A 57,671-nucleotide genomic window follows, 5' to 3' on the forward strand; every position below is an offset into this window, starting at 1 on the left:
TAGGAGAATTAGCAAAATGTTTTATCGACAAGCATAATTTGAAAGTGGATTATGTAAGTAGTCATGGTCATACGATCTTTCATCAAACCGATTTAGGCGTAACATCACAGATTGGTTCAGGTCCTGAGATAGCTGTAGCTTCGGGACATAATGTGATTAATGATTTCAGAATTGGCGATGTAGCATTAGGTGGACAAGGGGCTCCTTTGGTTCCCATTGGCGATCGTCTATTGTTTAGCGAATATCATTACAGACTAAATTTGGGAGGCATTGGTAACATTTCATACGAAGTGGATAATGAAACCATCGCCTTTGATACGAGCCCTGCCAACATGCCCCTAAATATTTATATGAGAACGCTTGGTAAAGAATATGATGATCAGGGAGCAATGGCAAGAAGAGGTTTTGTTCGCAAAGAAATATTTGATGCACTAAATAATTTACCTTTTTATCAAACCTTCGAGAAAAAATCATTAGGTAAGGAATGGGTGGAAGCCCAATATTTACCATTACTTGATAAAATTGAGAAAATTGAAGATCGATTAGCAACAAGTATTGAACATACCGCTTATCAAATCAAACGCATTATTGATCAGGCCGAACAACATTCTAAGATCAGATTTTCAAAATCAAAATTACTTATCACTGGAGGTGGTGCATTTAACGATTATATGATCGAAAGAATTCGCACCTATTGCTCTAATGTTGAAGTAGTCTTACCCAATGAGAAAATTATCAATCATAAGGAAGCACTACTCTTCGCCTTTTTAGGTAACTTGAGAATACACAAAGAAGTGAATTGTTTGAAAAGCGTCACTGGAGCTAAAATTGATAACATTGGTGGAGTTGTTCACTATATCTATCCTGATGCTAAAGAAGAATCTACTTCAGAAGATCAATTTGATGAAAATGAAGAAAGACCAAACTTCAATAAAATAATTGGTTGCGGAGGTTAAACTCTGATGAAATAAGAATTAAAGAATCAATTAAGAATATATGCGCATTCAATATAACGCCCCAGTCACTCTATCTTTTACCTTTATTTGTGCTGCATTTATGGTACTTAAAAGTATAGGGTTTGATCTCACATTTATGTTTAATGTTGCCCCTTTCGGCCAAATGGGATTAACGAATCCTCTTTCTTACTTCCGTTTATTCAGTCATGTTATTGGTCATGGCGGCTGGGATCATTACTTAGGTAACTTCACTTACATCCTTTTACTAGGCCCAATTTTAGAAGAAAAATACGGCAGTAAACAACTTCTTATCATGATGTTGATGACCGCTCTAATAACAGGTTTAATCAACGCCATTTTCTTAAGTAGTGCACTATTGGGAGCAAGTGGAATAGTATTTATGCTCATTTTACTTAGCTCAGTAGTCAATGTCCAAAAAGGGTCTCTTCCTCTAACATTCATATTAGTCGTTGTGGTCTTCCTAGGTCAAGAAGTAGTAAATTCATTTAGTCAAGATAATATCTCTCAAATGGCACATCTTATGGGAGGCGTTTGTGGAGCTATCTTTGGGTTTGGAAGCGACAAATTAGGTAGCAGGTAGCAGGTAGCAGGTAGCAAAATTGACGCTCGTTTTTAAGTAAGAGGTAAAAGGTAACAGGTAAAACTGGCGCAAATGTTTAGCGATAGCGACATTTGTGCCCATAAACGTTAGAGGTCTCCCGACCTCGTTTTTACTAAGGAACTAAGTTAGAATTTAGGAACGAGGAGTTAGGAGTTAGGTGTCAAGTATTTTGTTTCAAAATCGCTTTTCACTCTTCACTTTTCACTAGAAATTTCTAATTTCCCCACGAGCGTTAGAACCAGTAATCACGTTTTTCATTTTTAATTTAAATATCGCTCTTCACTATTCCCTCTTCACTCTTCACTAAATCAGCTTGATTCGCAATACTCACCTTTCTCTCAGAAAACTCTTTGTTGTTCTGAATGTAATCCACCACATCGTTGAGGTATAGGAACAATTGTTCTCCTCCAAGTTTTGAGACTATATCTACCTTATAAAGCAAATCTCTTACTGGGCCGACAACTGAGCAAAAGTAAATATGAATGCCTTTTTTATTGAGGTCTTCGATGAAATATTTTAATTCGTTTAGGGCGGTAATATCAATTGAGTTGATACTTTCTGATTTGATCACTAATGATTTGATGTTTGATCTTTCATCAAGTGCTTGTTGCATTTCATCGATCACAAATCGGATATTACTGAAGTATAAAGGTGCATCAATTCTTATAATTACTATTTGATCTTGCTCCTTGGCATCTTCAAAACGTAAGATATTTCTATACACTCTTGTATCCCCTATTTTACCTAAAATTGCTACATGAGGTTTTAATGTTTGATATAGGAAGACAAACATTGAAACAGTTACTCCGGAAATTAAACCTATGATTACACCAAATTCTAAAGTCATTAGAAAGGTGAATATCCCAACAAAGAATTCTCTTTTTCTTAGAGAATATAGTTCTTTAAAATAGGTGAAACTAAATAATGATGGTGTTGCAGCAATAATAATAGCCGCTAAGATCGCTTTCGGTAAATAATAAAAAACTGGAGTAAAAAATAAGAGTACTACGGCGATCATCAAACAAGAAACCAAATTGGACATTCTTGTTTTAGCTCCCGCTTCTTTATTTATAGCTGATCTCGAAAAGCTACTGCTTGCCTGATATCCACCAAAAAACACTCCTAGTGTATTGGCTAAACCTAAAGCAGTAAATTCTCTATTTATATTCAATGATTTGTTGTCTTCTTCTACACTTTTGATAATACTATTGGATACTGTAAATCCAATAATTGCCACTACCAAAGATATGGGCATTACTTGTATAAGATTTACTGATGTAAAATCCGGAACACTAAAATGAGGTAAACCTTTTGGGATATCTCCTATTACTTTAATACCCATTTCTTCAAAACCAAAATGAATACTTAATAATATTCCAATGGATACCATTAAAGGTGTTGTGAGCTTATTTAACTTAAATTTCTTTGATAATACAATGATGCCTAAAGTTCCAAAACCCAAAAATAAAGTAGGCCAATGTACTTCATGAAGTTGGTTTACATATTGAATGACTTCCTGATGAAAAAAAGACTTTTCCTCAATTTTTAATCCTATTAACCCTCCAAACTGACTAAAAGCGATTAAAATAGCGGCAGCCGAAGTAAATCCTTTTAAAAGAGGTTGTGAAAAGAAATTGGCAATGAAACCGAATTTAAATATCCCTGCCAAGATCTGTAGAAGTCCAGCAAAAAATACTATTACTAAAACATGAGTTACGTACTGTTCTGTAGTAAGTGCAAGTCCTAAAGAAGCCACACCTGAAGCCAATAACATTGAATCTAAAGCAGCAGGACCAATGACTAACTTGTTTGTTGTTCCGAATAAAAAGTACGCAATTGGAGCCATCAAAGCGGCATATAAACCATATTCGACCGGCAAGCCAGCAATTACAGCATACGCCATCCCTTGAGGTATAAGTAATACACCTGTAGCAAAACCTGCAGAAATATCACCTGACCAATTTTTCTTTCGGTAATTCTTTAATAAACCAAATGCTGTAATAGGATTCCCCATAGATTTAAAATTGTATTATTCCAACAACAACAAGTTATCAACAAATTTTTGAGTTATCAACATTGTTATTCAATTTTATTTACAAGTGTAGATATAACAAGTAAATATTTTTACTTTTTTAGGACATTTTGTTAATATATCACCAAAGTTATCAACAATATGACTATCAAGTCTCTAACACATTGTGCATAACTTCCAATATACGAACACAAAAATATATAACTATTTCAACAAATACACTTTAATTTACTGATAGTAAAGCATGTAAGATGAAAATAGATAGAGTATTTTAAAAATTTAGCACAAAATTATAACTTTGAGCAAAATTAAATAATATGACCTTGAAAAAAGTCAAACTTAAAACCGAGAAATATGTACGTCGTTTTGCGATTGGGGATGTACATGGTTGTTTTGCTACTTTAAAACACCTCTTAGAAGAAGAGATTCAAATTACCACCAACGATTTTGTTGTTCTGCTTGGCGATTATGTTCACAAAGGACCAAAAAGTTATGAGGTAATCGATTACATCATTAATCTTCAGAAAGATGGTTATCCTATATATACTATTAGAGGAAATCACGAACAAAATCTTATGGATAAGCAGAAGAATTATCAGCCAAGATTTTTAAGATTCTTCTCCCAAATGTTCAGCACTAGCCTAAAAAAGAAAATCTTGAATGAAGATGGCTATATCTATTGGTCGTTTAAAGGATTTCTAAAAAGCTTACCTTATCAAATCACTATTGAAGATTTTCATTTCACTCATGCAGGATTTGATTTTGATCTACCAAAACCAAAAAAGGATTTTACATCAATGCTAACGGTTCGAAAACCTTTACCAGAAAATGAAGTAATCAAAAAGGTATTGAAGAAAAAGCGTTTGGTTCACGGTCATACTCCAACGTTTATCACTGAAATCGAAAAAAATATAGCTGAAAGTGGTTTAGTCATCAATTTAGATTCTGGTTGTGCATTTGGCAAACCACCTAATATTGAACAAAGAATTGAATTAGGTTTCTTGACGTGTCTCAACTTAGATACTATGGAGGTGATCAAAGTAAAAAATAGGGATCAAGAATTCTAGTTCAAATACACTTATTGTTCTTCAAACATGATAGATTTTTTATATCTTTAGCACCGAAAAATTACAAGAACGTTAAACTTTTACTCCATGAAAATTCTATTCGTTGTTAACCCTATTTCTGGTGATATCGACAAAGAACCTTTCCTTTCTGAAGCAAAGACCTATCTAGAAACCTATGGGATCGGATATCATGTTTTTTATACAACGGGAGTAAATGATTTAGAAAACCTCAAAGAAAGTATAAAACAGTATCAACCTGACAGAGTAGCTTCTGTTGGTGGAGATGGTACTACCCTATTTACATCTACTGCTTTGATGGGAACTGACATTCCTATGGGAATCATCCCCCTTGGTTCTGCTAATGGAATGGCTGTAGAACTTTTTGTGGATTCTGATCCTATGGAAGCTTTGAAAGAAATCTTGCTTTCAAACATTACTGCTGGCCTAGATTTAATTCAGGTAAACGATGAACATTATTGCCTACATATTGGTGATATTGGCGTTAACGCTCAAATAGTTAAAGGCTATTCCTCTGATAGTAAAAGAGGCATGACTACCTACATCAAATACTTTCTCGAACAATTGCGTGTAACTAACATCATTGATTATACCATTGAGATTGATGGTGATGAATACAACGAAAGCGGTATAATGCTAGCTATTTGTAATGCCCGTAAATTCGGAACAGGTGTACCGCTAAATAGTATTTCCAATCCGTTTGATGGCAAATTTGAGTTAGTGGCAATCCCCGAAATGGATTTTGAAGATCTTATACTTGTCGGTTTATCCAAATTCGACGAAAGCTTCTTAGAAGAAGCAGATGGCAATGTTTACAGTACAAACAAAGCAATTATACGATTCGAGAAACCTCAACTTCTCCAATTAGACGGAGAGATTATTGGGGATGTTACCGAAATTAAAGTGGAGATTATTGAGAGTGCTGTGAGGTATATTACGACGAGGAAGAATACTTTGGTAGGTAGCAGGTAGCAAAATTAACGCTCGTTTAAGTAAAAGGTAAGAGGGAAAAAGTAAAACTGGCGTAGATGTTAAGCGATAGCGTCATCTGTGTCTATATACTTTAGAGGTCTCCTGACCTCGTTTTTCAAGAGGGGAAACTAACAGACCTTTATAGACACAGAAGATTTTTAATACTTCTCCCACCATCGACTCATAGGGTACGACTTCTCTCCTACTATTATTGGTTCTCCTATTTCTGGAGTGGTGATAGGCATATTCAGCTCTTTTGCTTTTTTGGTGACTCTTACTGCAGGATCTGTCCATGAATGTAAGGCTAGAGTAAATGCTCCCCAATGTATTGGCACCATTAATTTAGCCTTCACATCTACTGCAGCTTGTGCGGTTTGCTCTGGCATCATGTGAATTTGAGCCCATTTTGAATTGTACTGACCACATTCCATCATGGCTAAATCAAATGGTCCGTATTTGTCTCCGATTTCTTTGAAGTGTTCTGCATACCCACCATCACCGCTAAAGTAAATATTGTGACGAATTCCTTTTACGATCCAAGATCCCCACATTGTCGCATTTCTATCGGTTAATCCTCTACCTGAAAAATGTCTCGATGGTGTAAAAACTAAATCCAATTGTTTGTATTTGATCTCATCCCACCAATTCATTTCGTGAATTCTATCTTCTTCTATTCCCCACGCTCTAAAATGAGCTCCAACGCCTAGTGGCAAGAAAAAATCATCAACCTTATCTTTTAATTTCATCACACTTCCATAATCCAAATGATCATAATGATCGTGTGAAATCAGGACAGCATCTATATGGGGCATATCTTCTATGGATATGGGTAATTCTTTATAATATCTTGATTCTCCTAACCATGGATGAGGTGCTGGAACGTCTCCTAACATTGGGTCTAAAAGAATTTTTTTATCATCAATTTCTAGAAGAAAAGCGGAATGCCCAAACCAAACTACTCTTGTAAGAGAATCGTTATTTACAATCTCCTCTTTGCCAATTTTTAAAATATCAAGTTCTCTAGATGGACGTTGATTTTGAACGCCATTAACGTACTCTTTTAACGTTGCCCATAAACTATCGGCATTCATATCAAGAGAGGTTGGCATTAAATTATAGAAACCTTCATCGTTATAGTGTCCTGATTCTTTGTATCTATTTATATCGTTATCGGTATGTGAACCACCAAACTCTGGACTAAAGTTGATAAATAATGTACCTATAATGACAACGGATAACACCAAAAACAAGATCCCAAATGCTAGGAATCGGAATATTTTTCTTAAAGACATAAATAGAAGTATAAATTTGAATTATTGAAGATAATGCTTTCCATCAAAAAATCATTTATTAAATTATTTTTTGTCAGTCTTAGATAATAAGTTGTCATTAAAATACGAATCAAATTAATTACCTATCATCTAATTTATATTATGAAAAAACTATCCTTATTAATTGCATTTGTTTTTGGTATTATCATCATTAACTCAACAGCATCACAAGCACAAGATTTTTATGTAGGTGGTAACCTTGGTAACTCTTTCATTAATCATAAAGTTACAGACATCAGCGGAAATGATTTTTCATTTGATAAAAATGCATTTGCCTGGAAATTATATGGTGGTATTGGCAGCCGTCATTTAGGTGTAGAAGGTGGTTACCGTTCGTTAGGTAAGGTAACAGATTATGCTGCTAACCATTCTCTAGAATCAACAATTTCAGGATGGGATGTAGCTGCAAAAGGAACTTTACGTGCAGGTCCAATTTTCGCTTTTGGTAAAGCAGGAGCCTTTTTTGCACGATACGAGAACGAAGCAATTCCATCAACAGGAGGTGTTCCAGTTTCAGAAATTGAAAACAATACCAAGTTCTTATGGGGCGTAGGCGCAGGTGTTGAACTTGGAAAATTAGAACTCCGTTTAGAATGGGAAAACATGGATATGAGTAGTGATAACAATCTTTCTATGTTGACAGTAGGTGCTGCTTTCCATTTCGGAGATCAAGACTAGAAATAATATTAATCAATAACTATCTAGCCAAGACTAGGTACTTATCGAGCGAATACTTTTAAGCGATTGGTGTACTATCAATCGCTTTTTTCATACCTTATAATTTAATATTCATTGACTTAATATGAATAAATTGTTACATTATAAATATGAAACTCAAATACTATTTCTCAATTATCATCTTCCTTCTTTTCGCCCATAAATCATTTTCCCAATATTATTTCGGTGGAAATATCGGTTTTGGTTATTCAAATCATAGTTTGGCTGAAGTCGGGAATGTCTATTTTGAATCACAAGGACAAACTACCTTTTGGAAAATCTTTACGGGTTACCAATTAGATTTTTTTGGAATGGAGGTTTCTTACCGTGACAATGGCACATTAAAAGTCGAAAATCCCACTTATTATTTTAACTACTACAACCGGGGGATAGACGTCATGGGTTTTGGTAGGTTTCAATGGAAAAGATTCAACTTGAAAGGGAAAGCCGGTGCTTTTTACAGCAATACAACCACTAATTTTGTTGTCAAAAAAACGTTACCAAGTCAAAATAATAGTGTTCAACTTACCAAGTATAGCAATGATGCTAACGAAACTCATTTTATTTATGGGGTAAGTTTAGGTATTCATCTTATAAGGTCAATACAATTTCAGATTGAATATGAAAATATCTACCTTGAGGAGGAACAACTAAGTAGCCTTAGTTTTGGGTTGACCTATCTATTATCAAAAAAATAATTGAGCAGATGCAACCTATTAAATTTCTTATTGTCATTAAACCATACTATTATAAATTATAACATTAAACTCCATATGAAAACTCTAATAAACATTTTCATCTTATTCACATTAACTTCAACAGCTTTATTTGCTCAAAAAAATCAAACAAAAGATTATAAAGTGGATTCATTTGAAAAAATTGAATTAAGCGGTGGTTATCACGTTGTTTTAATTCAAGGCAACCAACATGGAGTCTTTGTTAATGGCAAACAAAAAGAAATTGATGAGTTAAAAGTCTACGTAAAAAACAATACTCTTTATGTTGATAATCACAAAGGAAAAGATGGACATAACGAGACAGATAAGACAAGCATGGTTGTACAAATTACTTTTGAAAATCTTGAGGAAATGGAATGTGCAATTGCAGGTAATATTGAAAGTGAAGGACTATTGAAATTCAACTCTTTTGAATTAGAATATACTGGCGTTGGAAAATTAAAATTAAACATGGAAGCCAAAGACCTTGATGTTGAAGTGACAGGTGTTGGTTCTGTTGAGTTTGAAGGAAAAGCACAGACTGCCAAATTTGAAGGTACAGGAGTTGGTTCATTTGATGCACGTAAATTACTTGTTCGTGATCTTGAAGGAACTTGGACAGGCATCGGTAACATGAAGGTGAATGCTTACAATACTTGTAAAATTAGCTCTGCTGGTATTGGAAGTGTAAAGAACTATAATGACATGAAGGATAATTAATTATTCTTTGATGTTGCTTTTAATTCTATTTTTTTTTCTCTAAGTTTCTCTTTCAAAACAACTATCAAGAAAAACACCTTGCAATAAACACATGAAAGATAAACTTCAAGAATTAGAGAAAATGAACCGCCTAGCCGAATTAGGGGGCGGTGAAAAAAGAATTGAAGCGCAACATAAAAAAGGAAAATTAACCGCAAGAGAACGTCTACTTTTACTTTTAGATGAAGGTACATTTCATGAAGTAGGTAAACTCGTTCGACATAGAGAAACTCAGTTTGGCTTAGACAAAGAACATTATCTCGGAGATGGTGTTGTGACAGGTTATGGAAAAGTAGCGGGTCGATTGGTCTATGTTTTCTCTCAAGATTTTACCGTTTTTGGTGGATCATTATCTGAGTCTCACGCAGAGAAAATCTGTAAGATAATGGACATGGCCATGAAAAATGGAGCCCCTATTATTGGATTAAACGATTCCGGCGGTGCCCGTATTCAAGAAGGGGTAAAGTCTCTTGGCGGCTATGCTGATATTTTCTTTAAAAACACGATGGCTTCGGGGGTGATCCCTCAAATATCTTGTATTATGGGACCTTGTGCGGGTGGAGCCGTTTACTCCCCTGCCATTACTGATTTTATTATGATGGTCGAGCAAACTTCTTACATGTTTGTGACTGGACCAAACGTAGTAAAAACAGTAACTCACGAGGAAGTTACTTCCGAAGATTTAGGTGGGGCTTCTGCACATTCCACTAAAAGTGGTGTTACACACTTTAAGGCTCCTAACGAAGCGATTGCTTTAAAGAAATTGAGAAAGTTGCTTTCTTATCTCCCTCAAAACTGTGAAGAAGAAGCTCCACAATATCCATATGAGACGGATCAAGAAGAAACTCGTGTCGAATTAAATAGTATAGTTCCTGACAACCCCAATCAACCTTATGATATAAGAGAAGTCGTAGTTGGCTGTGTCGACAAAGATAGTTTCTTTGAAGTACACGAAGACTATGCAGAAAATATTGTGGTTGGTTTTGCAAGAATGGGTGGTCGTAGTATAGGAATTGTTGGTAATCAGCCTGCAGTTTTAGCAGGTGTACTAGATATTAATGCCTCCAAAAAAGCCGCACGTTTTGTTCGTTTCTGTGATGCTTTCAATATTCCACTTTTAGTTTTTGAAGATGTACCTGGCTTCCTTCCAGGCACAGATCAGGAATGGAACGGAATTATCTCTAACGGAGCTAAATTATTATATGCATTTTGTGAAGCCACTGTTCCTAGAATTACAGTCATTACAAGAAAAGCCTACGGCGGTGCCTATGATGTAATGAACTCTAAACATATTGGGGCTGATTTAAATTACGCTTGGCCTACAGCAGAAATAGCGGTTATGGGTGCTCAAGGTGCAGCAGAAATCATCTTTAAAAAAGAGATTAAAGAAGCCAAAGATCCAGAAGCCAAATTACAGGAGAAGATTGATGAATATACTGATGAGTTTGCCAACCCGTACCGAGCAGCTTACAGAGGTTATATTGATGAAGTCATCCTACCTGAAAAAACAAGGGAGCGATTAATTTCTGCTTTTGAGATGTTGAGTAATAAGGTGGATCACCTTCCGAAGAAAAAACATGGAAATATTCCACTTTAGCAGTATATTGAAAAGGTTGTATCATAATAATTGATACAACCTTTTATTTTACATACAAAGACAATTATAAACTGTCTGACTCCAATTATATTAAGATGCGTAACATTTTATTTTTACTTCTAACATCATCACTTTCCTCTCTTTTTGCACAGTACAAACATGCTCCAAAAGATTATATTTCGGCTGATTTTCATGTTAAAAGAAGAGCAGAGTTGATAAAGAAGATGCCTAAAAATAGTGTTGCCATATTTTTTGCCAATCCTATAAGAAATAGGGCAAATGATGTCAACTTTATCTATCATCCCGACCCTGACTTTTATTATCTAACTGGCTACAGAGAACCTAATGCTGTCTTAGTTTTATTTTCTGAACAAACCAATGTGTTCGGCACCCCTACCCAAGAAGTGATTTATGTTCAACCAAAAGATGAATATGATGAACGTTGGAATGGTGCTCGATTAGGCGTTGAAGGCACTAAAGAAACATTGAAAATAGCCACAGTGTTATCAAATGAAGAGTTTAAAAACATTCCTATCGATTTTACATCATTTGATTATTTACTTACGTTTGATCCTCATCGAGATTCAAGGGATGATATATATGCTACAAACGACTTGTATGATTTGATTCAATCATTTAAAAAGAAAGCCAATTATCCGAAGTATTTAAATCCTGCATCAGAAAAAGTATATGAAGCAATGAAAAGGACTACCCTTCAAAATGCTTCGAATGTAGCAAAAGTAGTTGGACAGCAATTAAGGTATACTAGCGTACTTCGATTAGATCAAAATATAATCAATTTCCTTTCTGCACAAGACAATGAAAAGCGTATGGAAGTGGTACAAACCCTTCCCGAAACCAATATAGTGATCTCAGTATTGGATAGTTTAATGAGCGATTTACGTCAGATTAAAACCCAAGAAGAAATTACTTTGCTCAGAAAGGCCGCTGAAATGTCGGCTATTGGACAGAATGAAGTCATGAAAGCGATACAGCCGGGAATGTCAGAAACTGAAGTGCAAGGCATACATGAGTTTGTATATAAAAAATTTAGTGCGAAAGCTGTTGGTTATCCAAGTATTGTTGGTGCTGGGGAAAACGGTTGTATGCTACATTACATCAGTAATAACAAACCAAAACTAGAAGATGGAGAATTAATTTTGATGGATTGTGGGGCAGAATATAGAGGATATACTGCCGATGTTACACGTACGATTCCTGTAAATGGCACTTTTTCAAAAGAGCAAAAACAGATTTATGATATTGTCCTCGAAGCACAAAATAAATGTATAGAAATGTGTGTGGCAGGTAAATCGTTTAGCGAGATATATAAGCGATCTACTGACATTATAGGTAAAGGCTTAACCAAACTCAAAATTATTCCTTCTCCTGAATATTATGATACTTATTTTCCTCATGGATTGATGCATCATATTGGATTGGATGTACATGACAAGGGACACTATCAAACACTCGAAAACAACATGGTGGTAACCGTAGAGCCAGGAATTTATATCCCCCTAAATAGTGATTGTGATGAAAAATGGTGGGGTATTGGGGTAAGAATTGAAGATGATATTTTGATCACTCCTCAAGGTCCTTTAAATTTATCAGAGAAAGCACCAAGAACTACAGAAGAAATAGAAGATCTGATGAAAAAGGAAAGTGTTTTTAATCAGCTAGTTCTTCCAGATTTAGAATAATTTTCAACCCAAACACAATATTTCAAAAGAATACTTGTTTTAAAGTTAATAAGGCATCATTGCATTAATGAGATTCCTAATTGTATTCATACTACTTTATTTCAACACCTCTTTTAAACAAACATCCTTCGTGTTGAATAACGCCCTGTTGGAACAGTCTATTGAGATTGAAAAACAGGGGTTCAATAAGTTGAACTCATCCCTTCATTACGAACTGAATGTCTCTTATCCCAAAGTAAAATGCTCTGGAAAAATAGATCTAGAACATAAGATTAACTTGGATATTCAGAACATTCTTTTTATGGCTATTAACGATTTCAGAGCTAAAATTACTAGTGTAAAAGCTGAAAAAGGGGCGATTGGCCTGAGCTACCTTAACCTTGATTATAACGTATTCCATAACAACAATGGCATTTTAAGTATCTCCTTTAAAAAGGATACATACTATAATGGTATTGATGATATTGATATCAAAAAGCTCGCTTATAATTATGATGCCACCAACAAACGTAAAATTCAGTTATCAGATTTATTCAAAGGAGATATCGATTACAAAGATCAACTATTTGATTTCATCAAAGACAATCTTGGTCATGGTAAGAAATTGAAAAAAGAGGTACTTAATTCCTTTTGTATTCAAGAAGAAGGCATTGTTTTCTTATTGGATAAAACGAGATGCAAAGGGAAAGAATGTCCAGATAATGTGATGGTGAAGTGGGGTCAGATGTCTGGGTTGTTGAGTGAGTATGGGGAAGGGTTTATGTAAGAATTAGAAGTAAGAGGTAAGAGGTAAGGGTGGCTTCTGGAATTTATGGAGATTTGAGGTTGGAATTAGGAGTTAGGAGTTAGGAGTTTTTATATTATTCATCTTTAGAAATTCTGATATTAAAAACTGCTGTTTGTCAATTAATTATCACTCAAATTCTAAAATAATCTCCCCATGAATTTCTGATTCATCTGTTTCATTTTCAAGCTTCATAAAATTCAGCATCTTTTCTGCCTCAATTTCATTCATCTTTTTTTCATCTGGGAAAAATGCTCTATTGCTATTTAACTGATGGAATAATTCATTTATAGTAGCATCAGAATAACGACTATCGTGTTGTACTTTATCTCCCCAAACATATCTGTTTTCAAATTCTGCTAAGAGGCCGATTTGAGGACTAAAATATATAATTGATAAAGGGTAATATGCTTCATAGCATTTTCTATCTGATAGTTTCTGAAACTTATAAACATCAAAAACTTCATTTGATGCCATAATTGAAAGATGATCATTGAACCTGAAATAAGTTTTTATTATTTCATTTTGCCCCAACCTTGTAATTTTAGATAAACTATCGTTTTCAAAAAATGAAAATGTTTCGATACAATCTTCACTTAAATAATATTCAAATGTTTTTGTGTTGTTCTTGTCCTTAAAAACAGTTAGTTGATAATTTCTACTTTTGGAGGAATCTGAAATGTTTATTTTGTAGTTTTTGTATTCTATCTCCCCTTTATACATCAACTCTTGCAATTCTATATCTTCATCAATAGTATCTTTACAAGATGAAAGGAATGATATCAACCCAACAAAAATTAAATATTTAGGCTTCATAAATAGATTGTCTTTTAATTTTTATTATTCTCTTTAAACGACATTTTGTACCAATGAATTAACCTTATTGACTAAAGTCATCCTCCTCCATTTCATAAATATCCAATTCTAATACATCTTCAATATCTTCTTCAACATCATTAATTATAATTTTTTTTAAATTATTTATTCTAGAATAAAAATTCTTGACCAACTCTTCTTCATCAGGATAAAACTGTTTGTTTTGGCTTAGTGTTGAATTTATTTTAGTAAAACTATCTTTATGATATCTTGTATCAGATAGCACATATGTTTTAGAGGTGCTGAAACTATAATTACATATCAAACCCAAATCCGGATTAAAATACGTTCTAGATTGGTAACAAGATCCGCAGCTACAGATTCGGTCTGATAATTTTCTGAATTTATAAACATCAATAATGTCTCCCTCAAATTCTATTTGAACCTGATCTTTTAAATCGTATTTTTTGACAGACTCCTTCTTCCCGTCTACCATATCCACTCTAGTTAAACTGTCATTTGGATAAATTGTATAGGTTATGATATAATGTTTGAAATAAAAATATTCAAATGATTTAGAACCATCATTATTTTTATAAATCGATAAAATGACATTATTGGTTGAGTTCCACCATCTTGCTTCAGGATTTATTAAATCATGATTCTGATGTACTGCCTCCCCTTTATACACCAACTCCTGCAATCCCATATCTTCATCAATAGTATCTTTACAGGAATAGAAAAGTGTAATTACAATACAAAGTAATAGTTTGATTTTCATTAGTTTATTGGTTTTATATTGAAGAGTTAAAAAGGATACTTTATATCAAAAACCCCGGAATGAATTTCCGAGGCTTTTGTTATTAATTTTATTTTTCTTCCTTTTTCTTAAAAATGATACTATTCAACATTTCCACCTCGTCTTCAGAGAAATCGTCGAACCATTCTTTCATTTTCTTTACGGCTAAATCCTTATGATCTTCTTTAATGCAAACTGCGGCATAACTTAGAGCCGCTAGAACTACAGAAAAATCATCGGCAAAACCGACTACAGGAATAAAATCTGGAATCAAATCAAATGGTACTAAGAGGTAGCCTAGTGCACCTGCAATAGCTGCTTTCGCTTTCGATGGCGTATCATTATCAATGTACATGAAAAATAATATCAATCCAGCATAAACCACTTTTTGACCCGCTTTTTTAACAATCTTAAATAGGGATTGCAGGAAATCGTTTTCTTTAAATTTAGTAGCGTATTTATCTACATCAATGTTCTCTAGGTTTATCTTTTTCATTGTTTATTAATTTTCAATTTATTCAAATTCATAGTTCCAATTCCTAACTCCTAACTCAAATTACCAAGAATTACAAGAATCTCCCCCTTACCTCTTACTTCTTCCCTCTTACTTCAACTACGCTCCTTCCCCTCCATCATCCTGACTATCCATCGTATGTCCACTCTCATCTATCCCACCAGATCTTTCCAAGATTTTAAGCGACCCCAAGTAAAATGGTTCCTCATCGAAATAGATATCGAAGTCGTCTTCATCGGCGTCTCCGTCCCATTCTCTTTTGGTGTGGAGAATAGAAGTGAATTGAGGTAGAATTTCTTGATCAAAGGATGGTAATAATATAGCATAAGAACCCATTTCCTTAATCACCTCCATTTTTTTATCTACGCTCATAGCATATTTATACGCATGGTTTCTTTCTTTGAGGTATGAAATCACATCACCTACTAATAGAATACCTTTTTCATTTAGGGTGATGCTGGAACGTAACACATCAATCAGGTTTTCTCTAATGTAAGGCTTAATTTGATGTTCTTCTTTCAGGAATTCCTTTAGAAACTTTTTGTAAGTAATATCCGATTCCACCTTTGACAATAGATCACGAGTACTTATTTGAAGGTTATTATTGTTATAAAAATATTGAAGAAAACACTTCTCGAAATTTCTAGCCATAAAACCTTTAAAGTGTTTCCCCACTTTCAAAATGGTTTTCTTTTTCGTTACATCGGCCCCACCCACTCCATCGAGTACTCTTTCAAAGACAAGATAGATTAAAGTGTATCTCATTAGTATTTTACCGTCAATAGTATTCGATCGGGTAAGCAATGCAATTTCGGCAGGTCTTAATTGTAACTGTTTAAAATCCATAGTTCTATTGGGAATATCATTATCTAATGGTACACACTATACACAGGGTATCTTCGATAAGATGTTTCTTTATGATTGGAACGGTCGTATATGAAATTTAACTGCTTATAGGCACTTTTCCTCATTTCGGGGTCCCTTTTCTTGGCATCTTCCAATTCTTTTAGCAATTGAGGGTTTTCTTTTAACAATTTTGCCGCTTTATCCTCAAAAACATAAGATGAAAAATGTTCTTTTTGTTGAAGAATCGCATCAAAGAAGTTCCAAGCAAAGTAACTGTCTTGTGCTCTAGCGGTTAGTACTTCCACTAAAAATCGTTTGGATTGATTATCGGTTTTAATCAAATAATCTCCTTTTAGAAATTTGATATTTTCCTCTTTTTCTGATGTTTTGATATCATAATGGAGGTAATGCCCTTCGTAGGGTGATTTTACCGTTTGATAATCTTCGATATAAGTAGTCATTACTTGTTTTTCTATATCAGTAGGTAATTCTTCTACATCTATATTGTTTTGCTTCAGCATTTCTACTACTTTTTGATATCCCTTTGGAATAATATAAGCTGCAGGAACCTTCACACTATCCACCACAGTAAGACCTGAATAGAAAGGTATTTTGTTATTGTATGGTTTCGATCGATCATAATACAATCGGTCCAATCCTGATACTTTACTTTTGATGATTTCACCTTCATACCCTTTAAAATTTAAAGTGTCTGCAACCGATTCATCAATTTGCCATTTGATAGGTAGATAAGTGGCTAATTGTTGTTGGTTTCTTTCTTTTTTCATCACTTGAGTTAGTGCATCTCCTTTTTCTTCCAAGAGTAAAATACTTTGTTTCAGAAACTCATAGGTCGCTTGAGTTCTTTGTTTAAAAGGCTTCAGCATATGGGTTTCAATCACATAACTAGGCACATTAAATAAGGCTGCATAACCAGAAGAATATCTTGGAGAATCGTAAAACTGACGGTAACCTTTATCAGGAGTCGTACCCCAAACATTTACATAAGGAACTATCGGCCATCCTTTTTCTTCCATATTTTTCTCGAAATAAGGATTCATGGTCGATTTCACGAATTTCCCGACCTCTCCTAATTTTCCTTCATGAGAAGCAAGATAAGTCAAGGTGTATTGATAATCTGCTCCGTTACTCACATGCGTATCGATAAATAAATCTGGTTGAATCAAATGGAAAATTTCGGCAAGCGTTTTCATGTTCTTGGAATCCATCTTGATAAAATCACGGTTTAAGTCCAAGTTCTGCGCATTTCCTCTAAAGCCATAGGAATGAGGTCCTTCTTGATTGGCCCTGGTTCCTGTATTTCTATTTAGTGCTCCTCCAATATTGTAAAAGGGAATAAAAGCGATGATGGTATTTTTCACCTCAAAATCCTCTTTTCCTTGAAGAATATTTCTTACTAGCATAAAAGAGGCGTCTACACCATCAGGTTCTCCTGGGTGTATGGCATTATTTATTAGAAGGACATTTTTTTCCTTGAAATCGGTTGGCAGGTAATTTTCATCTGGAGTGTAAATACCTAAATGCAAAGGATAACCGGCATCAGTTGTTCCATATTCCAATACATGAAACTTCTCGTAATGCTTATTTAATTTTTGTAAGTAGTCGATTCCTTCTTGGTAAGTGAACGTTTCCTTTCCGTCGGTCTTCTCAAAAACGGTTGACCAATCTACTTCTTCAGAAAGTGGTTGTTCTTGTTTAGTATCGCAGCTTATCAAAAAGCCAATGAGTATGAATTGGTAAAAAAAGTATTTCTTCACGAGAATTATGGTATTTTAAAAAGTTCTTATTTACATAAATTTCTAATTTTTAATTCAATTGAGCAAAAGATAATTATATTGTATTTCAATACTCATTTAATCAATCAATGACATTTAAAAATTCCAGAGTCAAAAAAATTACTGTAGGACTCCTATTCCTACTATGTATGTTTTACTTTTTAGTGGCTTTATTGGCTTATGGAGAGTCGGTTTTAATCCGAACCAACCAAGGCGTAAGTCACCTAGAAGAAGAAAAACACAACCACTCTTTTGATACTACTTTATTGGACAGCGTTACTGAAGAAAACTTTAGTATACCTTCCGATTTTGGATACAATTTAAGTGGGTCTTGGTTGAAGGTTCCTGAAAACAAATTCCACCTTACAATGGTTATGGTGCATGGAGTAACACATGATCGTTGGAGAATGATGCGTTATGCTCAGGTCTACTTAAGACATGGTATTGATGTGGTTTTGTACGATCATAGAAAACATGGTTTAAGTGGGGGTGACGAAGTTTCTTTTGGTTATTTCGAAAGCAAGGACTTGGAAAAAGTGATTCAATGGACTAAAAACAAACAACAAGATCATTGGATTGGTGCTCATGGGGAGTCATTAGGAGCCGCTACAGTTTGTATGCATTCTGGTATTAATGAAGAAACGCATTCTGTAAATTTCTACATCTCGGATTGTGCTTTTTCTGATACTGAAGATTTATTGACTTTAAGAGCCAAAGAAGATATGGGGTTACCAGATCTAGGATTTGTAGAAGCGACTAGTCTTATGGCAAGGGTACGTGCCGGTTTCTTTTTTAGTGATAGTTCTCCCCGAGAAAAAGTGGCCCAATCTAAGGTTCCATTCTTATTTATCCATGGGATATCAGACACTTATATTCCTAAGGAAATGACTGAGGAGATGTATGCCATGAAACAACATGGAGAGAAATTTTTATGGTTAGTTGAAGGGGCAGAACATGCCAAATCCATATCAGTTGCACCTAAACAATACGAAACAAAAGTGATGGAATATATACATACCATCATTTCACAAATTAATATTCACCATCATAATAATTAAACACTGTGGAATACAGAACTAGTACAACAAACATCAAAGTAAGAAGTTATCATATTGATAGTTACCAACATGTCAACAACATGAGGTACATGGAATTTCTTGAAGAAGCAAGATGGACACACTTTGAAGGGAATAAAACTCTTGAAACAGTCGCTAAAAGTGGTGTTGGGTTTGTTATTGCAAACTATAATATCGATTATTTGTATCCAGCAAGTATGGATCAAACACTTGAAATTAAAACGTCTCTAGCCAAAATGGGAAAAAAGAGTGTCGTATTTAAACAAGAAATTTTTATTAAAGAAAATCAAAAACAAGCCTTATCTGCTACTGTAACTTTAGTATCTTTTGATATCAAAACACAATTACCTGCTGAAATTACAGAAGAGATGAGAGCTGAAATCATAAAATAACACTTATGAGTATTTCGATTCAACATAGACTTTTAAAACTAGGCTTAAACCTAACGGCAATAGCTTTTCCATCGGAGAACATCAACCTCACTTTGTTAAGGGAGTCTACCGAACTAGTGTCTTTATTTGCACTACTTCCTTGGGGAGTTAAAGCTAAGAAATTGACCTTAGATGGTATCACAGCAGAGGTTATTTCGCCTGTAAAAGAACATGTTGAAAAGAAAGCTTTATTGTATTTACATGGAGGAGGTTACGCCATTGGTTCTTCTCAAACTCATCGTTCTTTAGTGGGAAAGATTGTAGATGAAACCAAAGTGACCGCCGTATTGGTGAATTACAGAAAAATTCCAGAATTTCCTTGCCCAGCAGCCATAGAAGATGCACTTAAAGGGTATCAATATCTATTAGATTTAGGATATCATCCTGATCAAATAGCAGTGGCCGGAGATTCTGCCGGTGGAGGCCTGGTCTGTTCTTTCTTTTTTATGTTGAATGAATTGAAGAAAGACTTACCAAAATGTGGCATCTGTTTGTCACCTTGGATGGATTTAGAACATACTGGTTCCTCTACAGTAGATAATAAGTATTCTGATCCTTTTGTAAAAGTGAATGAAATGCAGAATTGGGCACAAGTATATGCTGGGAACAAACCCCTTAAAGACCCAATGGTTTCTCCGCTTAATGGTAATTTCTCCAACTTCCCTCCCATGTTGATTCAAACATCTAGCAACGAAGTATTGTACAGCGACAGTACACGTTTAAGAGACAAATTGATGGAAGCAAAAAGAGAAGTGACTTACCAAGAATGGGACGGTTTAATTCATTGGTGGCAACTGTTTTGGCGATTTATTCCAGAATCTGAAGATGCCATCAATAAAGTCTGTGATTTTCTGAACTCTAAACTAAAAGTTTCGTAAATTAAAATATCTAAAAAAATGGGTACTGAAATTATAAATGATTGTTCATTCATTTATTTTTCATACCTTTGTGTAAGCAATAGAACTTCACCGTTATTATTGTTTTGCACAAATAAAAATCACACTTTATAACGCAAAAAAATATGGAAGAGTTACTAAAAAAAATCGTTTACACTGGAGTGGGTATCACAGCATTTACAGTGGAGAAAATTAACGAGATAGTAGACAAACTTGTAGCTGAAGAAAAAATCACTTCTGAAGAAGGTAAAAAGATCGTAGATGAGCTTGTAGCCAACACTGAAGCGAAGAAAGAGGAGTTTGAAGGACAGGTGAAGTCTCTAGTAGAAAAATTTACATCGTCTATGGATTTTGATTTTGATAAAATCACTTCAATGTTCAAAGGCAATGATTCTGAAGAAGTAGAAATTCTAAAAGCTCGTATTGAAGCTTTAGAAGCACAACAAGCAGCAAATGCTAAAGAATCTACATCTTCAGAGTCATCGGAAGCGTAAGCTTTCTGGTACTTTTGTGATGTGTGTGACCGACACTATTGTATAAATACAATAATGTCGGTCCTTTTTTTTATACATTATGCAATCGATTGCGGATTCTTAATAAAAATCTGTATTTTTACCGATGTAAGAATTTATTGTTGATATTATTTTGTCTGTTCGATTATTTAACTTGAGGTATATCAAGAAATTCTACTACTAACACGATTGTATATTCTCTGCTGTAAAATACACAACTTACTTAAATAACACATCTTCAATAACTTACACACATAAAATACATTTTTATAATCATAACCCCTATGATAGATAAACTTACGGCATCTGTAGGCACAGCTCTCGATCGTTTTATTCAACAAAAACAAGAGCAATTTCCTTATGCTACAGGTGAACTCTCTCAATTATTGAGAGACATTGCCTTGGCTTCCAAAATTATTAACCGTGAAATTAACCGAGCAGGTTTAGCGGGTATTGAAGGAGGAGCAGGATCTAATAATGTGCAAGGAGAAGCACAACAGAAACTAGACATGATTGCCGACGTGCGATTTACAAGAGCCCTTTCAAAAGGCGGAGAAACTTGCGGTATTGTTTCAGAAGAAATGGATGATATTATCGATACAGGTAATCATCATGCAAAATACATTGTCACAATAGATCCACTAGATGGATCTTCTAACATTGACGTAAATGTATTAGTAGGTACAATTTTTTCAATCTACAGAAGACGCTCCCCTATTGGCCGTCCACCAACTGAGGAAGATATGCTTCAACAAGGAACTGAACAAATTGCTGCCGGTTATGTTCTTTACGGATCATCGACTATGCTGGTGTATTCTACTGGCTATGGGGTAAATGGTTTTACATACGAACCTTCTTTGGGTGAATACTTCTTATCTCACCCCAACATGCAATGTAAAGAAGACGGATCCATTTTCTCTATAAACGAAGGAGGCTACAATACCTTCCCTGAAGGCCTGAAAGAATATATCGAAACTTGTAAAGAGAGGGAATATTCTGCTCGATACATCGGTTCTTTAGTGGGAGATTTCCATAGAAACCTTTTAAAAGGCGGAATCTATATCTACCCTTCTACTTCTAAATATTCAAAAGGAAAACTAAGATTGCTTTACGAATGTAATGCCTTGGCATTCCTTGCTGAACAATCTGGAGGTATGGCAACGAATGGATACAAACGAATATTGGAATTAAAACCTACCGAACTACACGAAAGGACACCCTTCTATGTAGGCTCTAAAAACATGGTGGAAGAAGCAATGCGCTGCTTACAACAACTAGAAAAGGTAGAAAAAATATAATAAACCCTTGTGAGGCTGATTTTTAACATCAGCCTCATTTTTTTATTAGCATAAATATTTTTAGTTAATAGTTTTGTTTTGAATTAAACATTCTGATTTTTTTTGATGTTATTTGGAAGATTACAACTTTCATCAAACATTATCAAAATGTCATTGACTAGAAACGAAAAACTAACACTTTATATGCTAGCGGCCATAAGTTTTACAAATATCTTAGATTTTGTTGTGCTTATGCCCCTTGGTCATACATTGCAAGAAACTTTCGACATGACTCCCTTTGAGTGGAGTGCTGTTGTTTCATCATATACTTTAGCAGCCGCAGTATCAGGTTTACTTTCCATTTTTATCATTGATAAATTTGAAAGAAAGAAGATGTTTTTAAGCATCTACTTCTTCTTTACAATAGGTACATTTTTATGTGGTATTGCTACGACATATCAATTCTTATTGGTTGCACGATTATTCACTGGTATTTTTGGTGGATTAATCAATGCGGCTTTGTTTACGATTGTAGGCGATTTATTACCAGAAAATAAAAGAGGTACAGGCATCGGGATCTTAATGACGGGCTTTGCTGTATCTTCTGCTGTTGGTGTACCTATCGGGTTATACCTAGGAGTAAAAATTGATTGGCATGCTCCTTTCCTAATTATATCCGCTCTAGCAGCCATATTATGGGTGGTCAGCTATAAGAGACTTCCGGTACTTGATGGGCATCTAACCCATAAAAACACAAAAACTTCTTTCGCAACACCTTTATTAATGGTACTTAAGAATAAAAAGCAGTTGACAGGTTTATTTGCTTTGTCGTTGGTATTCTTTGGGCATTTTATCATTATTCCATTCTTCACTCCTTATTTGGTATCAAATATTGGGTTCGAAGACCAACAACTTACTTGGATTTATTTCTTTGGAGGTATCGCTACTATCTACTTTTCACCTAAAATTGGCCAATGGTCTGATAAATTTGGCAAATACAAAACGTTTGTCATCATTTCCTTCATTACCATCCTACCCGTTTTAGTTTTAACGAATGTTGCTCCAATGAGTATTCCTTTTGTATTGGTATTATCTACTATTATGTTTATTTGTGGGTCACGTTCTATCCCCGCAAATGCATTACTTATAAATACCACAACAGCGGCACAGAGAGGTAGTTTTATGAGTATCCGTTCTTCTGTTCAGAATCTTTCACAAGGAGCAGCATCTTTTGCTTCTGGATTGATTATCACAACAAATTCGATAGATCAAACTTTAAATCATTATAATATTTTAGGATACATAAGCGTGACTGCAACAATGTTTGGTGTTGTGTTTTTCAAGTATTTGAAAGATAAGCCTGTAAGTAACACCCAAAAAGAATCTATATCCGTTCATTAATTTATCTTTGTATGCTAGATCAAAAAATCAATCATTTGTACTAAATCAAGTGATACTGATTTGGCGTGTTATTTTAAAATCCATTATTAATGAATCAATCATCAAGAAGATATTTCCCTTATTCTGAACACCTTAAACAAAAATATGGTGGAAGAATCCAGAAAGTTTCTATTCATGCAGACTTCACTTGTCCTAATAGAGATGGATCTTTAGGATATGGTGGTTGTACCTTCTGTAATAACGATAGTTTCGTACCTAATTATCTTCATGACGGTATGAAAAGTATTACCGAACAGATTGATCATGGCATGGAGTTCTTACCAGGAAGATACCATAGTGCGAAAGCTTTTGTAGGATATTTCCAAGCGTATTCGAATACTTATGGCACGGTAGAACACCTAAAGAGAATTTATTCTGAAGCCCTTGAACATGAGAAGATTGACGGACTAGTAATTGGTACACGTCCCGATTGTCTTTCTGATGAGCAATTGGATTATTTAGCCGATCTGGCCAAAGATCATTATATTTTTATTGAGTTTGGGATAGAATCTTGCTATAATAAGACATTAGAAAGGGTAAATAGAGGTCACTCTTACGAAGATTCTGTTGAGGCTATAAAGAAAGTTGCCGATAGAGGTATACCTGTGGCAGGCCATATGCTGTTTGGATTACCAGGTGAAAGCAGAGAAGAAACCTTAGCACAAGCGGAAATGATTTCAGAGTTACCTTTGGGGTCTGTAAAATTTCATCAGCTTCAGATTGTAAAAGGAACGATTATGGCAAAACAATACAAAGAAGACCCTAATCAGTTTCCATTATTTCAACCTGATGAGTATGTTGATTTCATGGTGGATTTCTTAGAAAGACTTCGTCCTGATATGGCCATCCAACGTTTTAGTAGCGATACACCGATTAACCTTAGAATGGCACCTAATTGGGGAATCCGTCCAAATCAAATTCAATTGATGATTGAAAAGAGATTAAAAGAAAGAGATACCTATCAAGGTAAATTATATAAATAGAATCAGAAAACTAGGTTCCGTTATCAAATAGATATTTTGATAATGATAAAAAAATAGAAAGAGATAAATAGAGTCAAAGAGCGATTGGTGAGCAATTTACTCTATTTTAGAGCCGTTTGTAAGGGAAGTTACAACGGCTTTCTTTATTTTTGTAGAGAAGAAAAGATCAAATTTGAAGAATCAAAATGGCATACATCGATTATTATAAAGTTTTAGGAATTGATAAAAGTGCATCTCAAAGTGAGATCAAAAAAGCATATAGAAAATTGGCCCGTCAATATCATCCTGATAAAAACCCTGATGATAAAGCCGCTCAGAAGAAATTTCAAGAGGTAAACGAAGCCAATGAGGTATTAAGTGATCCAGATAAAAGAAAGAAATACGATAAATACGGTAAAGATTGGGAACATGCCGATCAGTTTGAATCTCAAGGCTTCGGTGGTGGAGGCTTTGGCGGTTTTGGTCAAGGCGGAGGCGGCTTTGGTGGTTTTGGTAACTTTGACCAAGGTGGCGATTTCTCCGATTTCTTTAATTCCATGTTTGGTGGAGGAGGCAGAAGAGCTCCAAGACCTCAAAAAGGTGGTGATTTTAAAGTGAATATCAATTTAGATCTTACGGAAGTGTATGAAACACAGAAGAAAACCTATAAGATCAATCAGAAAAATATTCGTGTTACAATCCCTGCCGGTATTGAAGATGGTCAGACAATCAAAATAAAAGGACACGGTAAAGATGGCATTAACGGAGGAGAGAAAGGCGACTTACTCATGACCTTTAATATTAGTAACTCCACTCCTTTCGAACGTAAAGGGGCCGATCTTTACAATACAGTCGATATTGATTTATATACTGCTATCCTTGGTGGTGAAATTACTATCGATACTTTCACTGGAAAAGTAAAGCTAAAAGTCGCTGCAGGAACACAAAACAATACAAAAGTTAAATTATCTGGAAAAGGCTTTGCCATCTATAAATCGGATAATAACTACGGTAACCTATATATTACCTACAACGTTGTGATTCCTAAAAACTTATCAGAAGAGCAAAAATCTCTATTTCAACAACTGAGAGATTTATCTTAATCAAAACGATGATTAAAATCAGCTACTCTGTTGGATAGATAGTAACAATTGTTTATTATTGTGGCGAATTAAAGGAATTTCATAAACTCCAACTAACATGGAAGCAATTACATATTTAGAGATCGCAGCGATGGGCTTCATGGTACCACCCTTATTAGTATCCATCGGCTATGCTTTATACACGTTGAAACAAGACAAAGTATAACACCAAGAAACGATATCAATTATTTAAAGTTGATATCGTTTTTTTTTTTGCACTTGGGGTTGTGTATAACCCATAATGTTTCATTGTACTTAGAGCTCGAGGGGCCAAGGCCACCTCGTTGGGGACGGAGATCGAAAGACAATTGTAATGTATTTTGGTTGTGAATACTCTTTATACATCACTCTTTCTTCATAACAAATCAATCAAGATCCTTATATAACTCATAATATCTTAATACCCATAAACCTCGAGGGGCCAAGGCCGCCTTGTTGAGGACGGGATTGAGGCAAGTCTGTATCATATACCATATATATTGATAATATTGACACATCATACATCTCATCTCCCAACCATATTCCATGTATTATCTCACATTTTTACATCATTTTTTTCAAAAACGACTACTTGGTGACGGGAAAACTACAATGTCATTTTTAATTTTTGATGTTCATTTTTTTAAAATTATTGTTTTCTAACATCAAATAACTTACATATGTAAACAATATTAAATTTTACAATAAAATACTGATTATTAACTACTTTTGATTAATAAACTCCCGATTTTCTTAGAATAAGTCATGTAAGTTATCTTAACACATCCATTTTACCCCTTAATAATTGACAATCACTTACTTAAGTTACTTTGTACAAATACATCCTTTTCATCAACAAAACCGTTAAGAAAACTGAACCTAATAACTATTTAACTCGCTAAAAAGATGAAAAAGATTTTATTATTATTGCTCCTAATTTTTATTACAAAATTATCATTATTAGCCCAAACCTACTCAGTATCAAGTTCTGCATCTGGTTTTATATATATAGGAACAAGAGGAAGTTTATCAGATTTTGAGGATGAGGATGGAAATTCATTACCTTCTTGGACAGGAAATTATAATGTTAGAATTCAATCTGGAAAGAATGTATATATAGGAAATAACTCTTTTGATCCAGACGTAGTTATCGATACTTTATTTGTGGACGGTACTATTAATAATACAGCTTATAGAACTACTTGTCATTTTGGAACGATCATCGTTTCTGGTACAGGTAACTTTAATGGCGACAATCACTCAGGTGGTCGTTTATATGTAAATGTTCAAGATATTGTTTTAGAAGACGGTGCTGAATTCGCTGTACCTTCTGTAGGATCTAACTCTTATTCTGGTCTAAACTGGACAGGTGGTATTTCTGTAGAGGATAACGTGACTTTATCAACTAGTGGTGCATCAAATAATTTAATCTCTTCAGCTCAGATTAACGCTTTACCTGGTGATAACCCAAAATCAATTGTTCAAGGTACTATTGAAGGTATTCCTTCGAATGTAGGTGATATCGTATTAACAGGTAATGCCGCATTAGTAACTAACTTAGCTGGTCAGACAGTAGATATTTATACACAAGGAAACGATTTAGTTATTGCCGATTCAGTAAGTTCTACAGTAACCGTACACCTTGATGATAACTCAGACGATGCAATCCAACCTTCAGTAGATTTAACTTTTGCAGGTCAATCTGCTGGTACAGTAACTATTGCAACAGGTGAGAACAGAGTACGTTCTTTAACGATGAATACTACAGGTACTTCAGGAATCACATTAAATGGTACTTTAGAGATCTTCAATACTTCGTATAACACTTCTTCTTTGACGTTAACGAATGGTATCTTAAACACAACAACGGCGAATGTTTTAGGAATGAATGAATTCTCTTACGTTACCAACGCCAACTATTCTTGGTCTACATATGCTTCTGGTGGTTCTGATAACTCACATATTAACGGTCCATTACTTAAAACAATTAACTATACCTCTGGATTACAAGTAGCATTAAGTATTGTTGCGAACAACTTCCACTTAATCTACCCAGTAGGTAACGGAACAAAATTAAGAGAAGCTGGTGTAGCTGCTTTTACAGCCAACTCTGCAGTGAACTTTAGAATTGAATACCATGATAACGCACACACTAATTTAAGTATTGATCCAATGGCAACAGTTTCAGCAGTAAGTGCTTCTGAGTATTGGGATGTAGATAGAACATCAGGTTCTTCGGTTGCCTCAGTAATCTTAACTTATGATGACGAGAGCGGTGTAAATAACACCTATGTAAGTGATGTTGAAGTAATGCACTACGATGGTACACACTGGGAATCACAAGGACAAGCAGCCAATACTACAGAAAGTAATAACCACGGTATTTTATTATCAACTTCTGCTTCAAGTTTCTCACCTTTTACTTTAGGTGGTGGTTCTGATCACGATTTACCAGTGGAATTAGTAACGTTCAATGCTGAAGTAAATGATAACGACGAAGTAGTATTGTTCTGGGAAACTGCTACTGAATTAAATAACTCTCATTTTGAAATCGAAGCTTCTACAGACGGTAGACACTTTAACAAAATTGGTGAAGTGGATGGTAACGGTAACTCTAATGTTACCATCGAATATGATTTTGTTGTAGACCATGCACATTCAGTGAAATATAAGAAATATAGATTAAAGCAAGTTGATTTTGATGGTGCATTCGAATATTCAAACGTTGTAACGATCAATACACACAACTTAATTCACGGTACTGAATTGTCATTATACCCAGTACCAGCACACGGAACAATCCATGCAAGAGTATCTTCGGATGAGGATTTAGAAAATGCATCAGCAGTAATCTTAAATGCTTTAGGTGTTGCAGTTAAAACTGTAGATATGCACCACATGGATACAATTAACATTAATGACTTAAATGATGGAATCTATTACTTAAGCATCTCCACTCATAACGGTCATAAAGAAGTAAAAAGATTTATAGTACACAACTAGAATATAAAGCAAGTAAGCGAGGGTTCAAAGCCATTCCGAAAGGGATGGCTTTTTTATTTCGTATAATATCTAACATTCGTTTAGTTAATTTAATTTGAATTTAAACTCTTAAATTAATCAATAATGATGCACTTAAAGCATCTTATTTAAAACAAAAGTTAAATAAATAATTAATTTGAAACATGTTTGATATTAAACAAGTATATGTTTTTAGATTTGCACTCGTGATGATATCAAGAGATAAAATCAAATAACTAATAATTGATATGAAAAAGATAATACTACCATTTACCGCACTCCTTCTTTGTTTTGCGAACCTAACGGCTTTCGCAAAAAAAGATCCTAAAAAACCGAACTTCCTAATCCTTTGGGGAGACGACATCGGAATGTATAACCTTTCTTTCTGGAATAGAGGAATGATGGGTTATAAAACTCCAAACATCGATAAAATCGCTGAAGACGGAATCACTTTTACTGATTACATGGCAGAGCAATCTTGTACTGCTGGTCGTTCTTCATTCATCACTGGTCAGGCTGGTATCCGTACAGGTATGACTAAAGTTGGTCTTCCTGGAGCAGAAAAAGGTTTGACTGATGATACTGCTACACTTGCAGAACTTTTAAAAGCACAAGGTTATGCAACTGGTCAATTTGGTAAGAACCACTTTGGTGATAGAGACGTTGATTTACCTACCAACCATGGTTTCGATGAATTCTTTGGTAACCTTTACCACTTAAATGCAGAGGAAGAGCCAGAATTACCTGATTACCCTCAAGACCCTGAATTCAAAAAGAAATTTGGCCCAAGAGGTGTAATTCACTCTTATGCTGACGGTCGTGTTTCTGATACTGGTCCTTTGACTAAGAAAAGAATGGAAACAATTGACAACGAAGTAATGGGTGTTGCTCAAGAATTTATCCAAAAGCAAGTAGATGCTGACCAACCTTTCTTTGTTTGGTTCAATACAACAAGAATGCACTTCAGAACACACATTACTGAAGAAGAAGCGGGTAAATCAGACGGACAAGGGATCTATGCTGATGCAATGGTTTCTCATGATGAGGTAATTGGAGAGATGTTGAACTTCATCGAAAAGTTAGGTATTGAGGAAAACACTTTCGTGATGTACTCTACAGATAACGGTCCTCACTACAACTCATGGCCTGATGCTGCAGTAACTCCATTTAGAGGAGAGAAAAACACTAACTGGGAAGGTGGTTACCGTGTTCCTTGTATGGTGAAGTTCCCAGGTAAAATTCCTGCAGGTCAAGTATCAAATGGTATGGTTTCTCACTTAGACTGGGTACCAACTATCCTTCACTATGCAGGTAATGATAACATCAAACAAGACTTATTAGATGGTGGTGTAGAAGCGAATGGTAAGACATTCAAAGCACACTTAGATGGTTATGATTTAGTAGATCACTTAGCCGGAAAAGAAGAATCTCCACGTCACGAATTCCTATACTTTAACGATGATGCTCAATTAACTGCTATCAGAATGGACGATTGGAAGATTGTCTTCATGGAGCAAAGAGCACATCAAATGGCCGTATGGTCAGAGCCTTTCGTAACACTTAGACTTCCTAAGATTTTCAACTTAAGAAGAGACCCTTACGAGCGTGCAGACATTGACTCAAACGCTTATTGGGACTGGTATTTCGATCACGTGCCTTACTTATACATGGCACAAGATAAAGTAGGTCAATTTATGGCTACTTTAATGGAATATCCTCCAAAACAAAAGGCCGCATCTTTCACTGTGGATCAAATTATGGAAAGCATAATTAAGCAGACTGAAAATGCGAAACAGAATCGACAATAGTAATACACGTTCTCATTATATGTACAAATACTAACATTCTAATTGCTTACTTTAGCCCCACTTTTATTTTAAAGTGGGGTTTCTTATTTTTAGAATTCAACTCAACAAAAATAATTTTTTATGCTATCAAAACTTCAATCTTTTTATAATAAGCAAACTACTTTATCACAAATCTTATGTGTTTTACTATTACTAATTATAAATTCACGATTTGCTCCTACATGGCACTATAAATACGACTTGGTGAACTACATTTATATCACTGTCGCATTCGCCTTCATTCATCATTTTTTGATTTATAAAGAGAATCAAAATTTAAAAAAGAGCATCATCATATTGCTCTCATGTATCTTCTTATTAGATCTAGGCGTACACCTTCAAAATGAATACTCCTATGTTAGATTAGACCAATTTAAAAACAATATCGGAGTAGGAATTAGTGATTTATTCGGTCGAATTTTGAAGTTCTTTATAAGACCGGGGATCATTGCTTATTTCCTTAACCTCAGTCTATTTGGTAGTATATTTTATTTTATCAATACTATTAATTTCAAACCATTACTCGAAACTAAAAAACTATTAAGAGACGACCTTAAATTCGGTTATTTAGCCTATGCGTTAAGTATTGCTGTTGGTTTATTGTTTAGTTTAAGTATAAATATTGATGTGTATACTACTATGTTTGAAGATGAAGAAGTAATTCATCAAACAGTAATATATCATAGTTTTTTATTGCTCACCATACCGTTTTTATCTTCTTTTGGTATTAAGTATCTAAGAAACATAGGATTTAGTCCATTCAAAAGTTTATTGAGCATCAGTCTTCTATCTCAATTACTGATTACAATATACTTTTTACTATTTGAGGAAAATAACGCTCAGACAGTAATATTTTCTGAGTTTTTTACCGGATTCATGGGGAGCCTCATTGGTCTAATGTTTATTGTATTCTTAACAAATAAATATAATTTCTATTTGGGAAGTTTAATCATTTATATAGGACTTAATTTTTATTATAAATATTATGTCATTCAAAATGAATTACAAAGCAATAACACACTAGACATTAATAGCTTAACCACATTTTCTGGAGATATCTTTTTCTCATTTATTGCTGAAATTGCTATCTATTTTTTAGTAGGGAAATTATTAGAAAAATTTACTACCAATAATTCAATGGAGCTAAAAAGTAACTTATAAACTTTAATTCATGTTAGTTATAATATTAGATTAAAAAATCATCCTACATTCAAAAGAATGTAGGATGATTTTATTTTTTATCTGGCAAAAACCCATCTAAAGAAAAAAGTATTCGTTTTCAGTTTTACGTAATGCAATATTTCCTTCTTATTCGAGTAATTTCCGATAGATGTATAAAAATCTTTTTTGATTTCCGATAAATCATACTCAAGATGATAATCTATGATATAGGCACTTGCAAATAATGCAATTAAAGCCAGTAATTTTTTAAATCGATAAAACACTTTCCTCATCACTTCCTATTTTAGCTCACTATAGAGTTTCATAATCATAAATTCTGAGTAAACATCATGAATAATAAGAAATGAGTCCTTGTTATATCGATGATGCAATTCTTCTAAGGCTTCATGATTTGTTCTTAGATATTCCTTTCTAAAATCATTGTAATTTGATGTGTTTTCTAATCTTTTTAAGGCCATAAAATCATCTAATTCATTGTGATTATCGCATGATATTGTGAAGATGGAAAAGAGAACAAAAAAAGTGATAGATTTAAAGTAGTTCATATAAATTGAAGTTATTTATGCTAGCATAAGAGTTCACACCAATAAATTGATGTAAACTCCTAATAGTATTTTCGAATTGATTATTTATTTATTTCAAGAATAGCTCTTTCAATAATTTCATCTGTGTTCTTGTTATCCCAATTCATGTTCACTGAAATTTCTACTGGAACACCTTGTTCAAACTCAGGACTTTTTTGAAGATTTAGTGTTTGAGAGATAGAGAATCGATACGTCCAACCATTAGGTAATTGTCCTCCATTTGGAAGACCTAATCCACCCCCTGTAGTATCCCCCATTAAAATCATGTTAGGGATTGCTTTTGTCGCCAAAGAAGTAAACGATCCAGCACTAAAAGTACCTCTATCAACTAATACAATTACTTTTTTGCCATAATAAGTGCCGGATGGAGATACACGAGTAGGTTCTATTTCGGTAAACTCATCATGTCCTGGGCCTGCTTTTGCTCTGGAATAGAATAATAAAGTTTCCTTATCCACAAAGTGACTTAAAATAGTGAAAGCATCGTTAATTACGCCTCCTCCGTTTTCTCTTAAATCAATAATTAATCCTTTGGTATTTTTATATCGATCTAACATGAAGTTCATGTTATCATGAGTAACTTTACCTGTAAACTCTGCAAATCGGATATAACCAATATTGCCATTATCAATAAATGAGTGTTGAAAAGAACCTGAAGTATAGTAATTTCGAGGAAGATAATTATCCTCTATCAAACGCCAATCAAAATTATCTTGTGCATCATATTTAACGCCAAATCTTGACACATTAAAATCAGACACCAAGTTTGTATGATCATCTTTTAACTCTGATAACATATTTCCAAGGAGTGTGAAAAAAGCATCATCACTCATCTCTTCATTTACTTGAGGTTCGTAGACAGTTTTTATTGAATCCCAATCTATATTTTTCACTTCAAAATAAGCGTATTTTTCATTGGCTTGATCCCATAAATAATTAAAGTTTTCATGTTTCGACTGTGTCTCTAAATCATCATTAAAAATGAGTTTATTACAAGAAAAGAAAACAGGAATTAAGAATATATATTTAATGATATTTTTCATGATTGAATTATTTTTTAGTTCCAAATAAGAATGTTGCTTTTACAATGTTATTGGTCATACCAAATTGGTTATAACTTCCACCAGATTTAAATCCATCCCATAGATAGGAGAACTTAATGGCATTTTTATTTTGAAGAAAAATGGTATAATCCAACTCTGTACTCATTCTGAAACCAGAAAAATATTTGGATTCATAATTACTAAAAGCCTTTGGTTCGTTAAGCACCGAAGAGGTATTTGTGTAAATATATCCGTTTCTGTAAGAGTTATTCATCACCCCAATATTTAACCGAAGAGATAGTTCACGTTTTCTATTTGAATTATTTTTCTCTTTACTAAAATCTCTCGTTGCTTTGAAAGAAGCCATTAAAGATGAAAAATTTTCTAAGCCAACAGCATTATTCATAAACCCTGGGTTAGTACGGATATTCTGAGTAGAATTAAATAGACCACCTGCCATATAATTCATCTTACCCCTTGATATTGGATTTACTCTGAATAATCTCCCATAATGAAATCGAATAGATGTAATTTGACTCTCAAGGTTTAACTTACTTACATTTTCTGTTGTTTTCCCTGTTGATATATCTACCCCAATCTCCGTATCTCTGACATGATCACCTCTTCGATAACCTACAGAAAAATACTTCACAGCACCTCTGTAATATACAGGTGATGTGGCTTCATCTCTAAATTTTATCTGATTTAAACCAGCTGAAAAATTTAAGTAAACAGGACGGGCTTTCTTCTGTTCTTTGATGGTTAATGTAGAATCGTTTGTTTGAGAGAGAACAAATAGTGGGCTTAAAAGAAAGAACACTATCAGATGAATGTTTCTAATATTCATTATTTAATTTTTGATTGATATGAAATGATTTAATTATCATATAGAAAATCAAAAAGTGGTGATGGCCAAAATCCAATGTTAACAACGTGTAACATAATTTTTACAAATGAATGTGAACTTCTGAGGGGATTTCTTAATTCATACTAAATACAATTGATAATATGTTAATAGAAATCTTTTAACAATCATTCTATTTAATACACTAAAAAAGACCAACATAAAAAAATCATCCTACACTCATAAGAATGAAGGATGACCTGATCTAATTCTATTAAAATTTAATCTTCTCCCTTCTATTCTTAGTTGGGAGATTTTTTTTGTTATTGATGAAATTTGACACTGTTTATGTTTTCTGATTTGACACTAGTAGAAAACACTAATTACTCTGTTGATCATATAAATTCGATAGTTCTTCGATGGAAATTCCCAATAAATTCATCTTCTTAAAGAAATTGGGGATATCGTTTTTCAAGAATTCAGTCTTAGAAAATTGCTGAACTACTTTGATGGCATCCTCTGAGATAAAATATCCAATGCCTCTTTTATTAAATATCACACCGTCGTCTTGTAACGCACTATACGAACGTGCGACTGTGTTGGGGTTGACCTCTAATTCTACTGCCATCTGGCGAACTGAAGGAATTTTATCTCCCTCAGTCCAATTACCTTTCAATACTTTTTCGCAAATGAGATCCATAATTTGAAGGTAGATGGCTTTGTTGTTATTGAATTCCATAACTACACCTCCGCTCTTTTAAATTTTAAATATGACACTATCCAAAGAACCAAAACTATAAAAAGACTTATACCATTTGAAATATATTGCCATACACCATTTATTTGAGATCCATCCCAATGAAAGCTATGTGACATTCCCTCTCCTGCTAATGTTGCACCAACTGCCATTGCTATTAAAACACCTGTAATCGACAGCACTACAATGACAGTAAAACCAAGGATACACGTTTTTAAGAATGCATACTTTCTAAAAATAGCCGAACCAAAGAAGAAAAATGAATGTACACCTACAAAAGATAAGAATACTGGTATGATCCCGTCTAAGCCTAATTCAAGTTGTATAGGCATGAATACCCCAATTTCGCCCCCGAATAATGACCAAACCAACATTAAAGTATATTCCACAATAACGAATAACAATGTTAAGCCTAATGGAAATAAGACAGCTGTATTTAGGAAAGTAACTAAAAACTTCTCCTCTCTAGATGCAGGAAGAGATAAGTAATTAATCGCACCACCTTTGGTAGAAACTCTATGGAATGAGAAGCTCGTAATAATCGGAAATCCTAAAGTAAAAGCTACTCCATAAAGTCCTGCTAATGTTTTCTCACTAACTATTCCTGTGGGATCAGACAAACTAGCCATTGCACAAATAGCAGTAATAAATAATGCAAAACCAATGGCAGCTAATATGATCGGATGTTTTAATAATGTAAGCTCGTATTTAAAAAGGTTTGTGACTCTCTGTAAATTTAATTTCGTTTCCATGACACTAGTTTTTAATTTGATGAGTTGGTAATGCTTCGTTCATTTTTGCTTTCTCTGTTAAGACAGCGTTGAACAATAATTCTAAGTTAATTCTGCTTGGTGCATCAGTATGGTTTATGGCCACTACTTTGTCCTCTGCTACTCCATTTTCTGTGTAAATTATATCAGAAGCTTCTACTTTATCTGCAGTAGTAAATAATAATTTTTCACTGATTGTATCCAACGTTTCGTTAAATACTACTTTACCTTTATCGACAATTACTATTGGATCAATTAAGCTTTCTAAGTCTCTCACTTGGTGAGTGGATATTAGAAACACCCTATCGTCCGTCATATATTTGGCTACTAATTTTCTAAACTGACTTTTAGAAGGAATATCCAATCCGTTGGTCGGTTCATCCATCAACAACAAACGAGTATTTGATGCTAAACCGATAGAAATCAATACTTTCTTCTTCTGTCCGTAAGACATATTATTCATCTTCTGCTCCGCACTTAATCCAAACTCCGTAATCATTTCAATAAAATGCTCTCGGTTGAATTTTGGGTAGAATGGTGCTAATACAGAAATATAGTCCGATACTGTCACATTAGGGAAAGTCATTTCTTCTGGAATAAAAAAGATCTCTCTTAAAAATTCTGCTGAACCGTGGTCTGCTTCATATCCTCCTACATTAATAGAACCACTGAAAGGTTTTTTCAAACCTGCGATTAACATTAATAAGGTCGATTTACCTGCACCGTTCTCTCCTAATAGACCATATATATTTCCTTCTTTAAGATTTAAATCCAGTGCATCGTATAAGATGTTTCTTTTGTTATACCCGAAGGTTAATTGGTTTATGTCGATCATTTTATTATTGTTTTAGTGTATTAATCAACTATTACACTACAACATTAATTCATTAGTTGATTAATTCCAAATTTTCCTTCAATTTTTTTTCATAAAGGGTAGATATTTAATGTCATTATCAGAATATTAGGTTATTTAGATATTTTAATTGGTGAATCTCGGATATACTTGAGATTCCCAAATATATCCTTTATATTGCGGGCTTAAGTGACTAATTATGTATCTACATAACATCACTTATAGTAAAGTAATCGATTACAAATTAATATATATCCATGCCGAACGCATCTCTAATCACTCGTGATTTAACGGATATGACGAAAGAGACTAAAAATATTTATGAGTCTATCGTTATTACTGGAAAACGTTCAAGACAAATCTCATCTAGATTAAAAGATGAGTTGAACGCTAAGTTATCTGAATTCGCTACTACAGTAGATAACCTTGAAGAAGTTCAAGAAAACCGTGAGCAAATTGAGATTTCTCGTTTCTACGAGCGTATGCCTAAGCCAACAACTCTTGCAACAGAGGAGTTGATCGAGGACAAAATCTTTTTCACAAAAGTAGACGAGTCTAACTACTAGAAAAGACTCTTCCTTTTGTTTTAAGAACTTCCTATACTATGAAAGTAGAATAGGAAGTTCTTTTTTTTTATTTATTTTTACTGCCGTTATAAATAAAAACTTCAAATGAGCGATAAATTAAAAGGAAAAAAGATTCTGATTGGCGTAACAGGCGGTATTGCTGCCTATAAAATAGCTTTGCTAGTACGCCTATTAAAGAAACAGAAAGCAGAAGTGCAAGTGTTAATGACCGAAGCAGCTAAACAGTTTATTACTCCGGTTACTCTTTCCACATTATCAGAAAACCCTGTATTATCTACCTATGCCAACGAGGAGACCGGCGAATGGAACTCCCACGTTAAACTTGGCTTATGGGCAGATTTAATGATTATCGCTCCTGCAACAGCTAACACAATGGCTAAAATGGCCAACGGTATGTGCGACAATCTACTTATGGCTACTTACCTTTCAGCAAGATGCCCAGTGATGATCGCCCCTGCCATGGATTTAGATATGTTCTTGCATCCATCAACTACCAGAAATATAGAAACACTTACTTCTTATGGACATGTCATTGTCGATGCAGAAGAAGGTGAACTAGCAAGCGGTCTTGTTGGAAAAGGAAGAATGGCAGAACCAGAACATATTGTAGAAGCTATCGAAAACTTCTTCACTCCATCTGAAAGCCTGCCTTTGTATGGGAAAAAAGCAGTGATTACTGCCGGACCAACTAAAGAAAGAATTGATCCTGTACGTTTTATCACCAATGGATCTACTGGTAAAATGGGCTATGCTATTGCAGAGGAATTAAAGAATCAAGGTGCTGAAGTAACTTTGATTTCTGGCCCTGTATTACTAAATCCATCCAATAGAATCACAAAAATTGATGTGGAGAGTGCAGAAGAAATGTACCATCAAGTAGACCAACATTTTGATGATGCCGACATATGTATTTTCACTGCAGCAGTAGCTGACTACACTCCTTCCGAAGTCTCTGATTCCAAAATTAAAAAGAAAGAAGGCGATTTAGCCATCAACATGAAGCGTACTACTGATATTGCTAAAACAATGGGGTTACGTAAAAAACCACATCAAATTACAGTAGGTTTTGCTTTGGAAACGGATAATGAATTAGAACACGCTAAAGCGAAATTGACAAAGAAAAATGTTGATTTTGTAGTGCTCAATAGCTTAAAAGAAAAAGGAGCCGGTTTTGGCCACGACACGAATAAAGTCTATATTGTATCAGAAAAGGATGTCAAAGAATTGCCTTTGTTATCTAAGACTGAAGTGGCCACACATATTGTGGCAGAAATAATAGACATAAAAGGATAAACTTTTCCTAACGATATATAAAATGAAGCAAACCTTTATTTTTTTAAGCTTTTTACTCCTTCCTTTCATCGGTTTATCTCAAGAATTTAATCCGACAGTTACCGTAAATGGAGATAGGGTACAAACAAACGAAACTCAAGTTTTTACTGATCTACAGAACCAGCTTCAACAGTTTATGTTGAATCAAGAATGGACGGATGATCGCTTTGAGGACAATGAAAAAATTAAGCTAAACATACAGATCACCTTAGGTAATAACTCTGATGTACCAAGTCAGACGTATCAAGCAGATGTACAAATACAGGCTATTCGACCTGTTTATAATGCTTCTTACGAAACGACGATGCTTAATTTTATAGATCCAAAATGGTCATTTTCTTATAACAATTCGGATCGTTTAGTATATACAAGAGGTATATACACTACTGAGATTGTATCCTTATTAAGCTATTATGCCTATATCACATTAGGTATGGATTATGATTCTTTTGCTTTATTAGGAGGAAGTCCTTTTTACGAAAAAGCCTTAGAAATTGCCAACTATTCCGAACAAAACGGAAGACCGGGCTGGAGTGCTTTTGGCGATAAAAGAGATCGTTATTACTTAGCAAGAGATTTTATGGACCCTCAATTCGAGAACTTCCGTAAATTCTTGTACACCTACCACCGTTTAGGATTAGATATTTTTGGAGAATCTCCTGATGAAGCAAGAACTAATATCATTCAGGGCTTAAACGAATTGAAAGGTGTTCGTAGAGCTATTCCAATATCGGTCACTATGGATGTATTTTTTGCAGCCAAAGGAGCTGAAATTGCTAACATGTTTAGTAAAGCAACTAAAGAACAAGCCGACGAAGTAGGTAGAGTTTTATTGGAGCTTGATCCTACACGAGCTCAGATTTACAAGAAACTTTTAACGCCTTAAACATCAGTAACGTTAAAAATATATATCATTACATTCAAGCATTAAGTCTTGATGTAGCTTTCGGTGCCATTTTTTGCTGTCAGTTTTTAGCAGTAATCAATGGCATTGTGCTTCCCTACTCTGTGTTCATATCATTAGGTACAGCGGTTTGGGTCATTTATACCCTAGACCATCTCCTCGATGCTCATTCTATTCAGCATACCGCCCATACTTTTCGACATGCGTTCCATCAGAAGTATAAAAAAACAATTGGTGCTGTATGTTTAATTGTTGGAGTAATTGGTTTAGCCAACACCTTCCTTTTTCTTCCTGATGTAATCATAAAAAACGGAGTACTACTTTCTTTGATTGTTTTACTGTATTTAGGCATCATCAATCTTAAGATTTTACCTTTTCCTACCTTTAAAGAATTTACAGTTGCTTTTATTTACACCGCAGGAATTACCCTTCCTATCTTTAGTTTAATCGAAGAAATAAGCCTGTCTTTTGTCGCTCAAACATTAATATTCTTCGTGTTAGCATCAATTAATCTTTTGGAGTTTGCACTATTTGATTTTGAAACGGATACCAAAGACGAACAATTATCAGGCACAAGAATATTAGGTCATCAACGCTTAAAATTTAGAATACAGGTGCTCATCATACTATATATTCTTTTGATGATGGCTTCTTTCTATTTTTTAGGAATGGACTACCTCGTTCTTTTCACTTTCTTATTGATGGGAGCTTCTCTTATTCTTATTTACATCAAAGCTGACTTTTTCAGCAAAGACGAATACTTCCGAATTTTCGGCGATTTTGTTTTTCTATTTCCTGGGCTTTATTTACTCTATTTCCAATTATGAAGGCCAATCAGTTTGATCATATTGCAAAAGTGTACGACCTTCTAGCAAGCTTCGTGTTTGGAAAAAAAATTATAGAAATTCAACAACGTACCTTTTATAGATTACCCAAGAATAAAAAAGTTTTGATTATTGGAGGAGGAACCGGAAAAATTATTCCTTACATAGAAAAGCAACTTCAACCAGCTCATTTAGTGTTTTTGGATTACTCTAAAGTGATGATCGAACTTGCTCAAAAAGTAGATTACAACGGTCTTATTGAATTTATAAATGATAGTTATGAGGTGTTATTCAAGCAAAAAGAAGAATATGATATTATCATCACCAACTTCTTTTTAGACGTCCTCACTCCGTCCCAACTATCTGATGTACTCCCAAAGATCCGAACCTTAATGAAAGACGATGGTTATTGGGTAGTAAGCGATTTTAGAATTGATCCTCATCCCAAGAAAAAGTATTTCCATTGGGCTTTACACAAAACGATGGTTTTATTTTTTAAAGTAACTGCCAACCTGAAGAACACGACGTTACCGGATTACATCAAAGAGATTGAAGCGACAAAACTGTATAAAAAAAGAGCAGTAAAATATGCCTATTTCGACATGATGTTTACTGCTCTCTTTTCCAAAAAGTAATATCAATTAAAACTTAACCGATATAAAACTACTTCTAGTTACTTGCACCTCTCTATCTCTATCTAGTACATAAGAACGATATTTAAACTTTAAGCTATCGCCCTCAATAGAAACATGATAATCTTCGTTGTTATATTCGTCTAAAACAATACCATCAATTGTAAAGGTATCGTCATTAACTGTAATATTCTGATCACTTGGAATCTGCCACAACACCTTATTACCATTGTGCACACTATCTGAGATAATTAACGACCAAGAAAAACTATCATATGGGTGTACTACAATCTGACGGTTGGTTGGTTTATATTCGATAAAACCCTCAAATTTTTGAGAATGAATCGGAGTTGTATCAGTTGGCTTTGCATAATAATCTACAGTCGATTCGTAAAGGTAATTTCCTCTTTCTGGGGAGTTATCGTCTATATCACTATCAAAAATTTCACTACCACAACTGCCTAATAAAAGTAGTAAACATAAAAGGTTTAATTTGTATATGTATTTCATTATCCTCCGAATTTAAAGCCGCAAATTAATTGAATCGATTGGTTGTAAAGCTTAGCATCATCAAAAGTAATATCCACTAAACCTCTGTAGTATCTCCATTCTAAGAAGAAAACATTCATGGCTGCACCAATACCTGCTGTCAAACCAAAGTCTCCTCCTTTATATAAATGCCCTACATCGTTGTAATCAGAAAATAAATTTCCTTCTCTTCTTTGAGCATTTAAAATTGCGGAACCATATACTCCACCTTTGATATAGAAATTATCATTTAAGTAATAATTAGCGTATACTGGGAAGTTAAAATAAAGAACAGATTCTGTAAAATTCACATTGGTTTCTGAATAACCTAACTCATGCCAATAGCCAGAATATTGAATTTTCTGACCCGCAGATTTAAACTGAGCATTAAAGTCAACAGACCACTGATGATCGATAAAAAAATTAAACTTCACACCGAAATCAAAGCCAGTTCTAGATCTCGAGCGTTCATTATCGTAAGTTAATCCAGTATTTAATTGAGGTATTGTTCCAGAGGGAAAAGACCACGATGGACCCAAATAGATACCCCATTCATGTTGTCTAACTGGCTTCTCATAACTTTTATTTTCTTGATATTCAGGATTACTCCCCCCATCTTGAGTTTGCGAAAAGGCAAAAAGGGAAGAGAACAAACAACTAAAGAAAATGAGTGTTTTTAGTCTCATTAATTTGATATTTAGTAATAAAAATTGATGTAGTTTTAATTAAAATAGGTATTTTTCGGAAAACACACCATAAACACACACTATGCTTACAGTAAAACTTAACGAACTTTCCTATTCTTTTATCAAAGACAAACAATCTTTGGTAGTAGACAAAAGAAAAGTAGATTTAAAATTAAAACATACACACTACAGTGTTATAGAAGCTACCTACAACAATCAAACATTTGATATCGAAATCTTAGAAATTGATGAGGAATGTAAAAAAGCAACCTTAAGAATTAATGGAAAGAAAGTAGAATTGGAGGGACAAACTTCTTTGGATAAAATGCTTGAAAAATTAGGTATGAATCAGAAAATCGAGCAGGAAGAAAAGCATATTCAAGCCCCTATGCCTGGGAAAGTTATAGAAATAATTTGCCAAGAAGAGCAGCATGTAAAAAAAGGAGACAACTTGATCATCCTTGAGGCCATGAAAATGGAAAATGTGCTTAAAGCCCCTTCTGATGGCGTAATTGAAAAAATTTATGTTTCCAATAATCAATCTGTCGAGAAAAATCAGATTCTAATTGATTTAGAAACAGAATAAAAAAAAATCGAGGGGCAATTTCACCCCTCGATTTTTTTATATTTCATCTGAAGAAATTTCTTGTTTTATTTTATAAACTCCTGTTGGAGCAATTTCGTACCACTTCCCGTACACCTCTTTTTCTTCTCCTGTTCTATTATTGATCAAGATTAACTGATAAGACAATTGTCTTTTTCTAAATTCTGTATCAACATAAAATCTAGAACTACCTTCTGAAGCAACAATCACATCTTTTATTTGGTTGTGCTCACTTTCTACAATATGATCTAACCGATTATAAACAGCCTTTTTCCCTTCTAAAAAATGTATTTGGTTTCCCTCTACTTGGTAAGGAATTTCCACTGAAACCTCCTGATCTTTTAACCATAAAAAAGCTTCCTTAGCCTCACACCTAAAGTAAGATCTTTTATTCTCACGAATCGGATGGATAGGCATTGTCACATCATTGGGTAGACCATTAAAAGACAACTTCGGTACCTTTTTCTGAAAAAGAGAATCTGTATCTTCTGGAGATTTAAAAAATTTCAACTCTTTAAAAGCATACTCCTCTTCTACTTCTAAAACAATTTCTTCAATTTTGGGTGTTTGATCAATGTTGGGATTGCATGAAAAAGAAAAATATCCACACAATATCAACAGGATAAATTGATAAGTTTTCATTGTCCAATTAGTCTTTGTAATATAGTTTTTGTTTTATAGTTATTATTTGATGACCAACATTTCGTTGGCTCCTTTCTGAAACTCGTATTCTACTTTTTGTAAAAGCACCATGTTCTTACCTGCATAATTTTTAATGATATCATCAAGAAGTTCGGTACGTTCACCATTTAGATTAACTATAGGAAAAATTCTAACTTCTTCTGCCACTCTCAACATTTCATTAATAGCTTGAATATGAAAATCCAATCCTAAATCAGAGTACAGTAATAAGAAATGAGAGCTTAGAGCGATATCAAAATCTTTATCCAAAAAGTATGTTTTTGCAGGTAACTCGTGTGAGATGTACCTTCTATCTGATTTACCTTCTTCAAAATCTTCCAGAAAAGTATTCATGGCATCCATACGAATGTCCTCTAAATCATCAAGATCTTTGATAGTACTCCAAACAAATTTTTCTTGATTGTATTTTGTTTGTTCAAGCACAATATCTCTAGTTTCTTCGATTCTTTCTCTTATTTCATTTTCTGAAAACTGATAAATGGGATCTAAAGAGACTACAGATTTACCATTCGAGGTCATTTCTTGATTGAAACTTGCTGGGCCATCTCCAAAACCGATAAGTTTTTTATCCAAGTCGGTATCAGATAGTGAGAACATTTTAACGTATTCCTCTAGGGTTCTTCCCCAAGGCACAGTTGTATTTAGCTTAAAGGTCATAATTAGTTTTGGTCACATATAAGTCAAATAAATATGATATTCTAGGCTGATTTAATTGGATTTAGTCAGGTCGTAAAATCGAAATATCATATTTAAGTTCAATTTAATTATATACCTCAAAATTTTCAAGAAAATTGCTTGCATCTTCTTTACCTACCTATAAATCAATCAAATATATTTGATGAATAAAAATACAAGGTTACTCACTTAGAATAACCTTGTAAATTGTCGCCTTATTTCAATAAAAAGATAGGCGAAAAATTCACCTATCTTTTGTCCCAATTCATTATTATTTTACTACTACTTTACGAATAGTCTTTTTGACATTACTTTCCACCGATACTAAATAAATACCTGTAGTAAGTTGACTCACATCTAATGATGCTTTATTTCCCATCACTTCTTCTGTGAATTGAAGCTTTCCTTCCAAGCTCATAAGTGAAATAATCATTCTACCTGAGGTTACTTCAGGACACTCAATATTCACTACATGCTCCGCTGGGTTTGGATATACTTTCACATTTGAAAGAAGGTCTAAATCAATAGAAGTTGGTCCTTCCAAAGAAGAGTTATCGTAGATAATTACAGGAATTTCCAATGTTGTGCTTTCTCCTTTATGATCCGTTGCCATTACTCTTAAAGAAGACTCTCCTACTTCATTCAATTTAAAGACTACTTTCTCTTGATCCATAAATACCTGAAGGTGATCAGACACTACCGATGGCTGAGAGAAAGTGATATCGTCACCGTCCTCGTCCATTACATAGTCGCTAATTTGTGCTTCATGGTAAACCGACTCATCGATATTGAATTTTAAGGTGTCCATAATTGCTTGAACAGGTGCTCTATTCACATCAATTACTGCAACATTAATCGATTTCATTGTTGCCATACCGTGTTCATCTTTCAATTCTACTTCAAAAGTATAATCTCCAGCACTTTCGTGATCCGTAGGAAGGCTCATAGAAACGTTTCCATTATCATGTACTAAGGTCAACTCTTCATGAGCTGTTTCCACAGTAAAATCATGACCTTCTTTATCTGTTACCGTAAATGCAATGTGAAGTGTATCATTTTCCATCACTTCATACTGATCATAAAGGTCATCGGTGTTAGGTGCTTGGTTCATCGATAGAGTTACTTTCACATTTTGCTGAGGAGTTTTGATATCATTCGAACGAACCACTATCTCAGCATGTTGATCATTTAACATATGCTCTGCTGCTTTCACAGTAAAATTGACATCAGCATTTGTCCCTGCCTCAACATTACCATCAACTTGATCTAAGATAATCCAAGCGTTATTGACATAATCCATTTCAGCTGCTTTCACCATGTAAATATCACTGGCAAATCCACCGCTTTGAAGATCAAACCACTCTCCATCAAACTGATACATAAATCTGTTGATCGATCTTTCGCCTTTTGAAATACCTTGAGGGTAATTGATTTCAAATGGATAAGAGAAAATTACATAGAAATCTTCATTCGGATAAATCGCTACAACATCATCAAGTGCTACTTCGATCCACTCTCCAACACCTTCTCCTGGTTCGTTGTTGATAAAAGAATACGTTGCTTTACTTACGACAGCAGCATCATAAATCGACTCGCCTCCAGCTCTAATTTCTACAGAGATTTCACCACTTTCTAAGTTCTCATAATTCACATAAGTCATTACATGAGAAAGATTAAAACCATCTGTACCACCATTAAAGCGAGTTGCTCCAATAAAGTCTGCTTGACCTACAAAACCAACATACGTATCCGGTTGGTCTGACGAACCATGATAGAATACTCTATTGAAATCATCTTGTACAGCATAAGAGACTAACTTATTAGATACCTCTGCTTCTTTCTTACTTAATACAACTTGATTGAAAGATTGAGATCTTGCTGCCGGATTAAATGATGTTTCACGGAAATAGTTTACCGTTAAATCATAATTCAATACCGATGCACCATCGTTGCCCAAATTAAATGAAGTTGCTTTCTCTTCAGTATTCGTATTCAACTGAACCAACACCTCATCTTCTTCAATATCCATTACAGGAGGTAAAACCGCTTCTCCATCAACCACAATCTTATGAACAGTACCATCTGACAACGTTAATTTCACCGTATCGTCTATCACTTTTGGCTCAGATGGAGATAACTTCAATCTAAACCCACTAGAAGTATTTGGTGCAAGTACAATAGGATCTCTCATGTACTTCACATCTCTCCAGAAAGTACCTCCAAAACCATTATCGGCTTCGTATTCACCTTTCAATTCATCCGCATTCACTAAAGTGATGGCATCAATTTGTAATTGTTGCGTACCCGTATTTTTGATCGTCACCTCTTTGATGAAATCTTTATACTTCGATCCTAAGCTTTCGACAACAACTTCTCCGTAGTTTACTTCTGATGGAATATCCAATTGAGGAGCACCTGTAACCGTCAGCATCACTTTCTTCTCCAATCGCTCTCTATTAGGAGCATTTGATTGAATAATCACTGATGCTTCATGCGTACCACCATACACTTTAGTAGCGTCTACTGTCAATGTTTTAGTAACAGACTCACCTACTTCCACCATCACTTTTGATGCAGGAGAAACAACAATTGCATATCCTTTACCAAAGTTTAAAGCTTTTTGATGACTGATTAACACATAATCAGACAAGTCTTCATTCTGTAAACCAATAGTCGATAGATTTGACATCTGATCAGAACCTCTCTCCTCTGTTTTATACTGGAACTTCATTGTACCGTCTTTGTATAATATAGCCTGAACAGAAGTTGGATCGCCCATACCAAACACGTTATCCAAATATTGGAAAGTAACGACAATTTTATAGTCGAAGATATGATAGAAAACACCTACATTTTCAGAACCCCATTTACCAGTATTGTATCCACTTGGAGACCATAAAGGCAAGATGGAATTTGGAGCACGATCTGTTGGTAATTTCACATTAAACCACTCTCTTTCGAGTAAACCTGCAAAAGTAATTGCTCCGTTAAACCCGATATGCATCGAAGAATAAGGCTTACCATAATAGTTAAACTCCCATGGTAGGTCTACAGGATACCAACATCCTTCAGCTTCAAAAATATCGACAGAATCGTGGTTAATATGTTCTGTCCCTTCTAATCCAACAATTTCTATCCAAGAATATTCAGGGGCACCGAACTCGTCTGTAGATTTTCTATACGTGTAAGTAAATCTATTTACTGTATCTAGTGAAGAAGCACCCATCCTATCTTCGTACAACCAATCTGAACCTGAAGCAGCTACCTGCAATGTGGTATCACCCGTATTATTAATGGTTAAATCAAATTGATCTTTTGTACCGTAATCTAAGGCAAAGTTGATCGATGTTGTATCCACATCAATAGCCGGTGCCTTTTTAATATCAGCCAAAACTGTCATCATCTCCTTAGAATTATCTTCTAAAGTGATTTCAATTTCTGCAGTATTCAAACCAATTAAATCAGAGAGAGCGGTGATTTTATATGTCTGTGAATGATCTGATTTCACTGATGTTGCAATAGGTCCTTCCAACTCAAAACGATCACTATTCACCTGAATATTTGTCACGTTTAGATCAGCTGTACCTGTATTTTTCACAAAGAAGTTCTCCGAGAATACTTTTCCTTGATAAATTTCACCAAAGTCAATAGTATCTTTTTGAAGCTCCATAGAAGCAACACCTCCATCAACAATATTCAATTGAATATTCGGTAACTGAGAATTATTGATTGGATCATCGTGAACAATATTGATGTTTCTATTGATGACTCCTTCGTATAACTCCGATGTGTTTAATGTAATGTCCAAAGTGTTTGATTCACCCGGCATCAATACATCAGAAGCATTGGTAATATCAGTGATAATGTCTGGACCTGGATAAGTAAACTCAATCGACATTTCATTCATCCATGTCATGTTCAAGTTTTGGTTATCATATTTTAATCCACCATAACCTGCTAACCTAAAGCCATCGTTTCTTTCTGAGTTTTGTATCAATACATGCCAATACTTTAACTCATTGGCCGACTTATCTTCAATGTCTTTATAGTTGATACGGATAGTACCATTATCATAAATAACAAATTGAAGCGTCACCTGATCGTACAGTTTATTACGTTGAGAAATACCTTCATATTGAACAATCAAACGGTCCGATTCTACTTGATAGAATACTTCACCTTGCTGAACAAACACATGTTCAGTTCCAATTGCTGAAACCATGGCAGCCAAACCACCACCAAAATACTCTAAACGAGGTGCATTTGATATTCTAACAGAATCTGAAAATGCCATCATTACTTGAGGAGTAAAGTATAATGTTGAATACTTCTCGTTGTAGAATGGGAATTCGAATGGCAATTCAATTGGGTAGTATTGTGTTTCCTTAAGGTTTCTATCGTGTAGTTTCATGAAATCGGTGATGTTCACCCCTGTATCTTTAATTTCAATCCACTCATAGTTTGTTTCTCCTTTATGACTCACTCTTGGACGGTAACCGTACGTATGGAAATCCCCTTCCCATGCATCAGTAACTGATTCATCGGCAAAGCCAGGAATAAAATACGTCAATGGATAAGCACCATTATTGGATACTGTAACAGAAGTTTTCACCTCATCACCAATAGTTACATTGTCTACTATTTGATTCATAGGATCAACATTAATCTCTGAAGGTTCAGTACCCACACCGAATAATCTCACCTCATGAGAAACTCCAGTGGCTCCATCAAATTTTAAAATTGCATTGATGTTGCCTATTGATGTCGGCTTAAACTTAATCAGATAATCTGCTGTTCCTAATGCTTTCACCTGTGATTTAGGGTAAGCTTCCAATTCAAAATCACTACTTGATGAAGTTAGCTTTACGCTATTAAAGTTACCATATCCATTATTTACTAAAGTGATCGCTAACTCTTTTTCCACTCCCATAAACACGCTACCAAAATCCAAAGAACCCACTGACGCTAACTGAGGCTGTTGCTCAGCTACAGTTACTTTTATTGGCATTCTTAATTCAGGCTCGTTCACATCGTTAGAGTGAATAATACCTACACCATTGTAAGTACCATTAATTAGTGTAGAAGCATCTACATTTAATTGTGCTTCTAACTCGCTATTTCCAGATACTTCACCCATTCCAGGCGTTAACGTAATGTATTCTCCAAGGTGCTCATAGTTGGAAACGGCAATCATGTTCCACACAAAGCTTTCGTTTCCTTTTAACGCTTGAGGTAATGAGATCCACGTATTTCCCCAATCCAAAGAAATCAGAGACATGTGTGATTCAGAAGGATTTGCTGTAGTTGTTGCTCCCAATGGATACAATGGTCCAGCTGGAATATGACATACCACAGTAAACTTCTCACCACTTTCGAAATACAATTGCTCATTTAAACGAACGTAAGCGGTATGCTCTTTTCCACTGCTATTTCGATAAGGTTGAGTAAGCAATAAATAATCTTCAGTAAGAACATCTCCCTCATAAATCTCAAAGATGACGTCTTGTTTTTCAGGATCATGCTTTAACCAAAAACGAAGATCAGTTAAGTTAAATCCTTCTTCCTCATTCACATAAAAAATAGTTGCTGCTGAGTTAGTTAAAGTCGTGTCTGTATCTCCAAAAACAGTCGTTGGAAATTTATTACCATAAAATTTTTCGATTGTTTCGAAAGACATTGGAGCTACCGCATTAGCATTGGCTACTAACTCCGCTTCTTTACTTGCCGAGCTAGTACCAATGTCAGCTAAGTTGGCGTCTTTGCCTTTTCTGATATTGGGTACAATAGGTTGATAATTCCATGACAAGCTTGTATTGATATGACGAGATGTAAACTCCCAACGTAACAATCCTTCATCCTCATTTTTGATCATTACATTTTGAGTGATGTTGAAATCATTTGCTTGGTTGGTTGTCAGGCTGATGTTCTTCGCCTCTTCGTTTACATTAACTTTTGGACCAGCATTCGTTGTTCCCATCAAAATATTTGATACCCCCGAGACATTCCCCCAACGGTCAATACTAACTACTGCGAAATAGTAATCAGTTACTCCATAAAGGTCGTTCACTTCAAAAGTGACTTTATCACCTACTTTTCCTGTATTCGGAATTTCGAAACGGTAACGAGCTGAAGATAGATTATCGTTATTTAATTCTTCTGTGTGCACATAAAGTAAGAATTGCTCAGGATCAGTATCGTCTTCATCCGAAGGAATCGACCAGCTTACTACCGCAAACTCTTGCGCGATGCCATCCAATTGTAAATCAGAAATAGCTGTTGGAGCAATTTCATTATCTGTTTGAAGTGCCAAATAAGTATCGATATTACCTACACCCATTTTTCCTTCATACCCTTCATTGATATGATCAATGGGCTGATTAGAGGTCTCCAAAATCTGACGTAAACGTTCTGGAGTCATCGACTCTGTAGCATTCGATAATACCAAAGCAGCCACACCAGAAACATGAGGACAAGCCATAGATGTTCCATCTAAATAACCATATTTTCCTTCTGGTAAAGTCGATAAAATACTGGCTACAAAACCAAAACCCGATTCTCCACCTGGAGCTGAAATATCCACCCATTCACCATAGTTTGAGTAACTTGTTTTCTTACCGTCAGGGCCAATTGCACCTACCGTTAAACATTTCTCGTAATAGCCAGGCCACCATTGTCCATCGAGGTTACTGTTACCAGCAGCAAAAATCACGATACCACCTTTCATTGGTGAACCCGGGTAATTCCCTGCCTCAGCAATAAAATAGTCGATGGCATCTAATACCGATTGGTCATAATATCCTTGTCCAAGGTATCCCCAAGAGTTTTGAGAAATGACAGCTCCATTATCTGCTGCATACACATAAGAAGGTTCTACACTTCCTCCACCAAGGAATTGCATCGACATAATTCTTGCACCATCGCCTTTACCCGAACCGCCAGCAACACCTGCTACTCCAATGCCATTGTTCGAAGTCGCAGCTACGGTACCTGCTACGTGAGTACCATGTGTTTGAGGAGCAATTTCACCTTGATCATCTGTGAAATTCCAGCCATGGATATCATCTACATAACCATTGTTATCATCATCCACACCAGGTTCTCCGTTAATTTCTAGTGTATTTACCCAAAGGTTATCCACTAAGTCCGGGTGGCTTGTATCTACCCCTTCATCGTGAACAGAAACAATCACATTGGCACTACCAGTGTTAAGTTTCCATGCTTCGAATAAATTAATATCATAGCCTTCGGTAACAGCAGGCACCTGATCAGCATAATCGTAATGCCATTGTTTTGGCAAGTGATCATCATTAAATGGTAAATCATCTGATGTAACAGAGGTGATATCTACCGTTTTTGATTGATAAGGGCTTAGTGCTTTAGGATGCTCACCTTCTACGAAAGAAAAGTCAGTTACTTCTCCATACGCTGATAAGACTTCCTGAATGTTAGCCGAAGGGTCTACTTCAAAAATATACCACAGATGTAAACCATGTTTTCTGTGTCTTGCTTCAAGAATAGGGTCAGGAGATTGTTCAAATAATCTTCTCATTGGTGTTGCTTTATACCTTTGAGCAACACTCACTAAAGCGGAACTCCCATAAGAGGAAGCAGAAAAGGATGTTGGTAATGAAGAAAGTTTTCCAGCCACTTCTGACTTAAACTTTACTTTTACAATACCATTCTTCACAGCATTTGAATTTGCTACTTGTTGAGCAAATGTCGAAATCCCCATGAATATCATCCCGAATAAGAGTAATGTAATTCGATGAAATTTCATGTTTTAATGAATAGTTTAATAATTGATTGGCCTGCCCTTCTTTATTTTCCGAAGAATTTTTTGAAGAGCTTCATTTTGAACTTTTTTCTCAGAAATCCACTGCTGAACATTTCTCTCTTCAGCCGAGGGTTTTGATTTTTTATTCATAAGACCAGACCTTCTGATTGTTATAAAAATGATTGGTAGCAATTCTAAGAAGATCGAGCGATAGACCTATTATCTAAAGCATTACACTATTCATACAAGACGCTGTAAGTACCTTACATTACCATAACAGAAAATCACTAAGCACTGATTTAGTGTTACTTAATATATATTTTCTAAAAATGTGTGTAAGTTGATATCGGAGTGATCCAAGCCCAGTTTTTTTCTCAATCGGCTTCTAGCCACATGTAAACTATTGGGTGATTTACGCGTGATTGTGCATATTTCTTTGGAAGTAAGGTTTAATCGTAGGAAAGCACACAGTTTCTTTTCGCTGGGTGTAAGATTAGGAAATTTCTGGTTGAGTACATCATAAAATTCATTATGAACGGAAGAAAAATGCGCTTCAAATTCCTCCCACACATCACTGTCTTTGGCCGATTGTAACTCAGATATTATTTTATATATCTTTTTCTGATCTTTCTTTTCCACACTTGGGCGCAGTGCTATCAGACGCTCAGATACATCATTAATCAGCTCATTCTTTTTCATCAGATACATGACATTGGTGGTTAGTTCTTTGTTTTTAAATTCAAGACTATCCTCCAAGTTCTTTTTCTCTAAATTAAGATGATCATTCTCTAAGGCAAGATGTTCCGCTTTTAGTAAGTCGTTAATATGTTTACCACGCCTAATCATCCATAAAGCAAAAAACAAAGTGATTAAAACAGCACTGAATAATGCGATAATGGAGATCAAATACATAGATTTTTGATTCTCCAATAAAAGTACCGCTTCTCTTTTTTCGAATTTATATTTTTGAGCCGTGAGTAGTAATTCCTCCGAAGCATCATTTTGTAAAATCTCATCGCTTATTGCTTTGAACTCTTTGTAATAATCGAAGGCAATTTGAGGATGACCTTTTATTTCTTCTAACTCAGACAAATACTGATAGGCGTTCATCATGATTTCCTTTGCTTCTAATTTATCGGAGAGTAGCAAACACTTTTTTAAATAATCTTCTGAGGAATCAAGTTGATTTGTGCTCAAATAAAAATAACCAAGATGCCCATATATTTTTGCCAATAAATACTCATCATTCAATTGTTTTCTTAACTCATACGCTTTCAAAAACATCCCTTCTGCTAACAACTCATCATTTTCAACTTCGTAAATCTTAGCCATGTTGATATACACATTGGATAAGTTTTTCTTATCGCCTGCTATTTTAGAATGATGAACCGATTTCCCATAAAAGCTTAAGGCCTGATCATTATCACTTCTATGATCATAAATCACCCCAATATTATTGTAGATACTTCCTAATATGAGATCGTATTTGATGCTTTTATCATCTTTATGATGTTCCAAGAAAGATTCTATTTCTTGATATTTTTCTAATGACAAATCATAGTGTTTGGTTTTAAAATAAGCAATAGCCACTTGATTTAACGTACTCAAGTATTCCTGCCACCTTTCTTGTTGTTCATATAACTGAAGTGCTTCGAAAGAATATCCTACCCCTTTGGAAAGAAGACCTACTTTTAAAGAAATATTAAACCCATAACGACAAATTTCGGCCCTTAAAGAATCGTTTTCTTCATTATCAGAATCTAGTGCTGTTAAAGCTTTATCTAACCAAAAAAGAGAACTGTCTAAATCGCTTGTCATTTTTGACTGAGAGAAATACTTCTGAACCGTAGTTAATTCAGGGTATTTTTCAACTTTTCCAAAAGTAAGATGAGAAAGTATAATGAAGCCTATAAGCAGATATCCTCTTCCACTTATGGTGTTTGATAATAAGTTCATATTTATATTCTGTTAGTAATGGAATCGTAAATATACAAAATTTATTCAATCGTTCGAATCTATCTAAAATTGAGTATTAAAAAACCCCTACATAAAAATGCAGGGGCCTAGAAGAAAGAGCGTATATTTATTTTTTAAAAAACCTTTCAGTCTTATTGTCATAGTTCACAAAATAGTATCGTCCTCCAGCAAGCACTGAACAATCAACTTTACTATCGTTACCGTTTAGTACCACTTTACCGTATTGATCGAGTATTTCGAAACGTACAGGTCTTGTAAATGATAAAGTTTCGCTAACTCGGTTAGGATAAAATTTCACTTGTTCTGAAGATGACTCATGTGCCAATACTTCAGAATTATACACCTTACCGGTAATTTCTATATACTTCAGTTTATACTTATTTAAACCCGAGTGATGCAACACTTTATAGTGGTATTTGTTTTTTCTTTCATCGCTTTTTCCTTGAACGATCATATCTTCCACCCAACTATCATGTTCATATCGAAGCACCATAAAACTACCTTCGGCAGCTTCGCCTGAGGTTTCCCATTCCAACCCTTCCTCTGTCACGTCTAATTCAATAAATTGAAAATGACCCTTATCACGTATTGCATTTGGATTTAGAATTCTAGGGACACAGTCATTCGAGTGATATAAAATAACAGATATATGATCTCCCTTTTGAATATGACTCAATTCAATCTCGAAAGCACTGGCTTTCGGTAGCTTTTGCATTTCACTATTGTTAATGATCACTCTACTAACACAAAAAGAGCCATCGTGTAGCATAGGGTTTTCCACATAAAGATTAGAACCTTTATAAACCCCTGTAACAATCATTTCACCGTCTTGAGCAAATGCAAAAAATGTAGAAAAGACGAAAAAAAGAGTAAAATGAAGTCTTTTGTTCAGTAAAATCAATCTATCATTGATCATGTGAATTGGATAATTAATTCATGTTAAGTTAGTGACAAATAGTAGCTGTACGTCAACATTTGAAATAATTCGTATTATACAAATGAAAATACCACAGTTAAACCAATGTAATATTAACTATTATTTACTATAATCTAAAATTCATTATCAAATAAATTGTCTTAAATCATTAATTGTTCATGAACAAACTACAAATCATACAATAACTAACACATCATACACTTTTAAATTGTCCAAAACTAAGATCATATTTCATTTATTTAGAGGCTCTATTCAAAGTCAGGTTAATAAGGATAAATTAAAAACAGATAGAACAATTATCTTTGCTACCTTTGCACTTTGCGCTGCAATTAAAATTTAAATTATGGGATTAACTTTCGAATTATCGCACAAAGACCCTCAAACAAAGGCTCGTGCAGGTAAAATAACCACCGAACATGGTGAGATAAAAACTCCTATATTCATGCCTGTAGGTACTGCTGGAACTGTAAAAGCGGTACATCAACGTGAATTAAAGGAGGATATTAATGCAGAAATTATCTTAGGCAACACCTATCACCTATATTTAAGACCAGGCATGGAAATCTTAGAAAAGGCAGGTGGTTTACATAAATTTAATGGTTGGGATAGACCTATATTAACCGATAGTGGTGGATATCAAGTATTCTCTTTAGCCAATAATAGAAAGATCAAAGAAGAAGGAGTAACTTTCAGATCTCACATTGATGGTTCAAAACACTTATTCACACCAGAGAAAGTGATGGATATTGAAAGAACTATTGGTGCCGACATTATCATGGCTTTTGATGAATGTCCTCCTTACCCATCGGATTATACATATGCTAAAAACTCTATGCACCTTACACACCGTTGGTTACAAAGATGTGTGGATCGTTTAGATGAAACTGAACCTAAGTACGGATATCATCAAGCACTTTTCCCAATTGTACAAGGATCGACTTACAGAGACTTAAGAACACAATCGGCGGAAACAATCGCTTCTTTTGAATGCGAAGGTAATGCTATTGGTGGATTATCAGTTGGAGAACCTGCTGAGATGATGTACGAACATACAGAACTTGTTTGTAGCATTCTTCCAGAAGACAAGCCTAGATACCTTATGGGTGTAGGTACTCCTGCAAATATTCTAGAAAACATTGCTTTAGGTGTAGATATGTTTGATTGTGTGATGCCTACTCGTCAGGCGAGACACGGTATGGTCTTCACGACTCAAGGTATCATGAACTTGAAAAATAAGAAGTGGGAAGACGATTACTCACCTCTTGATGCTCAATTAGGTGGATATGCCAGCACATTCTATACTAAAGCATATATGAGACACCTTTTCAAAGCGGGTGAAGCTTTAGGTGGTATGATCGCTAGTGTACATAACCTTACTTTCTATTTATGGTTAGTAAGAGAGGCGCGTCAGCATATTATTGATGGCGATTTCAGAGAATGGAAAAACGCTATCATTCCAACGTTAATGCAGAGATTATAAATTTTATTCGTTGAGGCATAACAAATAAAATTTTTAGGAGTTATAAATGTAGGGTATAGATCTTTTTCTATACCCTACAGTTGTTTTAAGTAGACCCTACCCATTAATGAAACACCTCGCCCTTTTAATACTTTTTACTTTACTATCCTGCGGTCAACACAAAGAAATCTATATTGATCCCAATAAGCCCAAATTTGAGACTTTGGATCAAGGTCGTATGTTTTTTAAGAATGTAAGAGCTCCCTATTATGATTTGATAAAAGTTCCTCAAGCTACTGATGACATGATTGTTTATCAAATTGGAAAAGCAGTTCAAGATACCACAAAAGCCATCATTCAACTTCACATTGTCTTCCACGAAACTACGCAGAATGCATATATTATGCTCTCCCCTAACCAAACTTTCGATGGTTACATGCATTACAAAGTAAAATGGACAGATGATACGGGTTTATGGAATGAGATTAGATATCAACAAGGAAGTATGAATGAACAATTTAAATTTGCTACTGAAATTTACAATACCCTTAAGAAAGATAATATCAAATACGAAATCTCATTTGGCGATAAAACCCTTCCTTTTTTAACCACTGAAGAAGAAAGAGAAGCTTTTAGAATTACATTAGTAGATTATTACCGTTTAGTTGCTTTATTCTAGGATCAACAACATCAATACGCTAACAAACCTCAATAAATTTGTATATTCTCCCTAAATGCAGTTATTTGCGAAAATTTTACACTTTATAATAACCTGATTTCGACGAAAAATATTACTCACAGAAAGTGATGTTTATTCCAGATTTGTGCTGAATATCTTGAAAAAATAACTGGTTATTTTGAAAGGTATTCAGTGCAAAGATGGAGTGAACACCACTTTTCCAGAGGATTTGTCTGATTTTGGTATAAATTTCACCAAAATCTTTTGTAGTACAACCAGTATTACTGCAAGAATTTGTCAAAATTTCTACTCAAAATCAGATCAAACTGTGAAAATATTTTTCGTCGAAATCAGGTTAATAGGACGAGAATAGATTACATGACAGAAAAAGTTTTTGGAAAAGCTTTAGCTCCTGAAAATGACCCCATGGGAAGTGGTATTGCTTCATACTACGATTCTAAAGATGATGAACTTTGTGTAAAAGTTTATTCGGATTTTAGCGAACCCGACGACATCCCTGTTCCTTTGTTGTTCAGAGAAGAAAATGATATGCCAGAAATTGAAGTTTTGGCATTAGATCAGTGTAATGGTAAAATCTTAGATGTAGGTGCTGGTGCAGGATCCCATGCAATGGCCCTTCAGAAAAGAGGTAAAGATGTTACTGCTATGGACATCTCTTTGAAAGCTGTAGAAACAATGAAAAAGAGAGG

The 57,671-nt window shown here is 34.6% G+C and carries 51 protein-coding genes (2 of these 51 running past the window's edge); 30 read left to right on the top strand and 21 right to left on the bottom strand.

All coding sequences use genetic code 11. The features are described 5' to 3' along the window. Both KMW28_RS14225 and KMW28_RS14230 read left to right on the top strand, forming a co-directional pair. Positions 1-956: the 3' portion of an anhydro-N-acetylmuramic acid kinase gene (locus KMW28_RS14225; RefSeq protein ID WP_169665141.1), read on the top strand. Its footprint begins 232 nt before the window's first position; only the last 956 of its 1,188 coding nucleotides appear in the window; its start codon lies beyond the left edge, outside the window; the stop codon is at positions 954-956. Positions 957-996: 40 nt separating this feature from the next. Then, entirely contained in the window at positions 997-1,557 is a 561-nt protein-coding gene (locus KMW28_RS14230) for a rhomboid family intramembrane serine protease (RefSeq protein WP_169665142.1), read from the top strand. 286 nt (positions 1,558-1,843) lie between these two features. Here the strand turns inward: KMW28_RS14230 and KMW28_RS14235 are convergent, their stop codons facing one another. Then, positions 1,844-3,592 carry a SulP family inorganic anion transporter gene (locus KMW28_RS14235; RefSeq protein WP_169665143.1) on the bottom strand — a complete coding sequence of 583 codons (1,749 nt, stop codon included), beginning with the start codon at positions 3,590-3,592 and terminating at the stop codon, positions 1,844-1,846. A 341-nt stretch (positions 3,593-3,933) separates the two neighbouring features. On the opposite strand from KMW28_RS14235, the gene KMW28_RS14240 reads away from it, so the two are divergent. Together KMW28_RS14240 and KMW28_RS14245 are read left to right on the top strand one after the other, a co-directional pair. Further along, the gene (locus KMW28_RS14240; RefSeq protein WP_169665144.1) at positions 3,934-4,677 is read left to right on the top strand and encodes a metallophosphoesterase family protein; all 744 of its coding nucleotides are present in this window, start codon (positions 3,934-3,936) and stop codon (positions 4,675-4,677) included. A gap of 87 nt (positions 4,678-4,764) precedes the next feature. Beyond that, positions 4,765-5,667, top strand: coding sequence for a diacylglycerol/lipid kinase family protein (locus KMW28_RS14245; protein ID WP_169665145.1), 903 nt, complete (start codon positions 4,765-4,767; stop codon positions 5,665-5,667). Positions 5,668-5,825: 158 nt separating this feature from the next. On the opposite strand, the gene KMW28_RS14250 is transcribed toward KMW28_RS14245, so the two are convergent. Then, the gene (locus KMW28_RS14250) at positions 5,826-6,959 is read right to left on the bottom strand and encodes an MBL fold metallo-hydrolase (protein ID WP_169665146.1); all 1,134 of its coding nucleotides are present in this window, start codon (positions 6,957-6,959) and stop codon (positions 5,826-5,828) included. A 141-nt stretch (positions 6,960-7,100) separates the two neighbouring features. Here KMW28_RS14250 and KMW28_RS14255 point away from each other — a divergent pair, with 141 nt between their 5' ends. The 6 genes from KMW28_RS14255 (at position 7,101) to KMW28_RS14280 (ending at position 13,256) form a co-directional block, all read left to right on the top strand. Then, positions 7,101-7,676, top strand: a complete 576-nt coding sequence (locus tag KMW28_RS14255; RefSeq protein WP_169665147.1) for an outer membrane beta-barrel protein — start codon at positions 7,101-7,103, stop codon at positions 7,674-7,676. A gap of 149 nt (positions 7,677-7,825) precedes the next feature. After that, positions 7,826-8,413 carry a hypothetical protein gene (locus tag KMW28_RS14260; protein WP_169665148.1) on the top strand — a complete coding sequence of 196 codons (588 nt, stop codon included), beginning with the start codon at positions 7,826-7,828 and terminating at the stop codon, positions 8,411-8,413. 75 nt (positions 8,414-8,488) lie between these two features. Next, positions 8,489-9,151, top strand: coding sequence for a head GIN domain-containing protein (locus tag KMW28_RS14265; RefSeq protein WP_169665149.1), 663 nt, complete (start codon positions 8,489-8,491; stop codon positions 9,149-9,151). Positions 9,152-9,242: 91 nt separating this feature from the next. Beyond that, positions 9,243-10,787, top strand: a complete 1,545-nt coding sequence (locus KMW28_RS14270) for an acyl-CoA carboxylase subunit beta (RefSeq protein WP_169665150.1) — start codon at positions 9,243-9,245, stop codon at positions 10,785-10,787. 95 nt (positions 10,788-10,882) lie between these two features. After that, entirely contained in the window at positions 10,883-12,490 is a 1,608-nt protein-coding gene (locus KMW28_RS14275; RefSeq protein ID WP_169665151.1) for an aminopeptidase P family protein, read from the top strand. Between the two features lie 133 nt (positions 12,491-12,623). After that, positions 12,624-13,256, top strand: a complete 633-nt coding sequence (locus KMW28_RS14280; RefSeq protein WP_169665152.1) for a PdaC/SigV domain-containing protein — start codon at positions 12,624-12,626, stop codon at positions 13,254-13,256. A gap of 147 nt (positions 13,257-13,403) precedes the next feature. Here KMW28_RS14280 and KMW28_RS14285 read toward each other — a convergent pair whose 3' ends face one another. The 5 genes from KMW28_RS14285 to KMW28_RS14305 form a co-directional block, all read right to left on the bottom strand. Further along, positions 13,404-14,090: a hypothetical protein gene (locus KMW28_RS14285; RefSeq protein WP_169665153.1), complete on the bottom strand. Its 687-nt coding sequence runs from the start codon at positions 14,088-14,090 to the stop codon at positions 13,404-13,406. Positions 14,091-14,154: 64 nt separating this feature from the next. Then, the gene (locus KMW28_RS14290; protein WP_169665154.1) at positions 14,155-14,871 is read right to left on the bottom strand and encodes a hypothetical protein; all 717 of its coding nucleotides are present in this window, start codon (positions 14,869-14,871) and stop codon (positions 14,155-14,157) included. Positions 14,872-14,959: 88 nt separating this feature from the next. Further along, positions 14,960-15,385 carry a YkvA family protein gene (locus KMW28_RS14295; protein WP_169665155.1) on the bottom strand — a complete coding sequence of 142 codons (426 nt, stop codon included), beginning with the start codon at positions 15,383-15,385 and terminating at the stop codon, positions 14,960-14,962. Between the two features lie 117 nt (positions 15,386-15,502). Next, complete coding sequence (locus tag KMW28_RS14300; RefSeq protein WP_169665156.1) at positions 15,503-16,249, bottom strand: hypothetical protein; 747 nt, start codon at positions 16,247-16,249, stop codon at positions 15,503-15,505. A 23-nt stretch (positions 16,250-16,272) separates the two neighbouring features. Next, positions 16,273-18,027, bottom strand: a complete 1,755-nt coding sequence (locus KMW28_RS14305) for a M14 family metallopeptidase (RefSeq protein ID WP_169665157.1) — start codon at positions 18,025-18,027, stop codon at positions 16,273-16,275. A 167-nt stretch (positions 18,028-18,194) separates the two neighbouring features. Here KMW28_RS14305 and KMW28_RS14310 point away from each other — a divergent pair, with 167 nt between their 5' ends. The 8 genes from KMW28_RS14310 to KMW28_RS14345 all read left to right on the top strand — a co-directional run bounded on the left by KMW28_RS14310 (position 18,195) and on the right by KMW28_RS14345 (position 25,742). After that, on the top strand, positions 18,195-19,103 hold the full coding sequence (locus KMW28_RS14310) for an alpha/beta hydrolase (protein ID WP_169665158.1): 909 nt from the start codon (positions 18,195-18,197) through the stop codon (positions 19,101-19,103). Between the two features lie 5 nt (positions 19,104-19,108). Beyond that, positions 19,109-19,513, top strand: a complete 405-nt coding sequence (locus KMW28_RS14315) for an acyl-CoA thioesterase (RefSeq protein ID WP_169665159.1) — start codon at positions 19,109-19,111, stop codon at positions 19,511-19,513. A 5-nt stretch (positions 19,514-19,518) separates the two neighbouring features. After that, the gene (locus KMW28_RS14320; RefSeq protein WP_169665160.1) at positions 19,519-20,430 is read left to right on the top strand and encodes an alpha/beta hydrolase; all 912 of its coding nucleotides are present in this window, start codon (positions 19,519-19,521) and stop codon (positions 20,428-20,430) included. Between the two features lie 143 nt (positions 20,431-20,573). Beyond that, positions 20,574-20,942, top strand: a complete 369-nt coding sequence (locus KMW28_RS14325; protein ID WP_066205551.1) for a phasin family protein — start codon at positions 20,574-20,576, stop codon at positions 20,940-20,942. Between the two features lie 302 nt (positions 20,943-21,244). Continuing rightward, entirely contained in the window at positions 21,245-22,258 is a 1,014-nt protein-coding gene (fbp, locus tag KMW28_RS14330) for a class 1 fructose-bisphosphatase (RefSeq protein ID WP_169665161.1), read from the top strand. 147 nt (positions 22,259-22,405) lie between these two features. Then, positions 22,406-23,638 carry an MFS transporter gene (locus tag KMW28_RS14335; protein ID WP_169665162.1) on the top strand — a complete coding sequence of 411 codons (1,233 nt, stop codon included), beginning with the start codon at positions 22,406-22,408 and terminating at the stop codon, positions 23,636-23,638. A gap of 89 nt (positions 23,639-23,727) precedes the next feature. After that, complete coding sequence (locus tag KMW28_RS14340) at positions 23,728-24,660, top strand: TIGR01212 family radical SAM protein (protein ID WP_169665163.1); 933 nt, start codon at positions 23,728-23,730, stop codon at positions 24,658-24,660. A 185-nt stretch (positions 24,661-24,845) separates the two neighbouring features. Beyond that, the gene (locus KMW28_RS14345) at positions 24,846-25,742 is read left to right on the top strand and encodes a DnaJ C-terminal domain-containing protein (RefSeq protein ID WP_169665164.1); all 897 of its coding nucleotides are present in this window, start codon (positions 24,846-24,848) and stop codon (positions 25,740-25,742) included. Positions 25,743-25,760: 18 nt separating this feature from the next. On the opposite strand, the gene KMW28_RS14350 is transcribed toward KMW28_RS14345, so the two are convergent. After that, positions 25,761-25,907, bottom strand: coding sequence for a hypothetical protein (locus KMW28_RS14350; RefSeq protein ID WP_169665165.1), 147 nt, complete (start codon positions 25,905-25,907; stop codon positions 25,761-25,763). Between the two features lie 759 nt (positions 25,908-26,666). Here KMW28_RS14350 and KMW28_RS14355 point away from each other — a divergent pair. From KMW28_RS14355 to KMW28_RS14365, 3 genes are all read left to right on the top strand, one after another. Beyond that, positions 26,667-28,763, top strand: coding sequence for a T9SS type A sorting domain-containing protein (locus KMW28_RS14355; RefSeq protein ID WP_169665166.1), 2,097 nt, complete (start codon positions 26,667-26,669; stop codon positions 28,761-28,763). 266 nt (positions 28,764-29,029) lie between these two features. After that, a complete protein-coding gene (locus KMW28_RS14360; protein WP_169665167.1) occupies positions 29,030-30,589 on the top strand; it encodes an arylsulfatase in 1,560 nt (519 codons plus the stop codon). A 120-nt stretch (positions 30,590-30,709) separates the two neighbouring features. Continuing rightward, positions 30,710-31,789, top strand: a complete 1,080-nt coding sequence (locus KMW28_RS14365) for a hypothetical protein (protein WP_169665168.1) — start codon at positions 30,710-30,712, stop codon at positions 31,787-31,789. Positions 31,790-32,088: 299 nt separating this feature from the next. Here KMW28_RS14365 and KMW28_RS14370 read toward each other — a convergent pair whose 3' ends face one another. The 6 genes from KMW28_RS14370 to KMW28_RS14395 form a co-directional block, all read right to left on the bottom strand. Continuing rightward, entirely contained in the window at positions 32,089-32,355 is a 267-nt protein-coding gene (locus KMW28_RS14370; RefSeq protein ID WP_169665169.1) for a hypothetical protein, read from the bottom strand. Positions 32,356-32,435: 80 nt separating this feature from the next. Then, positions 32,436-33,437, bottom strand: a complete 1,002-nt coding sequence (locus KMW28_RS14375) for a S41 family peptidase (protein ID WP_169665170.1) — start codon at positions 33,435-33,437, stop codon at positions 32,436-32,438. Positions 33,438-33,444: 7 nt separating this feature from the next. After that, the gene (locus tag KMW28_RS14380; protein WP_169665171.1) at positions 33,445-34,284 is read right to left on the bottom strand and encodes a hypothetical protein; all 840 of its coding nucleotides are present in this window, start codon (positions 34,282-34,284) and stop codon (positions 33,445-33,447) included. A 376-nt stretch (positions 34,285-34,660) separates the two neighbouring features. Then, entirely contained in the window at positions 34,661-35,020 is a 360-nt protein-coding gene (locus KMW28_RS14385) for a GntR family transcriptional regulator (protein ID WP_169665172.1), read from the bottom strand. 2 nt (positions 35,021-35,022) lie between these two features. Then, entirely contained in the window at positions 35,023-35,790 is a 768-nt protein-coding gene (locus KMW28_RS14390) for a hypothetical protein (protein ID WP_169665173.1), read from the bottom strand. A 4-nt stretch (positions 35,791-35,794) separates the two neighbouring features. Further along, positions 35,795-36,643 (bottom strand): ABC transporter ATP-binding protein, encoded by an 849-nt coding sequence (locus KMW28_RS14395; RefSeq protein ID WP_066205512.1) that lies wholly within the window; start codon positions 36,641-36,643, stop codon positions 35,795-35,797. Positions 36,644-36,918: 275 nt separating this feature from the next. Between KMW28_RS14395 and KMW28_RS14400 the strand changes: the two genes are divergently transcribed. The 5 genes from KMW28_RS14400 (at position 36,919) to KMW28_RS14420 (ending at position 40,943) form a co-directional block, all read left to right on the top strand. Further along, positions 36,919-37,227: a DNA-directed RNA polymerase subunit omega gene (locus KMW28_RS14400; protein ID WP_066205510.1), complete on the top strand. Its 309-nt coding sequence runs from the start codon at positions 36,919-36,921 to the stop codon at positions 37,225-37,227. Positions 37,228-37,332: 105 nt separating this feature from the next. Beyond that, entirely contained in the window at positions 37,333-38,541 is a 1,209-nt protein-coding gene (gene coaBC / locus KMW28_RS14405; RefSeq protein ID WP_169665174.1) for a bifunctional phosphopantothenoylcysteine decarboxylase/phosphopantothenate--cysteine ligase CoaBC, read from the top strand. A gap of 22 nt (positions 38,542-38,563) precedes the next feature. After that, positions 38,564-39,466, top strand: a complete 903-nt coding sequence (porD, locus tag KMW28_RS14410) for a type IX secretion system protein PorD (RefSeq protein ID WP_169665175.1) — start codon at positions 38,564-38,566, stop codon at positions 39,464-39,466. A 122-nt stretch (positions 39,467-39,588) separates the two neighbouring features. Beyond that, entirely contained in the window at positions 39,589-40,311 is a 723-nt protein-coding gene (locus tag KMW28_RS14415) for a hypothetical protein (RefSeq protein ID WP_169665176.1), read from the top strand. Beyond that, positions 40,308-40,943, top strand: a complete 636-nt coding sequence (locus KMW28_RS14420; RefSeq protein WP_169665177.1) for a class I SAM-dependent methyltransferase — start codon at positions 40,308-40,310, stop codon at positions 40,941-40,943. The genes KMW28_RS14415 and KMW28_RS14420 overlap by 4 nt, the downstream gene beginning before the upstream one ends. A gap of 6 nt (positions 40,944-40,949) precedes the next feature. Here the strand turns inward: KMW28_RS14420 and KMW28_RS14425 are convergent, their stop codons facing one another. Both KMW28_RS14425 and KMW28_RS14430 read right to left on the bottom strand, forming a co-directional pair. Further along, positions 40,950-41,450: a hypothetical protein gene (locus KMW28_RS14425; protein WP_169665178.1), complete on the bottom strand. Its 501-nt coding sequence runs from the start codon at positions 41,448-41,450 to the stop codon at positions 40,950-40,952. Further along, entirely contained in the window at positions 41,450-42,154 is a 705-nt protein-coding gene (locus KMW28_RS14430) for an outer membrane beta-barrel protein (RefSeq protein ID WP_066205491.1), read from the bottom strand. The genes KMW28_RS14425 and KMW28_RS14430 overlap by 1 nt, the downstream gene beginning before the upstream one ends. A gap of 82 nt (positions 42,155-42,236) precedes the next feature. Between KMW28_RS14430 and KMW28_RS14435 the strand changes: the two genes are divergently transcribed. After that, a complete protein-coding gene (locus KMW28_RS14435; protein ID WP_066205487.1) occupies positions 42,237-42,740 on the top strand; it encodes an acetyl-CoA carboxylase biotin carboxyl carrier protein subunit in 504 nt (167 codons plus the stop codon). Positions 42,741-42,776: 36 nt separating this feature from the next. On the opposite strand, the gene KMW28_RS14440 is transcribed toward KMW28_RS14435, so the two are convergent. The 5 genes from KMW28_RS14440 to KMW28_RS14460 all read right to left on the bottom strand — a co-directional run bounded on the left by KMW28_RS14440 (position 42,777) and on the right by KMW28_RS14460 (position 54,802). Next, the gene (locus KMW28_RS14440; protein ID WP_169665179.1) at positions 42,777-43,400 is read right to left on the bottom strand and encodes a hypothetical protein; all 624 of its coding nucleotides are present in this window, start codon (positions 43,398-43,400) and stop codon (positions 42,777-42,779) included. Positions 43,401-43,442: 42 nt separating this feature from the next. Continuing rightward, complete coding sequence (locus tag KMW28_RS14445) at positions 43,443-44,117, bottom strand: SAM-dependent methyltransferase (protein WP_169665180.1); 675 nt, start codon at positions 44,115-44,117, stop codon at positions 43,443-43,445. A gap of 289 nt (positions 44,118-44,406) precedes the next feature. Continuing rightward, a complete protein-coding gene (locus tag KMW28_RS14450) occupies positions 44,407-51,912 on the bottom strand; it encodes a S8 family serine peptidase (RefSeq protein ID WP_169665181.1) in 7,506 nt (2,501 codons plus the stop codon). Between the two features lie 306 nt (positions 51,913-52,218). Next, positions 52,219-53,865, bottom strand: coding sequence for a tetratricopeptide repeat protein (locus KMW28_RS14455; protein ID WP_169665182.1), 1,647 nt, complete (start codon positions 53,863-53,865; stop codon positions 52,219-52,221). 127 nt (positions 53,866-53,992) lie between these two features. Then, entirely contained in the window at positions 53,993-54,802 is an 810-nt protein-coding gene (locus tag KMW28_RS14460) for a hypothetical protein (RefSeq protein WP_066205479.1), read from the bottom strand. Positions 54,803-55,166: 364 nt separating this feature from the next. Here KMW28_RS14460 and tgt point away from each other — a divergent pair, with 364 nt between their 5' ends. The 3 genes from tgt to KMW28_RS14475 all read left to right on the top strand — a co-directional run. Continuing rightward, positions 55,167-56,303: a tRNA guanosine(34) transglycosylase Tgt gene (gene tgt, locus KMW28_RS14465; RefSeq protein WP_066205477.1), complete on the top strand. Its 1,137-nt coding sequence runs from the start codon at positions 55,167-55,169 to the stop codon at positions 56,301-56,303. Between the two features lie 106 nt (positions 56,304-56,409). Continuing rightward, positions 56,410-56,961 (top strand): hypothetical protein, encoded by a 552-nt coding sequence (locus tag KMW28_RS14470; protein ID WP_169665183.1) that lies wholly within the window; start codon positions 56,410-56,412, stop codon positions 56,959-56,961. Positions 56,962-57,339: 378 nt separating this feature from the next. Further along, positions 57,340-57,671: the beginning of a class I SAM-dependent methyltransferase gene (locus KMW28_RS14475; protein WP_169665184.1), read on the top strand. It continues 418 nt past the right edge of the window; 332 of the gene's 750 nt are visible here — the first part of the coding sequence; its start codon is at positions 57,340-57,342; its stop codon lies beyond the right edge, outside the window.

It is taken from the genome of Flammeovirga yaeyamensis, assembly GCF_018736045.1.
GTDB lineage: Bacteria > Bacteroidota > Bacteroidia > Cytophagales > Flammeovirgaceae > Flammeovirga > Flammeovirga yaeyamensis.

Bases quoted from the DNA above. Each gene is read 5' to 3' on its own strand.
- KMW28_RS14230 (WP_169665142.1), top strand. From the start codon at position 997: ATGCGCATTCAATATAACGCCCCAGTCACTCTATCTTTTACCTTTATT.
- KMW28_RS14235 (WP_169665143.1), bottom strand. From the start codon at position 3,592: ATGGGGAATCCTATTACAGCATTTGGTTTATTAAAGAATTACCGAAAG.
- KMW28_RS14245 (WP_169665145.1), top strand. From the start codon at position 4,765: ATGAAAATTCTATTCGTTGTTAACCCTATTTCTGGTGATATCGACAAA.
- KMW28_RS14250 (WP_169665146.1), bottom strand. From the start codon at position 6,959: ATGTCTTTAAGAAAAATATTCCGATTCCTAGCATTTGGGATCTTGTTT.
- KMW28_RS14255 (WP_169665147.1), top strand. From the start codon at position 7,101: ATGAAAAAACTATCCTTATTAATTGCATTTGTTTTTGGTATTATCATC.
- KMW28_RS14260 (WP_169665148.1), top strand. From the start codon at position 7,826: ATGAAACTCAAATACTATTTCTCAATTATCATCTTCCTTCTTTTCGCC.
- KMW28_RS14265 (WP_169665149.1), top strand. From the start codon at position 8,489: ATGAAAACTCTAATAAACATTTTCATCTTATTCACATTAACTTCAACA.
- KMW28_RS14270 (WP_169665150.1), top strand. From the start codon at position 9,243: ATGAAAGATAAACTTCAAGAATTAGAGAAAATGAACCGCCTAGCCGAA.
- KMW28_RS14275 (WP_169665151.1), top strand. From the start codon at position 10,883: ATGCGTAACATTTTATTTTTACTTCTAACATCATCACTTTCCTCTCTT.
- KMW28_RS14285 (WP_169665153.1), bottom strand. From the start codon at position 14,090: ATGAAGCCTAAATATTTAATTTTTGTTGGGTTGATATCATTCCTTTCA.
- KMW28_RS14290 (WP_169665154.1), bottom strand. From the start codon at position 14,871: ATGAAAATCAAACTATTACTTTGTATTGTAATTACACTTTTCTATTCC.
- KMW28_RS14295 (WP_169665155.1), bottom strand. From the start codon at position 15,385: ATGAAAAAGATAAACCTAGAGAACATTGATGTAGATAAATACGCTACT.
- KMW28_RS14300 (WP_169665156.1), bottom strand. From the start codon at position 16,249: ATGGATTTTAAACAGTTACAATTAAGACCTGCCGAAATTGCATTGCTT.
- KMW28_RS14310 (WP_169665158.1), top strand. From the start codon at position 18,195: ATGTTTTACTTTTTAGTGGCTTTATTGGCTTATGGAGAGTCGGTTTTA.
- KMW28_RS14320 (WP_169665160.1), top strand. From the start codon at position 19,519: ATGAGTATTTCGATTCAACATAGACTTTTAAAACTAGGCTTAAACCTA.
- KMW28_RS14325 (WP_066205551.1), top strand. From the start codon at position 20,574: ATGGAAGAGTTACTAAAAAAAATCGTTTACACTGGAGTGGGTATCACA.
- fbp (WP_169665161.1), top strand. From the start codon at position 21,245: ATGATAGATAAACTTACGGCATCTGTAGGCACAGCTCTCGATCGTTTT.
- KMW28_RS14335 (WP_169665162.1), top strand. From the start codon at position 22,406: ATGTCATTGACTAGAAACGAAAAACTAACACTTTATATGCTAGCGGCC.
- KMW28_RS14340 (WP_169665163.1), top strand. From the start codon at position 23,728: ATGAATCAATCATCAAGAAGATATTTCCCTTATTCTGAACACCTTAAA.
- KMW28_RS14345 (WP_169665164.1), top strand. From the start codon at position 24,846: ATGGCATACATCGATTATTATAAAGTTTTAGGAATTGATAAAAGTGCA.
- KMW28_RS14350 (WP_169665165.1), bottom strand. From the start codon at position 25,907: ATGGATACTAATAAGGGTGGTACCATGAAGCCCATCGCTGCGATCTCT.
- KMW28_RS14355 (WP_169665166.1), top strand. From the start codon at position 26,667: ATGAAAAAGATTTTATTATTATTGCTCCTAATTTTTATTACAAAATTA.
- KMW28_RS14360 (WP_169665167.1), top strand. From the start codon at position 29,030: ATGAAAAAGATAATACTACCATTTACCGCACTCCTTCTTTGTTTTGCG.
- KMW28_RS14365 (WP_169665168.1), top strand. From the start codon at position 30,710: ATGCTATCAAAACTTCAATCTTTTTATAATAAGCAAACTACTTTATCA.
- KMW28_RS14370 (WP_169665169.1), bottom strand. From the start codon at position 32,355: ATGAACTACTTTAAATCTATCACTTTTTTTGTTCTCTTTTCCATCTTC.
- KMW28_RS14375 (WP_169665170.1), bottom strand. From the start codon at position 33,437: ATGAAAAATATCATTAAATATATATTCTTAATTCCTGTTTTCTTTTCT.
- KMW28_RS14380 (WP_169665171.1), bottom strand. From the start codon at position 34,284: ATGAATATTAGAAACATTCATCTGATAGTGTTCTTTCTTTTAAGCCCA.
- KMW28_RS14385 (WP_169665172.1), bottom strand. From the start codon at position 35,020: ATGGAATTCAATAACAACAAAGCCATCTACCTTCAAATTATGGATCTC.
- KMW28_RS14390 (WP_169665173.1), bottom strand. From the start codon at position 35,790: ATGGAAACGAAATTAAATTTACAGAGAGTCACAAACCTTTTTAAATAC.
- KMW28_RS14395 (WP_066205512.1), bottom strand. From the start codon at position 36,643: ATGATCGACATAAACCAATTAACCTTCGGGTATAACAAAAGAAACATC.
- KMW28_RS14400 (WP_066205510.1), top strand. From the start codon at position 36,919: ATGCCGAACGCATCTCTAATCACTCGTGATTTAACGGATATGACGAAA.
- coaBC (WP_169665174.1), top strand. From the start codon at position 37,333: ATGAGCGATAAATTAAAAGGAAAAAAGATTCTGATTGGCGTAACAGGC.
- porD (WP_169665175.1), top strand. From the start codon at position 38,564: ATGAAGCAAACCTTTATTTTTTTAAGCTTTTTACTCCTTCCTTTCATC.
- KMW28_RS14420 (WP_169665177.1), top strand. From the start codon at position 40,308: ATGAAGGCCAATCAGTTTGATCATATTGCAAAAGTGTACGACCTTCTA.
- KMW28_RS14425 (WP_169665178.1), bottom strand. From the start codon at position 41,450: ATGAAATACATATACAAATTAAACCTTTTATGTTTACTACTTTTATTA.
- KMW28_RS14430 (WP_066205491.1), bottom strand. From the start codon at position 42,154: ATGAGACTAAAAACACTCATTTTCTTTAGTTGTTTGTTCTCTTCCCTT.
- KMW28_RS14435 (WP_066205487.1), top strand. From the start codon at position 42,237: ATGCTTACAGTAAAACTTAACGAACTTTCCTATTCTTTTATCAAAGAC.
- KMW28_RS14440 (WP_169665179.1), bottom strand. From the start codon at position 43,400: ATGAAAACTTATCAATTTATCCTGTTGATATTGTGTGGATATTTTTCT.
- KMW28_RS14445 (WP_169665180.1), bottom strand. From the start codon at position 44,117: ATGACCTTTAAGCTAAATACAACTGTGCCTTGGGGAAGAACCCTAGAG.
- KMW28_RS14450 (WP_169665181.1), bottom strand. From the start codon at position 51,912: ATGAAATTTCATCGAATTACATTACTCTTATTCGGGATGATATTCATG.
- KMW28_RS14455 (WP_169665182.1), bottom strand. From the start codon at position 53,865: ATGAACTTATTATCAAACACCATAAGTGGAAGAGGATATCTGCTTATA.
- KMW28_RS14460 (WP_066205479.1), bottom strand. From the start codon at position 54,802: ATGATCAATGATAGATTGATTTTACTGAACAAAAGACTTCATTTTACT.
- tgt (WP_066205477.1), top strand. From the start codon at position 55,167: ATGGGATTAACTTTCGAATTATCGCACAAAGACCCTCAAACAAAGGCT.
- KMW28_RS14470 (WP_169665183.1), top strand. From the start codon at position 56,410: ATGAAACACCTCGCCCTTTTAATACTTTTTACTTTACTATCCTGCGGT.